The sequence below is a fragment of the Pseudomonas sp. BN515 genome (assembly GCF_029873155.1).
Lineage (GTDB): Bacteria > Pseudomonadota > Gammaproteobacteria > Pseudomonadales > Pseudomonadaceae > Metapseudomonas.
The window spans coordinates 56,064-113,088 of the sequence record NZ_SSOH01000030.1 but is presented as its reverse complement, the minus strand read 5'-3'; the positions used below and the strand labels follow the sequence as shown (position 1 = coordinate 113,088).

Below are 57,025 nucleotides of genomic sequence, written 5' to 3'. Positions count from 1 at the left end.
CACCTGTTCCTGGGTGCCGTAGAGGGCGGCGTAGACGTTCCAGGCGCCAAGGTTCTTGTCCTTCTGGATCTGCTTCAGGATGGCGTCCGGGGTGGCACCCGGCTCGGTGATGTAGTCCGAGCGGCGGGTGTTGCAGGTTGAGGCTTCCCAGAGCACGCCGGCGATCACCACGGAGTTGGGGATGACCTGGGCAATACGCAGTGGGCGGATGAATTCGACGATCTCACTGATATCGGACTCGTTCTCGAACTTGATCTCGAAGGGCTTGAACACCGGTGGCTTGGGCATGAGCCAGAAGCCCATCTTGGTGCAGATACCGTAGTTGGCCTGGGTGAACATACCGTCCAGGGTCGGGCCGTAGCCCCACTTGAATACCTGCCAGGCGTTGTCGCCCTTCACGCCGCCCATGCCGGTGCGGTAGACGTCGCCGTTGGCCAGAACCACCTCCATGCCGCACTGCATGAGGAAGTGCTCGCCGTAGGGGGTGTAGCCCACACCGCGATCCATGGTGTTGCCCAGCGGGCCGGCGATGGCGGACGGCGCCGAAAACGACAGCATCAGTGGGAGGTTGTTTTCCTGGATGTAGTCGTACAGCTGCTGGTAGGTCACCCCCGGCTCCACCAGGGCGGTGCACAGCTCGGGATCGACGTGGATGATCTTGTTCATCTTCTTCAGGTCAAGGATCACCTGACCGCGCTGGCCGGGGGCCGCCGAGCCGTAACCGAAGTTGCGGCCGGTGGAGATGGTCCACACCGGAATGCCATGTTCGTTGCAGATCCGCACGACCCCCTGCACCTGTTCCACGGTGGTGGCGGTGACGGCGGCGGAGGGCGCGTGTTCGGCATTGTCCACGGCCATCATGATCTTGTTGTAAGGGATCAGCTGTTCGTCCTTGACCAGGACGTTGTCCTCGCCCAGCAGCTTGCGGAATTTGGCCAGGGCTTGCTGGAAGTTGGCGTCATTCACGCCACGGGGAAGCAGGGTTTTCTGGGTTTGCTCGGTCATTTGTCAGCTCCTTCAAGCCACGATCGAGAACGAAACGAATTGGCCGGCGAGCGCCGGCTGATGGCTGGCGATACGCGGGGCCGCGCTGCTGTCGGCGCCACCCAGACCGGCCAGGCTGTAGCCGAGGCTGGCCGCCCATTGCGCGGAACCGCCGCTGCGCGCGGCGCCGGTCAGCTTCAGGGGCTGACCGCCCAGGGGATGCTCTTCGCTCAGGCTGAAACCGCCGCCACAGGCGTGCAGCTGCTGGCCCAGGTGCAGGGCGCAGCCTTGGGCGCTGTCGGCGCTGAGCAGGTGGTGGCGGGTGGCGCCGGCGATTGCGCAGTGCTGGCCGAGCCACTGCACGCGTGCGCCGTTGCTGCGGGCGAGGTCGAGGATCAGTGCCGCGCTGGCGTCATCCACCAGGCCGATGATGCGTTGCGGCTGGCCACTGCGCAGGCGCTTTTCAAGACCGAGGATGAAGTCCAGGCCAATGTCGGCGCGCTGCACTTCGGCATTACCGGCCGCCGGGCTGGAGCCTACCCCTGCGAGGAAAGCCTTGCCGGCCGCCCCGTCATCCACCAGTACCAGGGTGGGCAATGGCCGGGCCTGGCCGCCCAACATGGCTTTGGTCATCGCCAGGCTGGAGCCGCTCATGGCGATGCCGGTCAAACCGCCCAGGGCCATGCCCTTGAGCAGGGTACGACGTTCGATGTTCATCGCCGGCACCTCAGGGCTTGGCCGCGGGAGCGGGCGACTTGGAGATGTACTCGCCGACCTGCTGCAGGGCCTTGTCATCGATGAACGAGGCCGGGAAGGCCGGCATGGCGCGGAATCCATTGCGCACCACGGCGGAAATGTACTGCGGCGGTAGCTGGCGGCCGGTGATCACCGGACCCACCTGGTGTTCGTGGCAGTGGCCGCAGACCTTCTGGTAGACGTTCTCGCCACTTTTCCAGACCCCGTCGCCATCGGCGAAGGCCTGGCCGGCGAGCAGGGCGAAGGGCAGTGCAAGGCTGGCCAGCAATGGCCGTTTCACAGCTTGGCTGTTGAGGAGTGAGGACATTTCGTACTCCGTTTTTTATTGGTGGGGTGCGGTTTGATGGAGCGGCTGAATCAGAACGGATAGGGCCGCGGGCTGTGTTGCAGGGTGATCCAGTGGTCGGTGGTGAACTCCTCGATGGCCCAGTCGCCGTTGAATCGGCCGAGGCCGGAGTTCTTCTCGCCACCGAAGGGGGCGTTGGGTTCGTCGTTGACCGGGATGTCGTTCACGTGGGTCATGCCGGCGTGGATGCGCTGGGCGAACTGCACGCCGCGCTCCAGGCTGCCGGTGAACACCGCGCTGGACAGGCCGTATTCGCTGCGGTTGGCCAGCTCCAGGGCGTGTTCGGCATCGCGGGCGGACTGGATGCCCACCAGCGGGCCGAAGATTTCCTCGCGGGCGATCTCCATGTCGGCGGTGACGTTGCCGAACACATGGGGCGGCATGACATTGCCCTGGGGCTCGCCGCCCACCAGCAGGGCGGCGCCTTCGGCCTTGGCGGTGGCGATCTTTTCTTTCAGGCCGGCCAGCTGCCTGGCGTTGATCACCGGGCCGACCACGGTCTCGGGCTTGCTCGGGTCGCCGTAGGGCAAGGCCTTGACCCGCTCGACGAAGCGCTGGGTGAAGGCATCCACCAGGGATTGCTCGACGATGATGCGGTTGACCGCCATGCAGATCTGGCCCTGGTGCAGGAACTTGCCCACCACGGCAGCGTTGACTGCCTGTTCCAGGTCGGCGTCGGCCAGGACCACGAAGGGACTGTTGCCGCCCAGCTCCAGCGCGACGTGCTTGAGGTGCTCGCCGCCGCTGGCGATGCGGCCGATGTTGCGGCCGACCTGGGTCGAGCCGGTGAACGAAATGAACGCCGGTACCGGGTGCTCGACGAAGGCGTCGCCGATTTCCGCGCCCGAGCCCACCACCACGCTGAGCACGCCAGCCGGCAAGCCGGCTTCCTCGAAGATGCGCGCCAGCAGCAGGCCGCCGGTGACCGGCGTGTCGCTGGCCGGCTTGACCACCACGGCGTTGCCCAGGGCCAGGGCCGGGGCCAGGGATCGGGCGGTGAGGTGCAGGGGGAAGTTCCACGGACTGATGACGCCGATCACCCCCAGGGGGGCTCGATACACGCGGCTTTCCTTGCCGGGGATGTTGGAGGCGACGATGCGCCCGTGCACGCGGTTCGGCAGGCTGGCCGACTCCAGGGTGATGGCGCGGGCGGCGCCCCATTCGATCTGCGCCTTGATGCGAGTGCTGCCGGACTCGCGGATGATCCAGTCGATGATCTCCTCGCGGCGCTCATCGAAGACCTTCACCGCTTCCAGCAGGACGCGGGCGCGCTCGGCCGGTGCCTTGGCCGCCCACGCGCCCTGGCTTTCGCGGGCTTTGCGATAGGCCGCGTCGAGGTCCTCGCGGCTGGCCAGAGCGATGCGCAGCAGGAGCTCGTCGTTGTAGGGGTTGAAGACTTCCAGCGGGCGACCGGTACTGCCGGCGCGCCATTGACCGGCGAGGGGCTGCAGCTCGAGGTTCTGGTAGGCAGGGCGGGTGGTGTCCATGGGGGCTCTCTTGTTTGAGCGGAAGGCTGCCGGTGGCGGCGATCCGATGGTCGTATGGGGGCGTGGTGACGCCTCAGGCGTGACGCGCGGGCGCCTGGCCTGTGGCGTTACGATCGGGGATCAACAACGAAGTCGTGATGCGGGCGGGCGAGGGGGATTGCTTGGCGATGGGAAGCAGTTCATGGGGCCGTTACCTGCATTGTTGTTGTCTCGGGTGCACGCAACAGGTCCTTAACAACTACCGTGCCATTTCTTTTGTTTTGAGTTTTTTCCTTTTTAAACAATAGGTTATGACGATAAGGCAGAAGGCGGCTGAGTGCGTCGAGGCGGTTGCGAGACGGTGGGTGCGGAAATTTCTGCAGAGAAGTCTCCGGGGCGCTGAAACTTTCCCAGAGCAGTTCGCGGGAGACTGTGCGGTTATCGAGTAACGGCAAGCGCTGGCGCCGGAAGGTCAATTGACCGGCCATTCCTCGTTGGCATACTGAACGGGTCTTTCCTGCCTCCCGCCCTAGACCCATGACTCGCAAATCCTCGAGCAATCCCGGCCGTGCCATGGGGGATGAATTCCTCAAACAGTTGCTCAGCCAGCAGAAACGCCTGATCGTCGACCATGCCAACCAGTTCGGCAGCAGCGGGCTGCCTTCGGCCGAGCAACTGGCGGAGACCGTCGCCTTCGCACCCCAGGACGGCAATATCTGGCTCTGCGGACAGCGCATGATGCTGCTGCAGGGGGCCGCCTTCGGCGCCATACGCCGTGAGCTGGTGGACGCTCTCGGCCTCGACAAGGCGCGTGGCCTTCTGACCCGCATCGGCTGGCAGGCCGGGGCGCGGGATGCCGCCCAGGTCAGCGCGCAGTGGCCCGAGGGTGACCACGCCAGCCTCTACAGCGCTGGCCCGCGCCTGCACATGCTGGAGGGCATGGTGAACGTGGAGGTGGTGCGCTTCGACATCGACTCCAGCGTCGGTCATTTCTATTCCGAGTTCTTCTGGCACAACTCACTGGAGGCCGACGAGCACATTGCCAGCTACGGGCTGGGCAGCGAGCCGGCATGCTGGATGGAGGTGGGCTACGCCAGCGGGTACGCCTCGTCCCTGCTGGGACGTCTGGTGGTGTTCCGCGAACAGGAGTGCCGCTGCATGGGGCACTCGGCCTGTCGTATCGTCGGCAAGCCGGCGGAGCAGTGGGACGACATCGATACGGACCTGGCCCACCTGGATGCCAGCGATTTCCTCAGCCGCAGCACCTACGGTTCGGCCGGCGAGACGGAAATGGCCGAGCTGGAGGAGCCGTCCGAGGACCAGGCCATGGTGGGCATCTCCGCCGCCTTCGTCGCTGCCAGCCAGCAGCTGTATCGCGTGGCGCCGACCCAGGCCACGGTGCTGCTGACCGGTGAATCCGGGGTGGGCAAGGAGCTTTTCGCGCGCACCCTGCACCAGGCCAGTCCGCGCCGTCACACACCGCTGGTGGCGCTCAATTGCGCGGCGCTGCCGGAAACCCTGCTGGAGGCGGAGCTGTTCGGTGTGGAGCGCGGCGCCTTCACCGGCGCCGACCGCTCCCGTCCGGGGCGCTTCGAACGGGCCAAGGGCGGCACCTTGTTCCTCGACGAGATCGCCACATTGAGCCTCAGCGCCCAAAGCAAGATCCTGCGGGTGCTGCAGGAGGGCGAGATCGAGCGGGTGGGCGGCACCACGGCGATCCCGGTGGACGTGCGGGTGATCGCCGCCACGAATCTGGATCTGCGGCGCGAGGTCGAGGCCGGGCGCTTCCGGGAGGACCTGCTGTATCGGCTGAATGTGTTCCCCATCCACCTGCCGCCCCTGCGCGAGCGGCGCGAGGACATCCCGCTGCTGATGAGCTACTTCTTGCGCAAGTTCAGTGCTCGCCATGGGCTCAAGCCCCTGGGCTTCAGTACACGGCTGGTCAACGCCCTGCTTACCTACCGCTTCCCCGGCAATATCCGTGAGCTGCAGAACCTGATCGAGCGAGGCGTGATCGCCGCCGGAGATGGCGAGCTCATGGACCTGGTGCACCTGGCGGAGGCGGGTGAGTCGCTGCGCTCCAGTGGCATCGGCCTGACCGCTGAGGGCCGTCTGGATGCTGTCGGTGGTGAGCCGCAGGCGCGGGCCGAGGTGGCTGTCGCGGATCAGGCGTCGGTCGAACCGGAGCTGGCCGACCTGCAGGCCTTCCTCAGTGGCCGCGAGCGGGTGCTCGGGACTTCGTTGAAGGAGATCGAGCAGCGCCTGGTACACCTGGCGCTGGAGCGCACCGGCGGCAACCTCACCGCGGCGGCGCAGATGCTGGGCATGAGCCGTGCCCAGATCAGTTACCGGCTCAAGGGGGAGTGATCCCCCCTGATCGGTCACGGATGGCTCAGAGGGGCATGGTGAACTTCACCCAGTAGGTCTGGCCCTCGGCGCGATTGCGCACGCCGCTTTCGTCCTGCCACTTGGCACTGATGAACCAGCCATTGCCGCTGTACTGCACGGCCGGGCCGATGGAGAAGCTGCGGCCACGGTTGCCGTCATTGGCGTCCACCAGTGCGGCCGAGGCGCAGTTCGAGGCACTGCACTTGTCGTCGCTGATCTGCTGGTAGGCGTGGCCGCCCACGCCCACGACCCAACCGTTGCCCAGGCCCCAGCCCAGGGTGTAGTCGGCGTGCAGTTCGCGGCCGGACTGGTAGTGGGTGTCGCGGTTCTCGAAGTTGTAGTCGTGCATCAGGCGCACATCGGCGTTGAAGCCGTTGGGGTCGGTGTAGGTCATCGCGTACACCGCCTGCACGGTGTAGTAGTTGTTGCCGAGGTTGATCAGGTCGTCCTTGTCGTAGCTGCCGGTGGGAGCCACGAAGTCGACGCCGACAGCGGTGTGGAACTTGTCGCTGTGGTGGAAGCCGACAACCGGGCCGAAGTGGGCGTCGCCGATGCCGCGCTTGTGGTCGTGCGGGCCGTTCTTGACGTTCAGGCGGATGTCGTTGAGCGGCAGCAGGGCGTGGAAGCCGAGGTTGCCGCCGAGCACCTGCTGCTCGGTGACCCAGATGAAACGCGGCACGATGGTGGTGACCCGCAGGTCGATGTCGGCGGCCTTGTCGCCTGCGTTGTCGCGCAGGGAGTCGGCCAGGTAGTTACCCACGAACACCTGACCGTAGGTGCCGGGCGGCGGCAGGATACCCATGCCGTAGATCTCGATACCCATCGGCCAGGACGACAGGCCGCCTTCGGTGGCTTGCGCCAGTTGGCTGGTGCCGGCGAGCAGCAGGCTGGTGGTGCAGGCAATGACAGGGGTGCTGAAGGATTTCTTGTTCATGTAAGGCAGCCTTGTTGTTATTGGGTGCGAGCAAGGCTGGTGTCTTGCTCGGAGAGTGCCCTAAACAATTAGCGTGCCAGTCACTAAATTCTGTTTTTTGCCGAAGATGGCGTCCTGTTTGCGTTTTTTTCGCAATGGATTGGCCTGGTTGCCCGTGGTGCGGCGACAGCCTGTTAAGAAAATTCCGCGCCCTGGAGAATTCTCGACGCCGGCCCTAGGTGTCGCCGCCGCCACGGCGAAAGGCATTGGGCGACTGGCCGTTGAGGCGGCGGAAGAAGCGCGAGAAGTAGGTGGGGTCGGTGAAGCCCAGGCTGTCGGACACCTGGGCAATGGTCATGTTGGTGTAAATGAGGTTTCGCCGGGCCTCCAGCAACAGGCGCTGGTGGATGATCTGCAGCGCGCTCTGGCCGGCCAGCTGGCGACACAGGTTGTTCAGGTGGACACTGGACAGGCTCAGCCGGTGGGCGAAGGCCTCCACCGTCAGGTGTTCGCGGTAGTGCTGCTCCACCAGCTTGATGAAGCGCCCCAGCAGTTGCCGATTGCGTTCGTCGCGCCCGCTGGGGGGCGTGATCTGCTGGCTGCGCCGGCTGATCCAGACCATGAGCACGTTGACCAGGGAGTTGAGCACCAGCTCGCGGGACGGCGCGCTGCCTTCGTATTCCTTGAGCAGGGCGGCGAACAGCGTGTTGATGTAGGTGCGGTCGGCCCCCACCGGGTAGCAGCCCGAGGAGGCCAGCACCGCCAAGGGCGCGCCGAGTTGCGCCTCCAGCAGCTCCACCAGGGGCGCCCCCAGGGTCAGCACATGGCCCTCGATATTCTCGGAAAACTGGAAGCCATGGACGCAGAGCGGCGGGGTGACCTGGATCGACGGTTCGAGGATGTCGCTGCGCCGGCCTTCTACCTCCACCACCGCCTGGCCGCGCTGGACGTAGAGCAGCTGGAACAGGTCGGCGTGGCGGTGCGGCTTGATCTCCCAGTGGTGCAGGCTGCTGCGTTTCGGAATGGATTCGCAGTGCAGCAGGTCGGGCGTCGGCCAGGCCTGGTTCTCGCCATAGAGCTTGAATACGGGAACGCCTGGAATGCTGGTTTTCATGAGTTGGCCTGGGAGCTGTGGCGCTGTTCGGAGCTGGTCGATAATCGGACGGTGTTTTCAAAAGTGCAAGTTATAGCGAGATTCTGACCTTCTTTTTCGATTTCTGTCAGCAAAAATGCAGGTGAGCATAAACCCACGTGTTTCAGGTTCCTGTCTGCTCCGTTGGCCTGAAGCCCTTTTTGCGAGACAACAACAATGAAAACTCAGGTTGCCATCATCGGTGCCGGCCCCTCCGGATTACTGCTCGGCCAACTGCTGCACAAGGCCGGTATCGACAACATCATCGTCGAGCGCCAGACCCCTGATTACGTGCTCGGCCGCATCCGTGCCGGGGTGCTGGAGCAGGGCACTGTCGACATGCTCCGCGAGGCCGGCGTGAGCGATCGGATGGACGCCGAAGGCCTGGTGCATGAAGGCGTTGAGCTGGTGTTCGATGGCAAGCGCGTGCCCATCCACCTGACCGAACTCACCGGTGGCAAGAGTGTGGTGGTGTACGGCCAAACCGAGGTTACCCGTGACCTGATGGACGCCCGCGCCGCCAGCGGCGCACCGATCATCTACTCGGCCAGCAATGTCGCGCTGCACGAACTCAAGGGCGAGCGCCCCTATGTCACCTTCGAGAAGGATGGCCAGTTGCAGCGCATCGACTGTGACTACATCGCCGGTTGCGACGGATTCCACGGCGTTTCCCGCAAGACCATCCCGGCCGGTGTGCTAACCGAATACGAGCGGGTCTATCCGTTCGGTTGGCTGGGCCTGCTGTCCGACACCCCGCCGGTGAACGAAGAGCTGATCTACGCCCACCACGAGCGCGGCTTCTCGCTGTGCAGCCAGCGTTCCCTGACTCGCAGCCGCTACTACCTGCAGGTGCCGCTGACCGACAAGGTGGAAGATTGGCCCGATGAGCGCTTCTGGAACGAGCTGAAGGCGCGTCTGCCCGAGGAAGTGGCTGAGCGCTTGGTGACTGGCCCGTCCCTGGAGAAGAGCATCGCGCCGCTGCGCAGCTTCGTGGTGGAGCCGATGCAGTATGGCCATCTGTTCCTGGTCGGCGACGCCGCCCACATCGTGCCGCCTACCGGTGCCAAAGGCTTGAACCTGGCCGCCTCGGATGTGTGCTACCTGTACCGCATTCTGGTGAAGGTCTACGGCGAGGGCCGTACCGACCTGCTGGAGAAGTATTCCGAGCTGGCCCTGCGCCGAGTGTGGAAGGGCGAGCGTTTCAGCTGGTTCATGACCAACCTGCTGCACGACTTCGACGGTCACAAGGATGCCTGGGACCACAAGATGCAGGAGGCCGATCGCGAGTACTTCCTGAACTCCCATGCCGGCCTGGTGAACATCGCCGAGAACTACGTCGGCCTGCCCTACGAAGAGGTCTGCTGACACTGACGGCCCCACCGCCCGCGGCGGGGCCGATTCCAACCTGGAGGCATGCCCATGGGAATCTTCGATTGGAAGCACTGGCTGGTGCTGTTGCTGGTGGTGCTGGTGTTGTTCGGCGGCAAGCGGCTGAAAAGCCTGGGGGCCGACTTGGGCGAGTCGATCCGCGCCCTTCGCCGCTCCTTGGCGACCGAGGACAAGGGCGAGCCCCATCCCGCCGAAGTTGAGAGCGCCGCTCGTATCGCGCAACAGAATCCGTCCCAGCCCCGGCCCTGAGGCCTCGCCCCCGAGCGCCCGTGCCGCCTTTGCCGGCGGCCTGCACTTCTTCGACACATCAAGGCAGAAACGAAAAAGCCCCTGAACATCTCGCGATCTTCAGGGGCTTTACATTTGGAGGGCCGGGGGGATTTGAACCCGTTATAGAGCTTGTCCATTGATGGTGAATGATGGTCAACACCAGCTATTCCGCTGCCTTGGCGATAGCGCTACTGACATTTGCTGGACTGTGCTGGGCAGTGGCTTCGACACTTTTTCGACATGTCCACCCCATCCCTATCAATTCGATATAGCTGTGTGGCAAATTGGCATTACGGCGGACGTCGTGCTATGGGATTTATTGGGATCCAAGGTTTTATTGTAATAAGGATATTTGTGATGCTGATTAGAAGAGTTGCTGTTGAAAATGCTAGAAGCTTTCTCGGTCGTGCAGAACTTTCTCTGGATGGACCGATCTCGATTATTATTGGGCCCAATGGTGGTGGTAAAACTAACCTGCTTGATACAGTTGTAATAGCATTAAGGAGATTCTTGAAGTCTCCAAATTATTTTGCGCATCAGCCTTCCCCTGAAAATCAAGAGTTGTATGTTCAGCGGCACAATGACGTGATGAACAATATGCTTCTCGAAAAACATAGCTCTGGAAGGGAGTTGCCGCAGAAAATCGAGATTGAGATCGAGGTGACTCAGCGCGATCTCGAAAGTATGAAAACTCTTCAAGACGATGTTGAGGTTATGTTGCCAAGGCTGGCGAACTATTCTGGGCATCAGGTAAGATTGGCGGCAGGCTGGGATGTTCACGGTTTGAAGCCTGGTCAGCGATTTGTTTTTGAAGTCGTGAATGGTTCGTTGAAACATGGTTTTGAAAAGCCGCAAGAAGATTTTTATCAGTTTATCCATAACTTTGAAGAATTCAGCTTTCTGAGGTCTAGGCTGGGGTTTTCAGATCTGACCTCTCCGGTTGTATATCTTCCTATCAATCGCAGTGCACATGGGTTTCAGTCCAGTGTGCAGCTTGCTGGATACAATGATGTTGAACATAAAAGGCAGGTTGACGGGACATACTCTAGGCAGAGCTTTCCACTCATAACATTAGCGGTTGGAAGGTTGGCAACTAAATATCGACTTCTACAAGAAGACGAGTCTGGTAACTTCAAGGAAAAATTTTACAGTGACCCAGCATTGGTCGAGTTAGGAGAGTTGCTTGGAAGTCTTGGCTACAGCTGGGAGTTGAAATGTATAAGTCCGACTGCCAATCAATATGATATTTCGCTGAAGAAGCAGGGTTCTGAGTTTATGGTTGGTTCTGCTTCTTCCGGTGAGAGGGAGCTATTGAATTATCTTTTTGCAATCTATTCTTTAAATATAAGAGATTCGATAATTATTATTGATGAGCCCGAGCTTCATCTCCATCCTAGATGGCAAATTATACTTTTGGAGATATTTGGCAAGCTTTCTAGTACTACGGGAAACCAATTCTTGTTGGCCACTCATTCTCCTGCTTTTGTCTCGCCGCAATCGATTCGATATATATCGCGTGTTTTTAGTAGGGAGCAGAAGAGTAATATTGTTCGTCTGAGTGGCAGTGAGCTTCCGAATAGTAAGCATTTATTCAATATAATTAATTCCCAGAATAATGAAAGGATATTCTTTGCGGATAAGGTGGTTCTGGTTGAGGGGATAAGTGATCGGGTGTTTTTTGAGGCGTTGATAAAGAGACTCGAGATAAAGCCTTCTGGTAAAGTTGTGGAGATTGTTAATATTGGCGGGAAAGGGTTCTTTAAATCTTACGAAAAAATACTTTCGGCATGTAAAATTGATTATGCTGTTATTGCTGATCTTGATTATGTCGAGCAGGTTGGTGGGGCGGAGCTAAAAAGCCTCTTCCGCTTGAATGCGAACGAGGTGAAGAAGGATGTAATAGATAATGTTGGGAGTTTGGACGGGATAGCGCTTGTTCAAAATATTGATCAGGCTCTAGCTACAGGTAGTTGGGATGATGCACGCGCTGTTTGGGATTACATTAAATCAAGAAGAAGGCAGTTGATTCCAAATCTTGAGGGCGGGGCTAGGGAAAAATTGGATGAATTTATCGAGGGGTTGCGCAGTGAGGGCACCTTTATTCTTAGTAAGGGGGCCATTGAGCAGTATCTTCCTGCCGGGCTTCGGCAAAAAGATCTCGATAAGCTGATTGAGTTTGTGGCTGAAGACGATTTTTGGGAGAAGATTGATGCGAGTTCGAAAGAGGAGCTCGAGTTGATAATTAGAAGTGCAGTCTCATGATTTCTCTCGGTTAGATATAGAATGTTGCCAGCTCCTTGCTTTAATTTGGAGCTGGTGATTTCTTTAAGCTAAATTTGACAGGCCAGAAGTCGAACGATTCCAATTACTAACCCATCGGGCTAAAGCTATTCGCCGCCGAGCAATACCTCTGCTTTATCCGGTCGCTTCGTGGCTCTCGGTCGCTCTGCCAGCGTTCACCCCAAGCGCGGCATTCATCTTTGAAGAACTGTTTCGCACCCTTGCGGCACTCCCGATAGTCAATCGAACCACGCTTGTGGTTGCCGCACACACTACCGCCATCAATGTAGTTGTTCACGATGGTCCAGGTGGCGTAGTAGCGGGTGCCGCCGCTCCACTTAACAATCCACTCGCCATGCTTCTCGACGGTTCTGCTACGGGTGGTTGTCTGCTGGATGGGCTGTTGGTAAGCGGATGATTGCCTCATGCCTTCCATGCTCACCACGTTGTCAGGCTGGCGCGGTGTGTAGTTCTGGTCGTTGTAGTCGGTTTGTTTGATCCGGGCTTTGCGCTCGGTTTCTTGCTGCTTAACGCTGGACCAGAACATTTCCTCAGCGGTCGGCTGATTCGGGTCGAGTTCTTCGAATGCGGGGAGGGAAGACGGCTCTTCCTGTGGTTGCTCAATCTGAGCGACTTGCTGGGAGTTTTGTAAGAAGGGGATTGGGACGCCTGCCAAGTGGAGCAGGCCAACCCCAACGCTGGTTCCGAGAATGACTGCAAACAGCCAACTGCCGACTCCACCGTTTCCTTTGGATACCTTCAGCCGAGGCGGGGCGTCATCCCAGTCCGATTTCATTTGGTGCTCCTTGCTAACTCTTCCTGACTTCCTGTGCTCGGGCCTACCAGCCCCTGGCTACTTCCGTTGTGATCGCTATCCCGCGTTCTGTTCGGTCAAGTTTCGGTTGGCCTCGTCGTAGTCGGGGCTGGTCTGGCCGCTTTCCGGAATGATCTGCCCACTCGCTAGCCACAGGGCGTACTGGGGGTAGATACGCGTTAGCGCTTCTACCTCTTGGGTGCTGATCCGCGTGCGCTTGTCGTAACGAACGGTTCTCCAGCGGGTTCCGCTTATCTCGGTCCGCTTTACCAGCTCGTCCATGCCTACTTTATCGACAAGAGTTCTTACGCGTTCGTCAATTGATTCCATAAAGTCATAGTAAGTTACATTTGTAATATACAACTCACCCTCTCATCTGTTGTATATTACAGATGCGCCTTACGTAAGGCCTGCGGATGGTCGGCCGATGCGTAGCTCAATAAAGCCCAACATAGTGCAACAAAGGCCATGGATGTGGAAGGAACGACCCTCTCGCTTAAGGACCTGCTCAGCCCGCCGCCGGTGATGCCCTGGCGCGAGTTCGCGGACTGGATACGGATGAGCAATGAACATGACGTGGTGTGGGGCTGGATTCGCAACGGCTATATCCCGTCGCACAAGGTGGGGAAGTACGTGATGGTCAACGTGGCGCTTCTGACCCAGCAGTTGCTGGAGAAGGAGCGAAGGGCATGAACCGTCAACATATTCGACCGCTACCGCCGACTCGCCCACGCCGAACAGTGCGTCTGCTCTGTCTGCTGGTTCCGTCGCGAACGGGCGAAGCGCGTTCCCTTCCGGTCTTTGTGCTGCGAGCGCAGCCGCCCCGTATGGATATCCAGGGCCACTGGGCGTTGCGTCTGCCTATCGGCCTCGTGCTGCGGGAAACACAGGCCCGGGCGCCGCGCCCCGACGTATTGGCGCGTTGTGTCTGGCAGCGGCGAGCCCACGTCCTGCATACCTATTTGCGAGCCGTTCGACAGGGAGCCTTGAGCCGTGCCTGAGCGCCAACCCAGGGCCCTGGTGGCCTGTGAATTCTCCGGCCGCGTACGCGACGCCCTGACCCGCGTCGGCTTCCATGCGGTGAGCTGCGACCTGCTGCCCTCGGAAACCGAGGGCGAACACGTCCAGGGGGATGTGTGCGAACTGCTGGACCTGGGCTGGGACCTGCTGATCGCCCACCCGCCGTATATTGACCTCGCCGTCTCCGGTGCCCGCCACTTCGCCGCCAAGATTGCGGACGGCAGCCAGGGCAGGGCGCTCGATTTCGTCCGCACCTTGCTGACTGCCCCAATTCGCTTCAAGGCCCTGAAGAGCCCCACGTCGGTGATCTCCACGCAGATCCGCAAGCCGGACCAGACTGTCCAGCCCTGGATGTTCGGCCACGGCGAGCGCAGTCGAATTCACTTCTGGCTGGAGAACCTGCCGCAGCTGGAGCCCACCCACATCGTCCACGAACGCGATCCGCTCTCGCGCTACGGGGAGCCCGGCCCCGAGCGCTGGAAGAACCTGTGCCGCACTTACCCGGGCATCGCCGACGCAATGGCTGACCAGTGGGGCCGCTACGTGATCGACCAGCTAGCCAGACAGCACCGAGCAGAAAAGAACGCGTCCTGATCCTGCCCCATTGCAGCGGCATCAACGGTTCACGGCACAGCCACATGCGTGAGTTGCGAACACAGCGCGATGAGCGCCCGCTGAGGACGCTTTACGCTTTACGCATTCGAACCGAGACGGGAGGGAGACAAGACCGGGGCCGATCGCTGGTATGACGGTGCCGTGAAGATCAGCAATTTCGCGGACCTCGATGAGCGCCACGGCTGTCCCCTGAAGTTTTGAGTGCCCCTTCCCCTAGGGATTCGTCGTCACCGTCGTCCATAGCGCAGTACGTAGAATTCCACCGCTGAAGGCCGTCAGCCCTCACGGGGTGGCGGGGGGAGGAAACAAACCCCTACCCCCAAACATTCGGTGTTCCAGGTGTTCTTGGTGTTCCGTACTAGCGGAAAGACAGTAACGACGTGGCTTCCAGAGATGGAACACCGATATGCTCAAGATAGAGCACGCAGTGCTCCAAAAGAGTAAGGTGTTCCAAGTCTATGGCACCTGAATAAGGCAATACGGCACGACTTGAAGTACTGAGCATGAGGGGACTTGTGACGGAAACTTTCTCCACTTGATCAGGAATTGAGAGCCGAGGCTCGCTTCTGCATCACGTCGATATGCCAAGGGTCCGCGCTGCCTGAAGCGCTAATGTGGTTACGAGTATCTTGCCTTCGCAGAGGTACAAGATGATCTCGTTTGGCGGGGAGTGACATGTCGACAAGTCCTAGTCGCTAAAGTGAGACCTCTTTTTTATGGCGTGCGGTGGCCACCAGCTCCTTGATCGCGAGGCTCTCGTCCTCGCTAAAGCGAAGAATGATTGCATCATAGGCGGCGATCTCTTCATTGCCGCGTCCCAGCTGTTTCAGCGCTGCTCCCTTAGTGAGAAGTGTCTTGGCCACCAGCTCCTTAATAATAGGTCTGTCGTTTTGGTCAATGCGGTGTGTGAGCTTGTCGCAGACAGCAATTGCCTTGTCAAAGTGCTTTAGCTGTCCAAGGTTGTTTGCTTTATTGAGTAGAGACCTGGCGACTTGTTCCTGAATCGCTGGAGACTCGTCCATCTCGTACCGCTGGATGAGCTCGTCACAGACAGCGATTGCTTCGTCGTAGCGCTCCAGTCGACTCAAGGTACTGCCTTTGTTTAGGAGCGCCATGGCGACCTGGACCTTGACCACGGGTGTCTCTTCCTTACCAAAGTGCGTGATGAGTTCGTCGTAGGCAGTGATTTCTTCGTTGTTGCGATCCAACTGCCCCAAGGTTATGCCTTTGTTGAGAAGTGCGATTGCTAGACGCTCCTCAATGGTAGGTGTTTCATCTTTCTCAAATCTCTGGATGAATTCGTTGTAGCCGTTGAGTTCTTCGTCGAAGCGTTGGAGTTGACCTAGTGTGATGCTTCTGTTGAGAAGTACTTTAGCCAACGTACTCTTGATGATAGGGTCCTCGTCATTGTCAAAGCGCAGGATAAACTCGTTGTAGGCAGAGATTTCTTCTTCGTAACGCTGCAACTGCCCTAGCGTTATGCCTTTGTTTAGAAGCGCCTTGGCCACTCGCTGCCTTATGATAGCTGACTCGTCTTCGCCAAAACTTACGACTAGCTCGTCATAGACAGTGATCTCGTCCTCATGGCGCTCTAGCTGTCCCAGGGCAATGCCCTTGTTGAGAGCTGCTTTGGCTACGGTATCTCGGATTTCCGGTGCTTCGGCCGCGCTGAAACGAGTAAAAAGTTCGTCATAGGCAGATACTGCTTCGCTGATGCGTTCCAATTGCTCCAGAGTAATCGCTTTGTTGACCATTGCCTTGGCCAATGTCTCCTTTATCTCTGGCGACTCTTCCTTGTCGTATCGAAGGATAAGCTCGTCGTAGGTGGAAATCTCTTCAACGTGCCGCTTCTCCGATCCGAGTCTGTAACCCTTAGAGAGAAGTGCCTTCGCGACTTGCTCCTTGATCTCGGGTGTTTCATCCTTGTCGAATCGTAGTATTACTTCGTTGAGGCTGGCTATTGCTTCGTTGGAGCGCTCAAGTTGTCCTAGCGTGATGCCCTTGTTGACAAGTACCGTTGCCACAGCCTCTCTAATTTCAGGCGTATCGTCCTTTTCAAAACGCTGGATGAGGTCGTCGTAGACGGCGAGCTCTTCCTCATGGTGTCCACCCAAGCCGAGCCTGTACCCCATATTGATAAATGCTTTGGCTACCGTCGCTCTGATTGCGGGTGTCTCGTCTCTTTCGAATTTCGATAGCAGGTCTCTGTAAGTCTTAATTGCTGCATCACTGCGTCCCTGTGCCCCCTGAGCCACGCCGATACTGAACATTGCATTGGCGACCTCCATTGAAGTCGCCTCAGGATGGCTAGCGGCGGAGCGCCAGAATTGGGTGGCGCTCTCCATGTCGCCTTTGTGGTATGCATCAAAGGCGCGGTTGTTCCAATCCTTATAGCTGTATTCTGTTTCGGGTTTTTCTGTCGCAGCCTTAGCAGCTTCGGCGAGGGCTTGTGCCGCCGCTTCCGGGACCGTGGTTCGGAGTGAGCCTGGGTCGCTAAAGGACTGTTGCATCCGCCGTATGGCCTCGGCAGCGCCATCTTCAACTCTTTGAATATGCGAGCTGAAATGCGACTCGGCCTGGGCTTCGAGTTCTTGCAGCTTGCTCTGAAGGGCAGCTACTTCGGCTCTCAAACTATTGGTATGCGTTTGAAACCATTCGGACGCTGCGTTCCGTGCTTCTCGTCGGGCCTTGCGCTGCACAGAAACATAACCCGCCACGCCGGCCAACGTGAGGACGATTCCTAAGCCTGTAAGCAGACTGCTTAGCAGGCTTAGGCTTTGATCAATATGGTTGCTCTGTGAATCAAGCCGTTTGTCTTGGGCGTCAATGCGCGTAGTGAGAGCCTGATTGTCCTTTTCAAGTAGATTGCGAGCTGCTTCCAGTCGAGTTTGTGAGAGTTCCTTGAAGGCTGCGAGTTCGCGTGCAGTTTTATCGTCGGAAGATAAGGCTTGGATATCCTTCAGCAAAAGGTCACGAGTGGAGTCTAGCCTGGCGTCCATAAACTCTTTGTAAGCCGCGAGCTCGTTGTCCGCATTACTTTCGGCGGCATGGCTTGGGGTATACAGCAGCGCAGCTAGGCACAGCGAAGCGGCCAAACAACCAAATTGAAACGTTTTGGATTGAAGCTTGCGCATTGGTGGCATTTTCCTCATTTGATAATGACCCAATCGGTAATTCCCTCTAGCCGCTGCGCATCATATCTCTAGACCAATCACATTCGGAGTAATTGCGCATTTTTTGGCGTACAGCCCACTAATAACGCAGTGGGCTGACAACGTGGCGATTTACGCCTCCTCAGCGATGGCCTCCTGGTCTTCATCCAGCAGGGCACTGGCACTAATCACATAGGCGCGGCCCTTGGGCATCCCTGGCAGTCGTACTGACCGTGCGGCTTTGCCTTTGGAATCGGGCCCCAACACTCCGCGAGCAATCAACTCCCGATTGACGGCAGCCAGGTTCATTCCTTTAAACACGTCGTCACGCCACCTATGCCAGGACGAAATCAGGAAAGGTCCGCTCGGTGCCGATTCCCAAGGAGCTAGCTGACAGACTTAGGAAGCACTGGCGAACCAACGGGCAGTTCACCTCCTGCATAACCTCTTTCCGCCGTGCCCTGGAACGGACCACCATCGAGCTGCCGCAAGGCCAGGCTAGCCATGCCCTGCGACACAGCTTCGCCAGTCACTTCATGATGAACGGCGGGAACACCCTTACGCTTCAGAAAATCTTGGGGCACTCCACCTTGGCCATGACGATGCGCTCTGCGCACCTGTCGCCGGACCACCTACAGGACGCCGTCAAATTTGGCCCGTTAAGCGATCGGCGAGTTAGCTGAAGGTGAGCTTCCATAGATTCAGTGCAAAGAATCCTATTAGAGCAAATGCTGCTCCCAACCCTGTCACAACGGTTGGGACCAGGAAAAATACCCAAACGATGTTGGTTTTCTTCTGGTACGAAGCGTAGGCAGCTTGATACTGCGCGACGATTTGAGGGCCTTTCTGACCCGCTAGAAGCTTGCTGACACGCCGCATATGAATCGCTCCCCACACCATCTTGGTAATTTCCCAGCAGATGAACAGGGTTAGAGAGGTCAGAATCAGGAAGCCGGAAAGGGAGAAGAGCCAAGCGGGTACTTTGCCCGACAAGGTCGCCCAGAAGGTGAGGTAGCCAGCGTATCCGGCGGCAAGGATCAAGTTCGTGTAGCTTATGGCGTTGCTTGCCAGCTTCTCGTTAAGCTGCTGCATCGCTTCAATTTGCTTGTCGATTTCGTAGTTCTGTTGGAAACGTTGGAATTTCTGCATTTGTCGGCCCAGCTCGTTGACGTTGTCGGCGACAGCGTTGCACCAGCTTTCCATGTCCCTATTCAAGGCGTCGGCTCCTGCTTACGAGGTTGCTTCGAATGTTAAGGGCTTGGTGTGCGCTGGTCGAATCGATTGAACCTAGGCAAGGGATTCGACATTTCTTCGACACTTTGGGCCGCAAAAGAAAAAGCCCCTGAAATTCGCTAGGAAAATCAGGGGCTTAGTCTTGGATTTTGGTGGAGCCGGGGGGATTTGAACCCCCGTCCGCCAGCTCTCCGCTTTCGGGACTACATGCTTAGCCAAGTCTACTGAGTTAGCTCTTTGCGGCCCGACTGGCAGGGTGCTCAGAGCGAGCTGTATAAGTTTTAGCCGTTACGTCTACAGCGAACTTGGCGGCGATCCTGTTCTATCTGACAGTCATTTCGGGTTTACAGGCATCCCCTTATGACTGCTGGCAGCCGAAGCCGCCAGAAGGGTTAGGCCGCGAGGGCCGCCCCGTAGTTGTCGTCGTTGGCAACTAATAGTTTGCAGCAGCTAATTTACGAGGTCTGCTACCAGCTCGGCATGCCCCTAGAGTTTTGTTACCGGCGTCGAATCCTAATCGGCCCCAATACTGCAAGGGTGTACAACGGGGGCGATTCTACGGCATAAGGCGGTGCAGCGTCGACCTTGCTTTTGACCTAATGTCATGGGTGCTTGCTATATGATTGCAGGCTATTGTCAGGAAGACCTTTGAGCCGAGACGTCGCCATGCCGCGTTCTGCCCGAACTCCCCTCCGCCAGTGGATCTGGCGTGCCTTCGTACAGAGTGCCCTGATCCCGCTGATTCTGGTCGAATCGGTGCTGATCACGGCTTATCTGTTGACCAACAGCGCGATTCGCGATGCCCAGGTGGATTACCTGCAGCAGAGTGCGCTGGAGGACCTGAGCAGCGCGGTGCTGCGTGAGGGCAAGGTAATCGACATGCGCCTGCAGGGCATCGAGGTGCCCACGCGGCTTTTCCGCGATGCGGTGGGCCGGTCGCTGCATGATCGCAACTTCACTCCGGATGAGCTGGAGCGGCAGCGCCATGTGCTGAGTTCCGATGGCGTCTTCTACACCCGCTCCGACGACGGCCGGGCCGCTTCTTTCTATGCCAGCAGCACGCCGGTGGAGAAGCAGGACCACGAGAAGGCGCTGCGCCTGTCCCAGGTGGACCCGCTGATGCGTTCGATCCGCGAGTCGAACCCGCTGGTGGCGGCGGTCTACTTCAACAGTTGGGACAGCTACAACCGCATCTATCCCTTCTTCATGACGCCCGAGCAGTATCCCCATGACATGGTGATACCCAACTACAACTTCTATTACCTCGCCGACGCCAAGCACAACCCGCAGCGCAAGACGGTCTGGACCGATGTTTACCTCGATCCGGCCGGTCTCGGTTGGATGATGTCGGCGATCACCCCGGTCTACCGGGGCGACTTCCTCGAAGGGGTGGTGGGGCTGGATATCACCGTGGGGCAGATGCTCGGCGAAATCGGCAGCCTGAAGGTGCCGTGGCAGGGTTACGCGATGCTGGTGAGCCGCGATCACAGCATCATGGCGCTGCCGGAAGCGGGCGAGCGCGATTTCGGCCTGCGCGAGCTGACCCGTTTCTCCTATGACGAGGCGGTGCGCCGCGAGGTGCTCAAGCCCGAGGACTTCAACCTGGCCCGCCACCGCGAAATGCAGCCGCTGCTGGAGGCCATGGCCGCCGGAAAGGGCAATGTGCAGGAGGTGGAACTGGGCGGACGCAAGCAGCTGGTGGCCTGGGCCGAGATTCCGCAGACCGGCTGGCGGCTGATGATGGTCGTGGACGAGGCCAACATCTTCAGGGAAACCAACCGCCTCGCCGAGCGCTACCAGCAGATCGGCTATTTGCTGATCGCCGGGCTCGGCTTCTTCTATGCGCTGTTCTTCGCCTGGATGTGGTCGCGTTCGCGGCGTCTGAGTGGCGAGCTGGCCACGCCCATGGCAGCGATCATGGGCATGATGAAACGCATCGGCCAGGGCGACTTCCGCCCGCCGGCGCCGAGCAGCCGCATTGCTGAACTGCAGGCGTTGGCTGAAGCCGTGCAGCTCAGCGGCGCGCAATTGCAGGCCAGCGAGGAGGAGCGGCTGGAGGCCAGGCGTAACCTCGACCTGGTACTGGAAAGCACCACGGAAAGTCTCTGGGAAGTGGATGCCATTTCCCTGTCGATGAAGATGAGCGGGCGCTTCGTCAAACGCTTCGGGCTGCGTAGCGACAACATCACCTTCACCGAATTCAACGAGCGTGTGCACCCCGATGACGTGGAGCGGGTACGTCGCTTGCGGATGCTGTTCTCGGTCAGCGACCAGGACAACTTCGACGCCGAGTACCGTTTTGCCGATGTGGAGGGGCGTTACTCCTGGCTGCTCAGCCGCGGCAAGGTGCTGGAGCGCGACTCCGATGGCCGCGCGCTGCGGGTGGCCGGTACCCATGTGGATATCACCCGCCTCAAGCAGGTGGAGGAAGAGCTGCGCGTTGCCAGCCGCGAGGCCCAGGCGGCGAGCCAGGCCAAGAGCCGCTTCCTGTCCAGCATGAGTCATGAGCTGCGCACCCCGCTCAATGCGATCAACGGCTTCGCCCAGCTCATCGCACTGGAGGCGGAAGGCCAGGACGACCGCAAGGTGGAAGGCGACTACGCACAGGAGATCGTCAACGCCAGCCGTCACCTCACCTCGCTGGTGGACGACATCCTCGACCTGTCGAGCATCGAGAACCGTCGCCAGAAGCTGCAGCTCAAGCCTGTGGATGTCGGCCCGCTGCTGGCCAGTTGCGGCGAGCTGATCCAGCCCGAACTCCAGGCGCGCCGCCTGCAATTGCAATTGATGGCGCCGCCTGTGCCATCGCTGCATGTGATGGCCGATGCCCGCCGCCTGCGCCAGGTGGTGCTGAACCTGCTCTCCAACGCGGTGAAGTACAACAGCCCGCAAGGCATGGTGAGCATGGGCTACGAGGTTCGCCCGGCGGCCGTGCGCCTCTGGGTGGCCGACAGTGGGCCGGGCCTCAGCCAGGAGCAGCAGGCCATGTTGTTCCAGCCTTTCCAGCGCCTTGGTCGGGAGAACTCCACCATTCCGGGCACTGGCATCGGCCTGGTGCTGTGCCGCGAACTGGCGGAGTTGATGGGCGGTGAAATGGGCTTCAGCAGCGCGCCGGATATCGGCAGCCGTTTCTGGATCGACCTGCCCAGCGTCGCCGCGCAGGATGAGTTCGAGTCCCCGGCGCCGGCCAGGCCCGAGGAGGAAGAGCGTCAAGTGCAGCCGAAGGTGCTCTGCGTGGAAGACCATCCGGCCTGCCTCAAGGTGCTGCAGGAAGGTCTGAGGGACATGGCAGAGGTACGTGGCGCAGGGTCGGTGGGCAAGGCGCTGGCGCTGCTGGCGGATATCACCCCGTCCCTGCTGCTGCTGGACCTGGACCTGCCCGACGGCGATGGCCTGGATGTGCTCGACTTCGTGCGCTCCAGCCCGCGCCTGGCGATGACGCCTGTGCTGGTGGTGAGCGCGGCGGTGGATGAAAAACTCCTGGCCGAAGCGCGCCGCCGTGGCGCTGACGCTTGCCTGAGCAAACCGGTAGACCTGAAGCAGGTGCGCCGGATGGCGCTGTCGTTGCTGGGCCAGGAGGCCTGAGGAACAGGATCCAGCGCGCGCTGGATCCTGGGTCTTTCCTATTCGCTGGCCTGCAAGAGGTTCAGCGCTTCAGCCAGCACTTTCTCTGACTCGGCATGATCGCCGGATTTATGCAGCTCTTCGCCTTCGGCACGGAGCTTTTTCACCTGTTCGAGCACGGCGGGGTCGGCAGGGGGATCGGTCTTCAGTATCTGGTCGATCTTCGCCATGTCCGCTGGGCAGTGTGACGCAAGAACGGGGGCACTGAGCAGGGCGGCGGCAAGCAGTACGGCGATACGGCGCATGTCGGACCTCCTTTTCGGGTTAACCGCTGAGCAGTATAGGAAAGCTCCGGACGGGTGCCGGGAGATCGCGCAAGACAACCCTGCACCCTGCGCAGCGATGCCGGGATCAGCCTCGGTGCCGCTGCAAACCGGCTGAAAACGCGGCGCACCCTACCTGCTAAGCGGGCGCGTCAGCTGGACTCGCCGGCACCTCCTTCGGAGTCGGGCTGTTGCAGACGTTGCAGTGCCAGGGTGGTGGCGTTGACGCAGGCTTCGGTGTCACCCAATTGCTGGGCCCGTTCGGCCTTCATGCGCAGCTCCTGGACTTGCTGGCGCAGCGGCTCGTCAATGGCGGTATTGGTTGCCATGGCGTCGTCGAGTTTCTGCAGGTTGACGCTGCACAGATCACCCGCGGCGAACGCGGGCGAGGCGAGCAGGGCAGCGGTCATCAACAGGACAGTGCGTTTCATGGGAAGTCTCCTCTCGGTTTCTTCGGCGCTGAGGCCTGTGTGTTCGAGACGGATAAGCCCTGGGTGTACCCCGGGGCTTATGGGGTGGACTGCCCTGTTTCCGCTGGGGTTCAGGTTTTTTGCGTCAGTGGCGGGGGCGGTTTATTTGTAGGAGCGAGCTTGCTCGCGAAAGATCGAGCTCGGGCTTCGCGAGCAAGCTCGCTCCTACAGGTTTCTACAGCCCTGCACGCGGGCGGGTGACACGATCCACCAGGTAGACCAGCCCGTGGTAGTCGATACCGCCGTGCTGGGACAGGCCGATCTCGCAGGTGCGGCTGGTGGAAACGCCTTCGTCGCAGATCTGCACCGCATCCTTCAGCGAGCGCAGGGAGTGGGCGTTCAGTTCTGGGGTGGTGAAGCCTTTGTCTCCGGCGAAACCACAGCAGTGGATGCCTTCCGGCACCACCACTTCCCGGGTGCAGCGCTTGACGATGTCGATCAGCCCCTGCGCTTCGCCCAGGTGCTGGGTGCTGCAGGTGACGTGGATGGCCACCGGCTTGTCCTGCGGGGTGAACTCCAGCCGATCCAGCAGGTGGCTGCGGATGAAACGCACCGGGTCGAACAGTTGCAGGCGCGAATCCAGGCCGTCCTGGACCAGCCGCAGCGTGCAGGGGCTGGTGTCGCAGTAGACGGGGTCGAGGCCGCCACGGCTGGCGGCGAGCAGGGCGTCCACCAGTTCGCGGCGCTTGGTTTCCGCTTGCTCCGGGTAGCCCTTGGAAGCAAAGGGCTGGCCGCAACAGAGGCTGTCGAGGTTTTCCGGGAACACCACCTGATAGCCGGCCTTTTCCAGCAGCATGCGGGTCTTGTCGATCAGCGGCACCTGCTCATGATCGCCGGCGGATGGCCCCATGGCGCGGGACACGCAGGCGGCCAGGTAGACCACGCGCGGCCGGTTGTCGGCAGTCGGTGGGGTGAAGTGGATGGGCGTCGCGGCCTGGGGCAGGGCGGGTGACCACTGCGGCAGGCGATTGCCAGACAGCTGCCGCAGGACACTGGAGGTCTTCGCCAGTAACGGCGCGCCCAGTACCCGGCGCGCGCCATCGGCGACCCGCAGGGTCAGGCGCGTGCCCTTCAGGGCAAGGGCAAAGTGCCCGGCCAGCCAATCGGCGCTGCCGGTGTGGTGGGCGTCATTCGCGCGCAGCTTGCGTACCAGGTCGCCGGTATTGATGCCCACCGGGCAGCGCTGGGCGCAGAGACCGGTGGCGGCGCAGGTGTCGATGCCCTGGTACTGGTAGGCCTGCTCGAGTTCGGTGGTGTCGATACCAGCTCGCCGTTTGGCCTGGATATCGCGCCAGATGACGATGCGCTGGCGCGGGCTCAGGGTCAGCCCCTTGGAAGGACACACCGGTTCGCAGAAGCCGCACTCGATGCACTTGTCGACGATTTCGTCGGCGGCCGGCAGCGGCTTGAGGTTCTTCAGGTGGATGTCGCGGTCTTCGCTGAGGATCACGTCCGGGTTGAGGATGCCGCGCGGGTCCAGCAGGCGCTTGATCGCCCACATCAGTTGGTAGGCGTCGCTGCCCCATTCCAGCTTGACGAAGGGCGCCATGTTGCGCCCGGTGCCATGCTCGGCCTTGAGCGAGCCGCCGAACTCCACCGCCACCAGTTGTGCCACGTCCTGCATGAAGGCTTCGTAGCGTGCCACCTGCTCGGGCTGTTCGAAGCCCTGGGTGAAGACGAAGTGCAGGTTGCCCTCCAGGGCGTGGCCGAAAATGATCGCCTCGTCGTAGCGGTGCTTGTCGAACAGCGCGAGCAGGCGATTGACCCCCTCGGCCAACTGCTCGATGGGGAAGGTGACGTCTTCGATGATCACCGTGGTGCCGGTCTGGCGCACGGCGCCGACGGCGGGGAAGGTGTCCTTGCGGATTTTCCACAGCAGGTTGTAGACGGCCGGGTCTTCGCTGAAGTCGACCTTCTGCTCCAGCGGGAAGTGGGCGATGGACGCCATGATCTGCGTCAGTTGCTCGTGCAGCAGGCTCTGGCTGGCCGCGCGGGATTCGATCAGCAGGGCGCAGGCATTGGCAGAGAGGCCCTTCACCCACTCGGGCATGCCGGGCTTGGTTTCCACCGAGCGCAGGCTGCGGCGGTCCAGCAGCTCCACCGCCGACACCGGCTGGCTCTTCAGTAGGGTGACGGCTTTGCAGCAGCTTTCCACGTCGGGGAAGACGATCAGTGCGCTGGCCTTGTGCGGGTGGTCGGGCACGGTGTCGTAGGTCACCGCGCTGATGAAACCGAGGGTGCCTTCGGAACCCACCAGCAGGTGGCTGAGGATGTCCAGCGGGTCGTCGAAGTCCACCAGGGCGTTCAGCGACAGGCCGGTGGTGTTCTTCAGCCGGTACTTGTGGCGAATCTTTGCAGCGAGTTCGGTGTTGGCGCGGGTCTGCCGGCCGAGTTCTGCCATCTCGGCCAATAGCGGGCCGTGGCTCTGGCGGAAGGCGACGATGCTGGCCGCGTCCTCGGTATCCAGCAAGGTGCCGTCAGCCAGCACCAGGCGCAGCCCGGCGAGGGTGTGGTAGCTGTTCTGCGCGGTGCCGCAGCACATGCCGCTGGCGTTGTTGGCGACGATGCCGCCGATCTTGCAGGCGTTGATGGATGCCGGGTCGGGGCCGATCTTGCGGCCGAAGGGGGCGAGCCAGGCGTTGGCCTGGGCACCGATGACGCCGGGCTGCAGGCGAATCTGTTCGCCGCCCCGGCGGATGTCGCGGCCGTTCCAGTTATCACCCAGGACGAGCAGTACGGAGTCGCTGATGGCCTGGCCGGAGAGGCTGGTGCCGGCGGCGCGGAAGGTCACCGGGACCAGTTCGGCGTGGGCGGCTTTCAGCAGGGCAACGACTTCGGCCTCGCTCTCGACGCGGATCACCAGCTTGGGAGTCAGCCGGTAGAAGCTGGCGTCTGTGCCGAAGGCCAGGGTGGACAGCGGATCGTCGAAGCGCCGCTCGCGGGGGATGAGGCGCTCGACGGTGTTGAGGAAAGGAATCGGCAGGCTCATGCGGTGTCCCGTCTGTTGTCGCGGGCCGCGGACGGCCCGCCGAAGTTGGGTGGCCGGTCAGCGGCCGAGTTCGCGTACCAGCGAGTCAGCGTTGATTTCGCTGATGGATTTGGCGCCGGTCAGCACCATGGCCACGCGCATTTCCTTTTCGATCAGGTCCAGCAGGTTGCTCACGCCGGCACCGCCTGCTGCGGCCAGAGCGTAGACGAAGGCGCGGCCGAGCATAACGGTGTCGGCGCCCATGGCGAGCATGCGCACCACGTCCAGGCCGGTGCGGATGCCGGAGTCGGCGAGGATCTTCAGCTCGCCTTTCACCGCATCGGCAATGGCCGGCAGGGCGCGGGCGCTGGAGAGCACACCGTCGAGCTGACGGCCGCCGTGGTTGGAGACGACGATGCCGTCAGCGCCGAACTTCACCGCGTCCTTGGCATCTTCCGGATCGAGGATGCCCTTGATCACCATCGGACCTTCCCAGTAATCGCGGATCCATTCGAGGTCCTTCCAGGAAATCGACGGGTCGAAGTTGGCGCCGAGCCAGCCGATGTAGTCGGCCAGTCCCGTGGGGTTGCCGCGGTAGGTGGAGATGTTGCCCAGGTCATGGGGTTTGCCAAGCAGGCCTACATCCCAGGCCCAGGACGGGTGGGTCATGGCTTGCAGCATGCGACGCAGCGGTGCGTTGGGACCGCTCATGCCGGAGTGCGCGTCACGGTAGCGGGCACCGGGCACCGGCATGTCGACGGTGAAGACCAGCGTTGTCACGCCGGCGGCCTTGGCCCGCTCCAGGGCGTTCTTCATGAAACCCCGATCCTTCAGCACATAGAGCTGGAACCACATGGGGCGGTTGATGGCCGGCGCCACTTCTTCGATCGGGCAAACCGAAACGGTGGACAGGGTGAAGGGGATGCCCTTGGCCGCTGCCGCCTTGGCCGCCTGCACTTCGCCGCGGCGGGCGTACATGCCGGTCAGGCCCACCGGGGCCAGCGCCACCGGCATGGACAGGGTCTCGCCGAACAGCCTGGTTTCCAGGCTCAGCTCGGACATGTTCCGCAGCACGCGCTGGCGCAGGGCGATGCTGGCCAGGTCTTCGACGTTGCGGCGCAAGGTGTACTCGGCGTAGGCGCCGCCGTCGATGTAGTGGAACAGGAAGGGCGGGAGCTTGCGCTGGGCGGCGGCACGGTAGTCGGTGGAGGCGGAGATGATCATGAATTCGATCCGATTCAGGGCTTCAGGGCAGTGAAAAGGAACCGGGCTGCATCTGCGCGCAGCCCGGAAGCGCCATTAGTGAACGAGCAAGCCGGTGAACACGTAGGCCTGGGCCAGGGTGATCAGGCCGACCATGGCGGCGAACATCAGGCTGTGCTTCAGGGTGAAGCGGAACAGGTCGGATTCCTTGCCGACCATGCCGGTGGCGGCGCAGGCCACGGCGATGGATTGCGGCGAGATCATCTTGCCGGTCACGCCACCGCTGGTATTGGCCGCAACCAAGAGGGTGTCGTTGACGCCGATCTGGTGTGCGGTGGTGGCCTGCAGGGAGCCGAACAGGGCATTGGAGGAGGTGTCCGACCCGGTCAGGAACACGCCCAGCCAGCCGAGGAACGGCGAGAAGAACGGGAAGGCTGCACCGGTACCGGCCAGAACCAGCGCCAGGGTAGTGGACATGCCCGAGAAGTTGGTGACGAAGGCGAAGGCCAGCACCATGCCGATGGAGAGAATCGGCCACTTCAGTTCGACGAAAGTTTCCTTGAAAGTGGTCAGACCACTTTTGAAATCGATCTTCAGGACGATCATGGAGATCAGCGCGGAGAAGAAGATCGCGGTGCCGGTGGCCGAGATCGGGTCCAGCTTGTAGACGGCCGGAAGCGCGGTGGCGGTGGCAACGATGGGTGCGCCTTTCATCACCAGTTGGTCCAGGTGCGGGATGGCGAACAGGAAGACGAACTGCTCCAGTGCGCCGCCCGGGGCGAACATGGCCTTGAAGGGCTTCAGGGTCCAGATGGTCACCAGCACGGTCAGGATCAGGAAGGGCGACCAGGCCTTGAGGATCTCACCGAAGCTGTAAGGCGACGGGGTGGTGCTGCGCGGGCCGCCGAAACCGCCCATCACTGCTGCACCACCGGATACGCCGACCACTTCGCGGTCTTCGGCACGCTTGGGCTGCCAGACCTTCAGGAACAGGGTCAGGGAGATCAGGCTCACCAGGGCAGAGGTGATGTCAGGCAGTTCCGGGCCGATGAAGTTGGAGGTGAAGTACTGGGTGACGGCGAAGCTGGCGCCAGCCACCAGGGCTGCCGGCCAGGTTTCCTTGATGCCGCGCCAGCCATCCATCATGGCCACCAGCCAGAACGGCACGATGATCGACAGCAGCGGCAGTTGGCGGCCAGTCATGGCGCCGATCTTGAACGCGTCGATGCCGGTCACCTGTCCCGCGACGATGATCGGGATGCCCAGGGCGCCGAAGGCTACCGGTGCGGTGTTGGCGATCAGGCACAGACCGGCTGCGTACAGCGGGTTGAAGCCGAGGCCTACCAGCAGGGCGGCAGTGATGGCCACCGGGGCGCCGAAACCGGCAGCACCTTCGAGGAAGGCACCGAAGGAGAAACCGATCAGCAGGACCTGCAGGCGCTGGTCGTCGGTGATGGACAGCACTGAGCTGCGGATCACCTCGAACTGGCCGCTCTTGACCGTGAGTTTGTAGAGGAACACCGCCGCGACGATGATCCAGGCGATGGGCCAGAGTCCGTACGCGAAGCCGTAACCGGCTGCGGCGAACGCCATGTCCACCGGCATCTGGAAGGCGAGGATCGCCACCGCCAGTGACAGTGCCAGGGTGATGGTGCCGGCGATGTAGCCCTTCATGCGGAACACCGCCAGGGCCAGGAAGAAGAACACAATCGGGATGAGTGCGACGAGCGCCGACAGCCAGAGGCTGCCGAGGGGGGTATAGAGCTGCTGCCAGGTTTGCATCGTGGGGTGGCTCCCTAATTGTTTTTGGAGTGCCTGTTAGCCGGATCGGGCATGGACCGTTGTGCTCGTGGCACAGCGGCAGGCGAAGACCGAGTCGGCGCTGCATGTCGGCTAAATTGGTAATACCAATTTACAATATCGACGGCTCAGAGTAAAAGCCGGACTATCCTTGTGTCAATTTGCCGCGTTGCGACTTTGGTAGGGCAGGGGATGGAATCCGTGCTTCTTGTGCATGGAGAGCCGGCTGGTTAGGCTGCCGCGTCACGCGCCGCAGGCGCCGTGTTTGAAGGCTGCCCGGTGTGGCGTGAAAGGGTGGGTAGAGCAATGGGATTCGGTCAGGTACGTCAGCGCCGTTTGTCGGACGATATCGTCAGTCACCTCGAGGCGATGATCCTCGAGGGCACATTGAAGGCGGGTGAACGGCTACCCGCCGAGCGCGTTCTGGCCGAGCAGTTCGGTGTCTCGCGCCCTTCGCTGCGTGAGGCGATCCAGAAGCTGGTGGCCAAGGGGCTGCTGGTCAGTCGCCAGGGTGGCGGCAACTATGTGGCGGCCGAACTGGGTGCCACCTTCAGTGATCCGCTGCTGCAACTGCTGGAAAGCAATCCCGATGCCCAGCGCGACCTCCTGGAATTTCGCCATACGCTGGAAGGCTCCTGTGCCTTCTACGCGGCGCAACGCGCAACCCCGGTGGACCATGAGCGCCTGACCGAAGCCTACGAGAATCTGCAGGCGTGCTACGCGTCGGACAGCAAGGCCAGCCGGGCGGAGGAGGGCGCGGCGGACGCGCGCTTCCATCTGGCGATCGCCGAGGCGAGCCATAACGCGGTGCTGCTGCACACCATTCGTGGCCTGTTCGACCTGCTCAAGCACAACGTGGTGACCAATATCGGTGGGATGTACCTGCAGCGCGGCGAGACCCGCGAGATGCTGACCAGGCAGCACCGTGCCCTCTATGAGGCGATCATCGAGCGGCGTGCGGAGGAGGCGCGGGAGATTTCCCATCAGCACATCCAGTACGTGCAGGAGGTGCTGGAAGAAGGTCAGTTGGAGGCGCAGCGGTTGGCGCGGTCGCAGCGGCGGCAGGGGCTCTGAGGCAAACAAAAAGGCTATGTCTGCGTTAGCTGTTGCCAGAGATCGCCCATCGGTCCAGGAAACTTGTAGGAGCTAGCTTGCTAGCGAAACGGGGCCATTCGCTGGCAAGCCAGCTCCTACGGGCAATCCAGCCACTTGCAACACTTAATGCGGACACAGCCAAACAAAAAAACGCCGGGCATTGCCCGGCGTTTCTCTTGGTCGGGCTTATTCCTTGCCCTTTGTGCGCATGGCCCGCGCGATTTCGCGGTCGGAATCGCGCTCCTTCTCCGTGGCGCGCTTGTCGAATTCCTTCTTGCCCTTGGCCAGGGCGATCTCGCACTTGATCAGGTGCTTCTTCCAGTAGATGGACAGCGCTACGCACGCATAGCCCTTCTGCTGAACCGCCCCGAACAGCTTGCCCAGCTCGCGCTTGTGCAGGAGCAGTTTGCGGGTGCGCACCGGGTCCGCAATCACGTGGGTGCTCGCGGTCTTCAGTGGGGTGATGTGGCTGCCGAGCAGCCAGGCTTCGCCGTCCTTGAGCAGCACATAGCTGTCGACCAGCTGTGCTTTTCCGGCGCGCAGACTCTTCACTTCCCAGCCGGCGAGAGCCAGCCCGGCTTCGAATTTCTGTTCGATGGAATAGTCGTGCAGCGCCTTCTTGTTGAGGGCGATGGTGCCTTCCGGATGTTTCTTTTGCTTGGCCATAGGCGGCGCATTATAGGGAGTCGCAGACGGCGCGGCTACGGCGGCGTAGGCTTGAGCGATATTGGCGAATCTCCGACAATGCGGCACTTTTTTGTCCAGTCCGGCTCGGCGCATTTTGGCGCGAGGCAGTCCGGATACTTGTTCGAGGCCAAGATGACCACGCATATCCAGCGCTCCGCCCTGTTGCCATTTCCTGCGCAGGCGCTCTACGACCTGGTCAACGATGTCGCGCGCTACCCGGAGTTTCTGCCCTGGTGTGCGTCCGCCAAGGTGATGGAAGAGAGCGAGAGTCATATGCTCGCCAGTCTCGAGGTCGCCAAGGGCAGCCTCAGCCAGCGATTCGTTACACGCAACCGTCTGGATAACGGCAAGACCATCGAGATGAACCTGGAGGAAGGTCCGTTCAGCCAGCTGCACGGCGTATGGCATTTCAAGGCGCTGGGCGACAAGGCCTGCAAGATCAGCCTGGACCTGCGCTTCGACTATGCCGGCCCCATCATCAAGGCCACCCTTGGGCCGCTGTTCAACCAGGCGGCCAATACAATGGTCGATGCTTTCTGTCAGCGGGCGAAGGAACTCTATGGCTGAGGAGATGATCCGGGTCGAGGTGGTTTACGCCCTGGCTGACCGCCAGCAGTTGCTGCGCCTGAGTGTCCCCAGGGGCATCAATGCCCGTGATGCGGTTCTGCGCTCCGGGATGGATGCGCATTTCCCCGAGCTGGACCTCGCCGGTTGCCCGCTCGGAATCTTCGGCAAGTCGCTGCTCAAACCGGAAGAGCGGGTGCTGGAGGAGGGGGATCGGGTGGAGATCTACCGGCCGCTGATTGCCGATCCGAAAGAGGTGCGCAAACAACGTGCGGCGAAGGCTGCGCAGGCGCGCACTGGCGAGCGGTGAGTCTGACAATCGCCCAATAAAAAGCCCGGGACCAGCCCGGGCTTTTTTGTTGCCGCGTGTTATTGCGGCGAGGTTTCCAGCGGTTCCGGAATCGGTACCGGTACCGGTTCTGCGCTGTCCACTTCCTTCTGGATCTTCTCCAGCAGGGAGCCCGGCGCTGCCGGTTCCTCGGCCTTGGGCTGCTCTTTCGGCTGCTCCGGCTTGGCTTCGGTGGTCGTGGTGGTGCTTTCGCCGCCGAGGATCGCTTCGTCACGGCTCACGCCGGGCATGAAGTCACCGGCCAGGCCGATCAGTTGGTCATTGCTGTCGAACATCAGGCTGACGCGTTCCTGGAGGCGTTGGCCGCCACCGGGCTGGATGCTGTAGAGGTAGTCCCAGCGATTGGCGTGGAAGGTGTCGGTGATCAGCGGGTTGCCCATGATAAACCGCACTTGACGTCGGGTCATTCCAGGCTTCAACTGGTCTATCATGTCCTGCGTTACGACGTTGCCCTGCTGGATGTCGATCTTGTAGACACCGGGAAACGAACAACCGGCGAGTGCGAGCAAGCCTGCGAAGGAGAGGCTGGTCAGCAGGAGCTTGGTGTTTTGCATCGGTGGGAGACTTCCACTATCTTGGCTGGGCATCAAAAGTCCCGATCATACCTGCATTAAGGGAAGCTGCGAAAGCCGCATTCCCCGAGAAAACCGACCATGGTTGAAAACAACGAACTGCGTAAAGCCGGCCTGAAGGTCACCTTGCCTCGGGTCAAGATCCTCCAGATGCTCGACTCCACCGAGCAACGCCACATGAGCGCGGAGGACGTTTACAAGGCCCTGATGGAAGCCGGCGAAGATGTCGGTCTGGCCACTGTCTACCGGGTCCTGACCCAGTTCGAAGCTGCGGGCCTGGTAGTGCGCCACAACTTCGATGGCGGCCACGCTGTGTTCGAACTGGCCGATAGCGGCCACCACGATCACATGGTGTGCGTCGATTCCGGTGAAGTGATCGAATTCTTCGATCCGGAAATCGAGAAGCGCCAGAAGGAAATCGTCAAGGAGCGCGGCTACGAGCTGGTTGACCACAACCTGGTGCTCTACATCCGCAAGAAGAAGTAAGCGCTTCGCGCAAAAGAAAAGGCGACCTGTGGGTCGCCTTTTTCGTTTGGGCCGGATCAGCCCTGGGCGCTGGTCACCATCTTCCTGGCGTGGGCCAGGGATTCCTCGGTGAGGTCGACGCCGCCCAGCATGCGTGCGATTTCCTCGATGCGAGGTGCTTCCTGCAGCTTGGCCACGGCGGTGCGGGTTTCCTGCGTGCCACGTTCCTTGTGCACGAAGAGATGGTGGTGACCCTGCGCGGCCACCTGGGGCAGGTGGGTGACGGTGAGTACCTGGCCACGTTGACCGAGGCGGCGCAGCAACTGGCCGACCACTTCGGCGGTGGGGCCGCCGATACCCACGTCCACTTCGTCGAACACCAGCGTGGGAACGCGTGAGGTCTGGGCGGTGATCACCTGGATGGCCAGGCTGATGCGGGACAGCTCGCCGCCCGAAGCGACCTTGGCCAGTGCCTTGAGCGGCTGACCCGGGTTGGCGCTGACCAGGAATTCGACCTGTTCCAGGCCATTCTGCTGCGGTTCGTCGATCTGGCTGGCATGCAGCTGGATGCTGAATCGCCCACCGGGCATGCCCAGTCGCTGCATTTCGGTTTCTACCGAGCCTGCCAGGCGGTCAGACGCTTCGCCGCGCAGCCGGCTCAGCTCGGCAGCCTTTTCCCGGTAGTGGCGTTCATAGGCGGCCAGTTCCTCGGTCAGGCGCTCAACCGCTTCGTCATCGGCGTTGAGGGCTTCCAGTTCATCCAGTAGGTGCTGCTGCAGTTCCGCCAGCTCGTTTGGTTGCACCCGGTGCTTGCGCGCCAGGGTGTAGATGGTGTCGAGGCGCTCTTCGAGTGCCTGCTGGCGTTCGGGGTCGGCGTCGAAATGGTCGAGGAAGCGGTTAAGCTCACCCATGGCTTCTTCGACCTGGATCTGCGCGCTGGACAGCAGGTTGACCGCTTCAGCCAGCGCGCCGGGCTGGGTATGGAAGGCGGTCAGTCGGTTGAGGCTGGAGGTGAGTGCGCTGAGCACGTTGCCGGCATCGCTCTCGCTGCAGAAGTCGATCACCTGGCGGCAGGCGGCCAGCAGGCTTTCGGCGTTGGCCAGGTTCTTGTGTTCCTGTTCAAGCTGCTCCAGCTCGTTGTCGCCGAGGGCAAGGTTCTCCAGTTCGTCCAGCTGGTAGCTGAGCAACTGGTGGCGCGCGCGCTGCTCGTCGCCAGCGCGGGAGAGGCGCTCCAGCTCCTGGCGGGTTTGCCGCCAGCGTTGTGCGGCTAGCTGTACCTGGCGAGCGAGGTCGCTGGCGCCGGCGAATTCGTCCAGGAGGCGGCGATGGGTGTCGGCCTTGAGCAGGGATTGGTGTTCGTGCTGGCTGTGGATGTCGATCAGCAGCTCGCCCAGGTTCTTGAGGTCGCCCTGGGGGCAGGGGCTGCCATTTATATAGGCGCGCGACCGGCCTTCGGCGGTGATGACGCGGCGCAGGATGCAGGGGCCGTCGTTGTCCAGGTCGCGCTCGGCCAGCCAGGCTCGGGCTTCGGGAATGTCGCTGATGTCGAAGCTGGCGAGGATGTCGGCCTTGTCGGCGCCGGGACGCACCACTCCACTGTCGGCGCGATCGCCCAGTGTGAGTCCGAGAGCGTCGAGCATGATCGACTTGCCGGCTCCGGTTTCGCCGGTGATCACGGACATGCCGCCCTCGAGCTCCAGGTCCAGGTGCTCGACGATGGCGTAGTTATGGATCGACAGGTGTACCAGCATGGTGCGACTCCCGCGCTGAGATGGCTGGGTATTTATACAGTGTTTGTTTTCTGGCTGACAATCGTCCCTCCCCCTTGAAGCGACAAATTGCGACCCCATATAGGCGGACATATCAGCGGGTCTTTGCCCGCAGCTGTCTTTATGAGGAGGAAGGCATGGCCGACGAACAGACCCTGGAAAACCAGACCCCCGAAGCGAATTCCGCTGCCGAAACCGCATCCGGTGAAGATCTCGCCGCTCGCGTACAGGTGCTGGAAGAGCAACTGGCCGCGGCCCAGGATCAGTCGCTGCGCGTTGCCGCCGAGCTGCAGAACATCCGCCGCCGCGCCGAGCAGGATGTGGAGAAGGCGCACAAGTTCGCTCTGGAAAAATTCGCCAACGACCTGCTGCCGGTGGTCGATAGCCTGGAGCGCGGCCTGGAACTGTCCAGCTCCACCGACGAGACCATCAAGCCGGTGCGCGAGGGCATGGAACTGACCCTCAAGCTGTTCCACGACACCCTCAAGCGCTATCAGCTGGAAGCCGTTGATCCGCATGGCGCGCCCTTCAATCCCGAGCACCACCAGGCCATGGCCATGGAAGAAAGCACCCATGTCGAGCCGGGCAGCGTGCTGAAGGTGTTCCAGAAGGGCTACCTGCTCAACGGTCGTCTGCTGCGCCCCGCCATGGTGGTGGTCAGCAAGGCGCCGAGTGCCACTCCGCCGTCGATTGACGAGCAGGCTTGAAATCCGGCCTCGGGCCCCCATCTGTTAGTTCAAGCGTTTATGTGCTGCCGCGGCCCGTGAAGCGAGGTCGCGGAGAATTCAAAGTTTCGGGAGAGAGAATATGGGCAAAATCATTGGTATCGACCTGGGGACCACCAACTCTTGCGTGGCCATCCTGGAAAACGGCAGCGTCAAGGTGATCGAGAACGCCGAAGGCGCTCGCACCACGCCGTCCATCATCGCCTACACCAACGACGGTGAGACCCTGGTCGGCCAGTCCGCCAAGCGTCAGGCGGTCACCAACCCGCAGAACACCCTGTACGCCGTAAAGCGCCTGATCGGTCGCCGCTTCGAAGAAGACGTCGTGCAGAAAGACATCAAGATGGTTCCCTACAAGATCGCCAAGGCCGACAACGGTGACGCCTGGGTGGAAGTGAAGGGCCAGAAGATGGCGCCGCCGCAAATCTCCGCGGAAGTGCTGAAGAAAATGAAGAAGACCGCCGAAGACTACCTCGGCGAGCCGGTAACCGAAGCGGTGATCACCGTTCCGGCCTACTTCAACGACAGCCAGCGCCAGGCTACCAAGGACGCCGGCCGCATCGCCGGTCTGGACGTCAAGCGCATCATCAACGAGCCGACCGCAGCTGCGCTGGCCTACGGCATGGACAAGGCCAAGGGCGACCACACCGTCATCGTGTATGACCTGGGTGGCGGTACCTTCGACGTGTCGGTAATCGAGATCGCCGAAGTCGACGGTGAGCACCAGTTCGAAGTACTGGCCACCAACGGTGACACCTTCCTGGGTGGTGAAGACTTCGACCTGCGCCTGATCGACTACCTCGTTGACGAGTTCAAGAAAGAATCCGGCATGGACCTGAAGGGCGATCCCCTGGCCATGCAGCGCCTGAAGGAAGCCGCCGAGAAGGCCAAGATCGAGCTCTCCTCCGCTCAGCAGACCGACGTCAACCTGCCGTACATCACTGCAGATCAGACCGGTCCGAAGCACCTGAACGTGAAGATTTCCCGCGCCAAGCTGGAAGCCCTGGTGGAAGACCTGGTCGCTCGTACCATCGAGCCTTGCCGCATCGCCCTGAAGGACGCCGGCCTGGACGTATCCGACATTCAGGAAGTGATCCTGGTTGGTGGTCAGACCCGCATGCCGCTGGTGCAGAAGCAAGTCGCTGACTTCTTCGGCAAGGAGCCGCGCAAGGACGTGAACCCGGACGAAGCCGTCGCTATCGGTGCTGCCATCCAGGGCGCCGTACTCGCCGGTGACGTGAAGGACGTTCTGCTGCTCGACGTTTCCCCGCTGACCCTCGGCATCGAAACCCTGGGTGGCGTGATGACCGCGCTGATCGAGAAGAACACCACCATCCCGACCAAGAAGTCGCAGGTGTTCTCCACCGCTGACGACAACCAGTCCGCCGTGACCATTCACGTGCTGCAGGGTGAGCGCAAGCAGGCTGCCCAGAACAAGTCCCTGGGCAAGTTCGACCTGGCCGAGATTCCGCCGGCTCCGCGTGGCGTACCGCAGATCGAAGTGACTTTCGACATCGACGCCAACGGCATCCTGCACGTCGGCGCGAAGGACAAGGCCACCGGCAAGCAGCAGTCCATCGTGATCAAGGCCAACTCCGGCCTGTCCGAGGAAGAGATCCAGCAGATGGTGCGTGATGCCGAGGCCAACGCCGAGGAAGACCGCAAGTTCGAAGAGCTGGCGGCTGCCCGTAACCAGGGTGACGCGCTGGTCCACGCTACTCGCAAGATGATCACCGAGGCTGGCGACAAGGCCACCGCCGAGGAGAAGGCAGCCATCGAGAAAGTGCTGGGCGAGCTGGAAGTAGCCGTGAAGGGCGACGACAAGGCCGAGATCGAAGCCAAGATGAACGCCCTGTCCCAGGCTTCCGCTCCGCTGGCGCAGAAGATGTACGCCGATCAGGCTCAGGCTGGTGAGCAGCCGCAGGCCTCCAATGCGGACAAGGCTGGCGACGATGCCGTCGACGCTGAGTTCGAAGAGGTCAAGGAAAACAAGTAAGTGTCACGCTTGCTTCCGTCCCGGTGTGCGGGGCTAGACGCCCCGTACGCCTGATCCGCCACGCGGGAGCTTGCTCCCGCGTTGGCGTGTCTGGGGCTGGTGAATTCGAGAGTGCAGGAAACTATGGCTAAACGTGACTTTTACGAAATCCTCGGTGTCGAGCGCGGCGCCAGCGAGGCTGAGCTGAAGAAGGCTTATCGCCGGCTGGCGATGAAGCACCACCCGGACCGTAATCCGGGGGACAAGGAGTCCGAAGAGAAATTCAAAGAGGCCAACGAGGCCTACGAGATCCTGTCCGATGCCAGCAAGCGCGCGGCATACGATCAGTACGGCCACGCCGGCGTCGATCCGCAGATGGGTGCGGGCGCTGGAGCCGGCTTCGGTGGCGCCAGCTTCTCCGACATTTTCGGCGACGTGTTCAGCGATTTCTTCGGTGGTCAGCGTGGCGGCCAGCGCGGCGGCCCGCAGCGCGGCAGCGACTTGCGCTACACCCTTGAGCTGAACCTCGAAGAAGCCGTGCGTGGCACTACCGTGACCATCCGCGTGCCGACCCTGGTCAATTGCAAGACCTGCGAAGGCTCGGGTGCCAAGAAGGGCACCAGCCCGGTCACCTGTACCACCTGCGGTGGTATCGGCCAGGTGCGCATGCAGCAGGGCTTCTTCTCGGTGCAGCAGACCTGCCCGCGCTGCCACGGCAGCGGCAAGATGATCAGCGATCCGTGCGGCAGCTGCCATGGCCAGGGCCGTGTGGAAGAGCACAAGACCCTGTCGGTGAAGGTACCGGCCGGCGTCGATACCGGCGACCGTATCCGCCTCTCCGGCGAAGGTGAAGCGGGTGCCCTGGGTGGTCCGTCCGGTGACCTCTACGTGGTGGTCAACGTGCGCGAGCACCCGATCTTCCAGCGCGATGGCAAGCACCTCTATTGCGAAGTGCCGATCAGCTTCGCGGACGCCGCCCTGGGTGGCGAGCTGGAAGTGCCGACCCTGGACGGCCGGGTCAAGCTGAAGATTCCGGAAGCGACCCAGACCGGCAAGCTCTTCCGCCTGCGTGGCAAGGGCGTGGCCCCGGTACGTGGCGGTGGTGCGGGTGACCTGATGTGCCGCGTGGTGGTGGAAACCCCGGTCAATCTGGACAAGCGCCAGCGCGAGCTGCTCGACGAGTTCCGCAAGACGCTGCAGAACGATGGCTCCCATTCGCCCAAGGCCAGCAGCTGGTTCGAGGGCATGAAGCGCTTCTTCGGCGATCTCTAACGACGAGCTGGATGCCGCTGCCGGGCCATTTCCGTTCCGGTGCCGGTGTCCAGCTCCAGGCTTCCAGCTTGGAGCTTTTTTATGCGACGTATTGCTGTGATGGGCGCCGCCGGGCGCATGGGCAAGAACCTGATCGAGGCAGTGCAGCAGGCACAGGGCGCCGGACTGACCGCCGCCATCGATCGTCCGGACAGCACCCTGGTTGGCGCTGATGCCGGTGAGCTGGCAGCGCTGGGCCGTATTGGCGTGCCGCTGTCGGGTGATCTGGCGAAGGTGGTCGACGAGTTCGACGTGCTGATCGACTTCACTCATCCCTCGGTGACCCTGAAGAACCTGGAAGTCTGCCGTCAGGCCGGCAAGGCCATGGTGATCGGCACCACCGGATTCTCCGCCGAAGAGAAGGCTCTGCTGGCGGCTGCCGCCAAAGAGATCCCGATCGTTTTCGCGGCTAACTTCAGCGTCGGCGTGAACCTTTGCCTCAAGCTGCTGGATACCGCCGCCCGCGTGCTGGGCGACGAGGTGGACATCGAGATCATCGAGGCCCACCACCGCCACAAGGTGGACGCGCCGTCCGGTACTGCGCTGCGCATGGGTGAAGTGGTGGCTGACGCGCTGGGTCGTGATCTGTCCAAGGTCGCTGTCTATGGTCGCGAAGGCCAGACCGGTGCCCGCGCCCGCGAAACCATCGGCTTCGCCACTGTACGCGCCGGCGACGTGGTGGGTGATCACACCGTGCTGTTCGCCGCCGATGGTGAGCGCGTGGAAATCACCCACAAGGCCTCCAGCCGCATGACTTTCGCCCGTGGCGCTGTGCGTGCAGCGCTCTGGCTGGATGGTCAGGAAGCGGGCCTGTACGACATGCAGGATGTGCTCGGTCTGCGCTGATGCGTGATCGCCGGTCTGCCAAATGGGATGTCTTTCTGGTGGACCGAAATGACGCATTCCTGTAAACTGCAGCTTTAGTGTGTCCACTAAAAGTTACGCAGAAATGGCTCAGATAAGAAAGCGGGGTGACGGTAACAACGTCATCCCGCTTTTTTACAACCTGCGTTTGCTTCAGCCTTAGATCTACGGGAGGTCTTCTTGACTAAGCCAGCCATACTCGCGCTTGCCGACGGCAGCATTTTTCGCGGCGAAGCCATTGGGGCCGATGGCCATACCATCGGCGAGGTAGTGTTCAACACTGCCATGACCGGCTATCAGGAAATCCTTACCGATCCTTCCTATGCCCAGCAAATCGTTACCCTCACCTATCCGCACATCGGCAACACCGGCACCACGCCGGAAGACGCCGAGTCCAACCGCGTATGGGCAGCCGGCCTGATCATTCGTGATCTGCCGCTGCTGGCGTGCAACTGGCGTAACAAGCAGTCGCTGCCGGATTACCTGAAAGAGCACGGCACCGTCGCCATCGCCGGCATCGATACCCGCCGCCTGACCCGCATCCTGCGTGAAAAGGGCTCCCAGAACGGCTGCATCCTGGCTGGCGACGACGCCACCGAGGAAAAAGCCCTCGAACTGGCTCGCAGCTTCCCTGGCCTGAAGGGCATGGACCTGGCCAAGGTCGTGTCCTCCACCGAGAAGTACGAGTGGCGTTCCGGCGTGTGGAGCCTGGAAACCGACAGCCATCCGGAAATCCCGGCTGCCGATCTGCCGTACCACGTGGTCGCGTATGACTTCGGCGTGAAGCTGAACATCCTGCGCATGCTGGTTGCTCGCGGCTGCCGCCTGACCGTGGTGCCGGCGCAGACTCCGGCCAGTGAAGTGCTTGCCCTGAACCCGGACGGCATCTTCCTCTCCAACGGCCCTGGCGACCCCGAGCCGTGCGATTACGCCATCCAGGCAATCCGCGAGTTCCTCGATACCGAGATTCCGGTATTCGGCATCTGCCTCGGCCACCAGCTGCTGGCCCTGGCCTCCGGTGCCAAGACCGTGAAGATGGGTCATGGCCACCATGGCGCCAACCACCCGGTGCAGGACCTGGATTCCGGCGTGGTGATGATCACCAGTCAGAACCACGGTTTCGCCGTGGACGAATCGACCCTGCCGACCAACCTGCGTGCGACCCATAAGTCGCTGTTCGACGGCACCCTGCAGGGCATCGAGCGTACCGACAAGGTGGCCTTCAGCTTCCAGGGGCACCCGGAAGCCAGCCCAGGTCCGCACGACGTGGCTCCGCTGTTCGACCGCTTCATCGCGGCGATGGCCGAGCGCCGCTGAGATCGCGGAAGGGCTTGCGAAGATGATGCCGACCCTCGGGATCACCGACCTCTGGACCTACGTCCTGGGTACGCTGTTCATCGTCCTGCTGCCGGGGCCGAACTCGCTGTTCGTGCTCGCCACCGCCGCCCAGCGCGGCGTGGGCGCCGGCTACCGGGCGGCCAGCGCGGTGTTCCTCGGCGATGCGATCCTGATGCTGCTGTCGGCGTTGGGGATCGCCTCGCTGCTCAAGGCCGAACTCATGCTGTTCCTCGGCCTGAAGTACGTCGGCGCCGCCTACCTGTTCTATCTGGGTATCGGCATGCTCCGGGGTGGTTGGCAGAAGTTGCGCCAACCGGTCGAGCAGGCTGTCCCGGCACAGGAAATGGACGTCAACCAGCCGTTCCGCAAGGCGCTGCTGCTGAGCCTGTCCAATCCCAAGGCGATCCTCTTCTTCGTGTCCTTCTTCATCCAGTTCGTCGACCCGGGATACGCCTACCCCGGCCTGTCGTTCCTGGTACTGGGCGCGATCCTCGAAGTCATCAGCGCCCTTTACCTGAGTTTCCTGATTTTTTCCGGTGTGCGCCTGGCGGCCTGGTTCCGCCGGCGGCAACGGCTGGCTGCCGGCGCTTCCAGCGGCGTCGGCGCCCTGTTCGTCGGCTTTGGCGTGAAGCTGGCCACCGCAACCCTGTCCTGATTATTGCAACGAGAGTCCCATGCCCAAGCGTACAGACATCAAGAGCATCCTGATCCTCGGTGCCGGCCCCATCGTCATTGGCCAGGCCTGCGAGTTCGACTACTCCGGCGCCCAGGCTTGCAAAGCCCTGAAGGAAGAAGGCTTCCGCGTCATCCTGGTGAACTCCAACCCGGCCACCATCATGACCGACCCGGCCATGGCCGACGCCACCTACATCGAGCCGATCAAGTGGGCGACCGTCGCCAAGATCATCGAGAAGGAGCGCCCCGACGCCCTGCTGCCCACCATGGGTGGCCAGACCGCGCTGAACTGCGCCCTCGACCTGGAACGCCACGGCGTACTGGCCAAGTTCGGTGTGGAAATGATCGGCGCCAACGCCGACACCATCGACAAGGCTGAAGACCGCTCGCGCTTCGACAAGGCCATGAAGTCCATCGGCCTGGCATGCCCACGCTCCGGCATCGCCCACAGCATGGAAGAGTCCTACGGCGTCCTGGAAAAGGTCGGCTTCCCCTGCATCATCCGTCCGTCCTTCACCATGGGCGGCACCGGTGGCGGCATCGCCTACAACCGCGAAGAGTTCGAAGAAATCTGCGCCCGCGGCCTGGACCTGTCGCCGACCAACGAGCTGCTGATCGACGAATCCCTGATCGGCTGGAAGGAATACGAGATGGAGGTTGTCCGCGACAAGAAGGACAACTGCATCATCGTCTGCTCCATCGAGAACTTCGACCCGATGGGCGTGCACACTGGTGACTCCATCACCGTCGCTCCGGCCCAGACGCTGACCGACAAGGAATACCAGATCATGCGCAACGCCTCCCTGGCGGTGCTGCGTGAGATCGGCGTGGAAACCGGCGGTTCCAACGTGCAGTTCGGCATCTGCCCGAACACCGGCCGCATGGTCGTGATCGAGATGAACCCGCGCGTATCGCGTTCCTCGGCCCTGGCCTCCAAGGCTACCGGCTTCCCGATCGCCAAGATCGCTGCCAAGCTGGCCGTCGGCTACACCCTCGATGAGCTGCAGAACGACATCACCGGCGGTCGCACCCCGGCGTCCTTCGAGCCGGCCATCGACTACGTGGTGACCAAGGTTCCGCGCTTCGCCTTCGAGAAATTCCCGAAAGCTGACGCCCGCCTGACCACCCAGATGAAATCCGTGGGTGAAGTGATGGCCATCGGTCGTACCTTCCAGGAGTCGGTGCAGAAAGCCCTGCGCGGCCTGGAAGTGGGCGTTGCCGGCTTCGATCCCAAGCTGGACCTGAACGACCCGGAAGCCGAAGGCATCCTGAAGCGCGAGCTGACCGTTCCGGGCGCCGAGCGTATCTGGTACGTGGCTGATGCCTTCCGCGCTGGCAAGAGCATCGAAGAAGTATTCGACCTGACTCGCATCGACGAGTGGTTCCTGGTGCAGATCGAGGACCTCATCAAGGATGAGGAGAAGGTCAAGACCCTCGGCCTGTCCGGCATCGACGCCGACCTGATGCGCAAGCTCAAGCGCAAGGGCTTCTCCGATTCCCGCCTGGCCAAGCTCCTCGGCGTTACCGAGAAGAATCTGCGCAGCCATCGCCACAAGCTGAAGGTCCTGCCGGTCTTCAAGCGCGTGGACACCTGCGCCGCCGAATTCGCCACCGACACCGCCTACATGTACTCGACCTACGAGGAAGAGTGCGAGGCCAACCCGTCGTCCCGCGACAAGATCATGATCCTCGGCGGTGGCCCCAACCGTATCGGCCAGGGCATCGAGTTCGACTACTGCTGCGTACACGCCGCGCTGGCCATGCGTGAAGACGGTTACGAGACCATCATGGTCAACTGCAACCCGGAAACCGTCTCCACCGACTACGACACGTCCGACCGTCTGTACTTCGAGCCGGTGACCCTGGAAGACGTGCTGGAAATCGTCCGCGTCGAGCAGCCCAAGGGCGTCATCGTCCAGTATGGCGGCCAGACTCCGCTGAAACTCTGCCGCGCCCTGGAAGAGGCCGGTGTACCGATCATCGGCACCAGCCCTGACGCCATCGACCGCGCAGAAGACCGCGAGCGCTTCCAGCAGATGGTCCAGCGCCTGAACCTGCGCCAGCCGGCCAACGCCACCGCGCGCAGCGAAGACGAAGCCCTGGCCCTGTCGAAGAACATCGGTTACCCGATGGTGGTGCGCCCGTCCTACGTACTGGGCGGCCGCGCGATGGAAATCGTCTACCAGGAAGAAGAGCTCAAGCGCTACATGCGCGAGGCCGTGAAGGTTTCCAACGACAGCCCGGTGCTGCTGGACCGCTTCCTGAACTGCGCCATCGAAGTCGACATCGATGCAGTCTGCGACGGCGAAACCGTCGTGATCGGCGCGATCATGCAGCACATCGAGCAGGCTGGCGTGCACTCCGGTGACTCCGCCTGCTCGCTGCCGCCGTACTCGCTGCCGCAGCACATCCAGGACGAGATCCGTGACCAGGTCAAGAAGATGGCCCTGGAACTCGGCGTGGTCGGCCTGATGAACGTCCAGATGGCCGTTCAGGGCGAAGACATCTACGTGATCGAGGTGAACCCGCGCGCGTCCCGTACCGTGCCGTTCGTCTCCAAGTGCATTGGCGAATCCCTGGCCAAGGTTGCTGCCCGCGTGATGGCTGGCAAGAGCCTCAAGGAAATCGACTTCACCAAGGAAATCATTCCGCCGTTCTTCAGCGTCAAGGAAGCGGTGTTCCCCTTCGCCAAGTTCCCGGGCGTCGACCCGATCCTCGGCCCGGAAATGAAGTCCACCGGTGAAGTGATGGGTGTCGGCGACACCTTCGGCGAAGCCTTCGCGAAGGCGCAGTTGGGTGCCAGCGAGATTCTGCCGAACTCGGGTTGTGCATTCATCAGCGTGCGCGAAGATGACAAGCCGGAAGCCGTTCAGGTCGCACGTGATCTGGTCGCGCTGGGCTTCGAAGTCGTTGCCACTGCCGGTACCGCCAAGGTGATCGAGGCCGCTGGTCTGCCGGTACGCCGCGTGAACAAGGTGACTGAAGGTCGTCCGCATGTCGTTGACATGATCAAGAACGATGAGGTTACCCTGATCATCAACACCACCGAGGGGCGTCAGTCGATTGCTGACTCCTACTCGATTCGTCGTAACGCCCTGCAGCACAAGATCTACTGCACCACCACCATCGCGGCTGGTCAGGCGGTCTGTGAAGCGCTCAAGTTCGGTCCCGAGAAGACCGTGCGCCGCTTGCAGGATCTCCATGCAGGAATCAAGGCATGAATAAGTACCCCATGACTGTCCAGGGCGCTCGCGCCCTGGAAGAGGAGCTGGCTCATCTGACCAAAGTGATGCGCCCGCAACTGAGTCAGGCCATCGGCGAAGCGCGTGAGCTGGGCGATCTCAAGGAAAACGCTGAGTACCATGCGGCGCGCGAGCAACAGGGCATGGTCGAGGCGCGTATCCGTGATATCGAAGGCCGCCTGCAGAATTCGGTGGTCATCGATGTCACCAGCATCGCCCATACCGGCAAGGTGATTTTCGGCACCACGGTGGATATCGCCAACGTCGAAACCGACGAAGCCGTTACCTACCAGATCGTTGGCGACGACGAAGCCGACATCAAGAAAGGCAAGCTGTCGGTCAGCTCTCCCATCGCCCGTGCCCTGGTGGGCAAGGAAGAAGGGGACGTGGTGACCGTCAAGACTCCGAGCGGCATCGTCGAGTACGAGATTGTCGAAGTCCGCCACGTCTAAGCGTTCACCCTTTCGGGCCGGCGCCATCGCTTGGCAGCTGGCCCAGACCTTCTGGGTTGGCGGCCTCTGGCTGCTGCACTTCGTCATGCTGCCAGCGCTGGGCCGTATAGGTCTGGCGCCGATGCTGGTGGAGGAGGTGGCTTCCAGCCTCCGGCCGTTGATGGTTGCCTTTGCCGGCTTCTGTGCGCTGCTCCAGGCCCTGCTGCTGATTCAGCATGCGGGGCTTGCACGTCTCTGGCGTGACGCGCGCGCGCAGCTACTGGCCGCTGTGATCGGCCTGGTGGTGGTGTTCCTGCTGGTTCGCTTCTGGATGCCGGAGGCGTTGTACTGGCTGAACTTCAGCTATTTGTTGCTGGCCTTCTGCGGCCTGCTGCTGGTTATTCAGCCCTTGCCGGCGAAGCTGGCGGAGGGCCGGGCGCGCTGAGCGCGCGCCCTTGGCGGGAGGCTCAGAGACCGCTGAAGCGGCTGATGTTGGAGAGATTGCGGTTCGGCTTCGGATTGCGGCGATAGACCAGTGCCATCTTGCCGATGACCTGGACCAGTTCGCAGTTGCCGGCGGCGCAGAGCTCGTCGATCAGGGCGCGGCGATCATCACGCTCGATGATGCGGAACTGGACCTTGATCAGTTCGTGATCGTTCAGCGCGCGATCAAGCTCGGCCAGCACACCTTCGGTGAGGCCGTTTTCAGCCACCGTCAATACCGGTTTCAGGTGATGACCGATAGATTTGTATTGCTTCTTGTGCTCCGGTGAGAGCGCCATAATCAGACCCCTGCGAAAAAAGGCTGCTAGTTTACCCGAGTGATTCCGGGGCGCACAGCCGAACACGAGGTATACCGTGGCCCGTTCCAAGAGTAGCCAGCAATGGCTGCGAAGACATATCGACGACCCGTACGTCAAACAGGCGCAGAAGGACGGTTATCGTTCCCGCGCCAGCTACAAGCTGCTCGAAATTCAGGAGAAGGACCGCATCCTGCGGCCCGGCATGACCGTCGTCGACCTCGGCGCGGCGCCAGGCGGCTGGTCCCAGGTAACTAGCCGGGTGATCGGTGATCGCGGCCGGTTGATCGCTTCCGACATCCTGGAAATGGATAGCATTCCTGATGTGACCTTCATTCAGGGCGACTTCACCGATGATGAAGTCCTCACACGCATTCTCGAGGCGATCGGTGACAACCCGGTAGACCTTGTGATTTCCGATATGGCCCCCAATATGAGTGGCGTAAGGGCCTCCGATCAGCCGCGCTCGATGTTTCTCTGCGAGCTGGCGCTGGACCTGGCGGGCCGTACGCTGCGTCCGGGTGGCGATTTTCTGATCAAGATATTCCAGGGCGAAGGTTTCGACGTCTACCACAAGCAAGTGCGCGAGATGTTCGACAAGGTGCAGATGCGCAAACCGCTTTCGTCGCGTGACAGCTCCCGGGAGCAATACCTGCTCGCGCGTGGCTTCCGCGGGGAATAGACTGCAACGGGGACCTGACTCGTCGGTCCCCTTCTGCAGGAGCTGGACACTGCAGCGAGGCCGCCAGGCCTCATAAAGGGTTACAGACGGCGCCTGCCAGGGGCGGGGGTTGTGTAGTAAGTTAGGCCGGTTAACCACCAGCCGTCATGCGGGGTGCGCTCCAGGAAGGGGCCCGTTCCAGAGGGTAGCTAATTGAACGACATGGCAAAAAATCTGATCCTGTGGCTGATCATCGCCGCTGTGCTTGTCACGGTGATGAACAATTTCTCCAGCCCAAGCGAACCGCAGACCCTTAACTACTCGGAATTCATCGAGCAGGTTAAAGAAGGAAAAGTCGAGCGCGTGACCGTCGATGGCTTCGTCATCACCGGCAAGCGCAACGATGGCGAGTCCTTCAAGACCATTCGTCCGGCGATTCAGGACGGCGGCCTGATCGGCGACCTGATCGACAACAACGTGATCATCGAAGGCAAGCAGCCTGAGCAGCAGAGCATCTGGACTCAGTTGCTGGTGGCCAGCTTCCCGATCCTGGTGATCATCGCTGTCTTCATGTTCTTCATGCGCCAGATGCAGGGCGGCGGCGGTGGCCGCGGCGGCCCGATGAGCTTCGGCAAGAGCAAGGCGCGCCTGTTGTCAGAAGACCAGGTCAAGACCACCTTCGCCGACGTCGCCGGTTGCGACGAGGCCAAGGAAGAAGTCAGCGAACTGGTGGAATTCCTTCGTGATCCGGGCAAATTCCAGCGCCTGGGCGGCCGTATCCCGCGCGGTGTGCTGATGGTCGGCCCGCCCGGTACCGGTAAGACCCTGCTGGCCAAGGCCATTGCCGGCGAAGCCAAGGTACCGTTCTTCACCATCTCCGGTTCCGATTTCGTTGAAATGTTCGTCGGTGTGGGTGCGTCCCGCGTCCGAGACATGTTCGACCAGGCTAAAAAGCACGCTCCCTGCATCATCTTCATCGACGAGATCGACGCCGTCGGTCGTCATCGTGGCGCCGGTCTGGGTGGTGGTCACGACGAGCGCGAGCAGACTCTCAACCAGTTGCTGGTCGAGATGGACGGCTTCGAAATGAATGACGGCATCATCGTGATCGCCGCTACCAACCGTCCTGACGTGCTGGACCCGGCCCTGCTGCGTCCGGGCCGCTTCGACCGCCAGGTGGTGGTTGGCCTGCCGGATATCCGTGGCCGCGAGCAGATCCTCAAGGTGCACATGCGCAAGGTGCCCATGGGCGATGACGTCGATCCGGCTGTGATTGCACGCGGTACCCCGGGCTTCTCTGGCGCCGACCTGGCCAACCTGGTCAACGAGGCTTCCCTGTTCGCCGCGCGCGTCAACAAGCGCCTGGTGGAAATGAAGGAATTCGAACTGGCCAAGGACAAGATCATGATGGGCGCCGAGCGCAAATCCATGGTCATGTCCGAGAAGGAGAAACTCAACACCGCGTACCACGAAGCGGGTCACGCCATCGTAGGTCGTCTGGTGCCTGAGCATGACCCGGTCTACAAGGTGTCGATCATTCCGCGTGGCCGCGCCCTGGGCGTAACCATGTTCCTCCCCGAGGAGGATCGCTACAGCCTGTCCAAGCGCGCCCTGGTCAGCCAGATCTGCTCGCTGTTCGGCGGCCGTATTGCTGAAGAGATGACCCTGGGCTTCGACGGTGTCACCACCGGCGCCTCCAACGACATCATGCGCGCCACCCAGATCGCCCGGAACATGGTGACCAAGTGGGGCCTGTCCGAGAAACTCGGCCCGTTGATGTACGCGGAAGAGGAGGGCGAAGTGTTCCTCGGTCGCAGCGCGGGTGCGCAGCACGCCAACGTGTCCGGCGAAACCGCCAAGCTGATCGACCAGGAAGTCCGCCGCATCATCGATGAGAGCTATACCACCGCGAAGAACCTGCTGACGGAGAATCGCGACAAGCTCGACATGATGGCTGAGGCCCTGATGAAGTATGAAACCATCGACTCCGAGCAGATCGATGACATCATGGCTGGCCGAGTTGCGCGTGAGCCCAAGGACTGGCAGGGCGGTTCCGGTACCTCTGGTACCCCCGCACCGCGTGAAGAGGCCAAACGGCCTGAAACCCCCATCGGCGGGCCGGCTGGCGAACACTAAGGCCTGTAGATGAAGTCAGTGCAGTACCCGACCCGGTTGCCTTGCGGCAACCGGGTTCTTGATTTGGCCCAGCCTCATGTCATGGGCATCCTCAATGTCACCCCAGACTCCTTCTCCGATGGCGGCTGCTTCAATGCGCGCGACGCAGCGTTGCGCCACGCCGCCGAGATGGTCGCCGCTGGCGCGACCCTGATCGACGTCGGTGGTGAGTCCACCCGGCCTGGCGCTCGTCCGGTCTCCCCAACCGAAGAGCTCGAGCGCGTCGCCCCGGTGGTCGAAGTCATCGCCCGCGAGTTGGATGTGGTGATCTCCCTGGATACATCCACGCCTGCCGTAATGCGCGAAGGCGCGCGCCTGGGTGCCGGGATGATCAACGATGTGCGCGCGCTGCGTCGTGATGGGGCCCTGGATGCCGCTGCCGATACCGGTCTTGCGGTGTGTCTCATGCACATGCTCGGCGAGCCGGGCAACATGCAGCAGGATCCACGCTACCAGGACGTCGTACGCGAAGTCGGGGATTTTCTCGCCGACCGCATGCAGGCCTGCCTGGCAGCCGGGATTTCGGAAGATCGTATCGTTCTCGATCCGGGTTTCGGCTTCGCCAAGACCCTGGCGCACAACCTCAGCCTGTTCAAGCATATGGAAGCGCTGCACCAGTTGGGGCGCCCCCTGCTGGTCGGGGTTTCACGAAAAAGCATGATTGGCCAGGCGTTGGGACGGGAAGTCCACCAACGCTTGTCCGGCGGTCTTGCCCTGGCAGCCCTTGCGGTGGCCAAGGGCGCCTGCATCCTGCGCGTACACGATGTCGCGGAAACCGTGGACGCGGTACGCATGATCGCTGCGGTGCAAGCAGCGGAATAAGAAAACACGGAGCACCTCATGAGCAGAAAGTATTTTGGCACCGACGGTATTCGCGGGCGTGTCGGGCAGTTCCCGATTACTCCGGATTTCATGCTCAAGCTCGGTTGGGCTGCCGGCATGGCGTTCCGCAAGCAGGGCAAGAGCCGCATCCTGATTGGCAAGGACACGCGCATCTCCGGATACATGTTCGAGTCCGCTCTCGAGGCAGGGCTCTTGGCTGCCGGCGCCGACGTGATGTTGCTCGGCCCCATGCCTACCCCTGCCATCGCCTACCTTACTCGTACTTTCCTGGCGGACGCCGGCATCGTCATCAGTGCTTCGCACAACCCGCACCATGACAACGGCATCAAGTTCTTCTCCGGCAAGGGCACCAAGCTCTCGGATGAGGTGGAGCTGATGATCGAAGAGCTGCTGGATCAGCCGATGACCGTTGTGGAGTCGGAGCAGCTCGGCAAGGTGACTCGCATCAACGACGCTGCGGGCCGCTACATCGAGTTCTGCAAGAGCACCACTCCCATCAGCACCGACTTTGCCGGTCTCAAGCTGGTAATCGACTGCGCCCATGGCGCCACCTACAAGGTCGCTCCCAGCGTGTTTCGTGAGCTGGGTGCCCAGGTGCATGTGCTGGCGAACCAGCCCAATGGCCTCAACATCAACGATGATTGTGGTTCGACCCACATGGGCAGGCTGCAGGCTGCAGTGGCCGAGCAGAATGCCGACATCGGCATCGCATTCGATGGCGACGGTGACCGTGTGCTGATGGTGGATCACACCGGCACCGTGGTTGACGGCGACGAACTGATCTATCTGATCGCTCGCGACCTGCATGGCCGTGACAAGCTGCAGGGTGGTGTAGTCGGTACCCTGATGAGCAATCTCGGTATGGAGTTGGCACTGAAGGACCTCGGCATTCCATTCATTCGTGCGAAGGTCGGTGATCGCTACGTGATGAGTGAGCTCCAGTCCAACGGGTGGACCTTGGGCGGTGAAAACTCCGGCCATATCGTTTGCAGTCACTTCACCACCACTGGTGATGCCATCGTCTCCGCCTTGCAGGTGTTGCTCGCGCTGCAGCGAAGCGGCCAGTCGCTGGCAGAAGCGCGCCAGGGCATGCGCAAGTGCCCGCAGGTCCTGATCAACGTGCGCTATGCCGGCAACGGTGTTGATCCGGTCAAGCACCCGGCGGTACAGGACGCATGCGCCCGTGTTACTGAGAAGATGGCCGGTCGCGGTCGCGTCCTGCTGCGCAAGTCCGGCACCGAGCCACTTGTGCGAGTGATGGTCGAAGGCGACGACGAAAAGCTGGTGCGAGGCTATGCCGAAGAGCTGGCGAAAGTCGTGACTGAGGTATGTGCTTGATTTCTCTTGCTAGTTGGAAATCTCTTGGGTAACATCTGCGCCCACTTTGATCGACGAGATAAAGCATGCGCCGACCTCTGGTAGCCGGTAACTGGAAAATGCACGGTACCCGCGCCAGCGTCGCAGAGCTGATCAAAGGCTTGCGCCAATTGGCCTTGCCTGCTGGCGTCGAAGTCGCGGTGATGCCGCCCTGTCTGTACATCAATCAGGTCATTCAAGGCCTGGACGGCAAGTCGATTGTCGTGGGTGCACAGAACTGTGCGGTAGAGCCGGTGCAGGGAGCCCTCACCGGAGAGATCGCGGCAAGCCAGTTGGCAGACGTAGGTTGCAATCTGGTTCTGGTCGGTCATTCGGAGCGTCGCCTGATTCTGGGTGAGAGCGACGAAGTCGTGAGTCGCAAGTTCGCTGCTGCTCAATCCTGTGGTCTGGTTCCGGTGCTGTGCGTCGGCGAGACCCGGGAACAGCGCGAAGCTGGCAGGACGCTTGAGGTTGTCGGGCGTCAGCTGGGTAGCGTGATCGAAGAGCTTGGTGTGGGCGCATTTGCGCGGGCGGTAATTGCCTATGAGCCGGTTTGGGCGATAGGTACGGGGCTGACGGCTTCGCCGCAACAGGCGCAAGAGGTTCATGCGGCGATTCGTTCGCAGCTGTCGGCGGAAAATGCCGAAGTTGCTCGCGGCGTACGGATTCTGTACGGCGGCAGTGTGAAGGCGGCCAGTGCGGCCGACTTGTTCGGCATGCCGGATATCGATGGGGGGCTCGTTGGTGGTGCCTCCCTGAATGCGGATGAGTTCGGTGCGATCTGTCGCGCCGCAGGAAGCTGACAAGATGCTGGAAACTGTCGTTATTGTGGTGCACTTGCTGGTCGCTCTGGGTGTTGTAGGCCTGGTGCTGGTTCAGCAGGGCAAAGGCGCAGATGCTGGTGCCTCGTTCGGTTCTGGTGCTTCGGCAACCGTTTTCGGAAGCCAAGGTTCCGCTACCTTTCTGAGTCGCTTTACTGGTATACTCGCCGCGGTTTTTTTCATTACCAGCCTGGGTTTAGCGTTCTTCGCTAAAGAAAAGGCTGAGGCGCTGAGCAACGTAGGCCTGCCGGATCCGGCGGCTCTCGAAGTTCAACCCGCCAAGCCGGCAGCTGACGATGTGCCGGTGCTCGAAGAGCAGAAGCCAGCCGCCCAGTCGGGTGACGTGCCTCAGGCTCCGGAGCAGAAGTAAGGCAAGTTTTGCCGAGGTGGTGGAATTGGTAGACACGCTACCTTGAGGTGGTAGTGGCCATAGGCTGTAGGGGTTCGAGTCCCCTCCTCGGTACCATATAAAGAGAGGCCCGCAGAGATGCGGGCTTTCTTCTTCGCGGGATGTTCGGTTGACCATGCAAGGTGCTGGCCGTATAATCTCGCACCAGCTTTGACGCGGGGTGGAGCAGTCTGGTAGCTCGTCGGGCTCATAACCCGAAGGTCGTTGGTTCAAATCCAGCCCCCGCAACCAGTAGTCGCGAAGCCCCTTTTTAGGGGCTTTTTGCTAGCTGGACAGTTGGCCTCCGATCAATGATCAGGTGGTTTGAAGGGATGGGCGTTTCGCCCATTTTTTATTTGCACAGCATGCGAGAGGCGATCAGGTGTCGAGCAAGCTAGAACAGTTGCAGGCCTTGTTGGCCCCGGTAGTCGAAGCGCTCGGTTATCAGTGCTGGGGCATCGAGTTCCTGTCTCAAGGGCGGCATTCGCTGCTGCGGATCTATATCGATCACGAAAACGGCATCCTGGTAGACGACTGCGAGAAAGTCAGCCGTCAAATCAGCGGCGTGCTCGATGTCGAGGACCCGATCAGCAGCGAGTACACCCTCGAAGTATCGTCGCCAGGTATGGATCGTCCTCTGTTCACCCTTGAACAGTTCGCGGCCCACGCTGGTGAACTGGTCAAGATCAAGCTGCGTTCGCCCTTTGAAGGTCGACGCAATTTTCAGGGGCTTCTCCGCGGGGTGGAGGAGCAGGACGTCGTGGTTCTCATCGAAGACCGCGAGTTCCTCCTGCCGATCGAACTGATCGACAAGGCCAACATCATTCCCCGTTTTGACTGAGACGCGGATCCCGCGGATCCAATGGATTGCGAAAGGCGAGGCGTACGATGAGCAAAGAAGTACTGCTGGTTGTTGAGTCGGTATCCAACGAAAAAGGTGTACCGGCCGGCGTGATTTTCGAGGCGCTGGAGCTGGCCCTGGCCACCGCTACCAAGAAGCGTTACGAGGACGAGGTCGACCTGCGTGTGTCGATCAATCGTCAGAGCGGTAACTACGACACCTACCGTCGCTGGGCTGTGGTCGAGGAAACTGATTTCGAGGACCCGGCTATCCAGCTGACCCTGGATCAGGCCCAGGAGCGCGATGAGAAAGCCAAGATCGGCGACATCATCGAAGAGAAGATCGAGTCCATCGAGTTCGGTCGCATCGCAGCCCAGACCGCCAAGCAGGTTATCGTGCAGAAGGTGCGCGAAGCCGAGCGCGCTCAAGTTGTCGAAGCCTACCGCGAGAAACTGGGCGACATCATTTCCGGCACCGTGAAGAAGGTCACCCGCGATAACGTGATCGTCGACCTCGGCAACAACGCCGAAGCGCTGCTTGCCCGCGAGGACATCATCGCCCGCGAGACTTTCCGTGTTGGCGCCCGCGTGCGTGCTCTGCTGAAGGAAATCCGCACCGAGAACCGCGGCCCGCAGCTGATCCTGTCGCGCACCGCGCCGCAGATGCTGATCGAACTGTTCCGCATCGAAGTGCCGGAAATCGCCGAAGAGCTGATCGAAGTAATGGCTGCCTCCCGTGATCCGGGTTCCCGCGCCAAGATCGCCGTGCGCTCCAAGGACAAACGTATTGACCCGCAGGGCGCCTGCATCGGCATGCGCGGTTCCCGTGTCCAGGCCGTATCCGGCGAACTGGGTGGCGAGCGCGTCGATATCGTCCTGTGGGACGACAACCCTGCGCAGTTCGTGATCAACGCCATGGCTCCGGCCGAAGTGGTGGCGATCATCGTCGACGAAGATGCCCATGCAATGGACATCGCCGTTGCCGAAGACAACCTGGCCCAGGCCATCGGTCGTGGCGGCCAGAACGTGCGCCTGGCCAGCCAGCTTACCGGCTGGACCCTGAACGTGATGACCGAAGCGGACATCCAGGCCAAGCAGCAAGCCGAAACCGGCGACATCCTGCGTGCCTTCGTCGAAGAACTGGAAGTGGACGAAGAGCTGGCTCAGGTACTGGTGGAAGAAGGTTTCACCAGCCTGGAAGAAATCGCCTACGTACCCATGGAAGAAATGCTCAGCATCGACGGCTTCGACGAGGACATCGTCAACGAGCTGCGTGCTCGTGCGAAGGACCGCCTGCTGACCAAGGCCATCGCGACCGAAGAGAAGCTGGCGGATGCCCAGCCTGCCGAAGACCTGCTTTCTCTGGAAGGCATGGACAAGGACCTGGCTGTTGAACTCGCCGTACGTGGCGTTATTAACCGCGAAGACCTAGCCGAGCAGTCGATTGATGACCTGCTCGACATCGACGGCATGGACGAAGAGCGTGCCGGCAAGCTGATCATGGCCGCCCGAGCCCACTGGTTCGAGTAAGTTTCGCGGCCTAGGAGAGAAGTGCATGACGCAAGTCACGGTGAAAGAACTGGCCCAAGTGGTCGATACACCGGTGGAGCGCCTGCTGCTGCAGATGCGCGAGGCGGGATTGCCGCACACCAGCGCCGAACAGGTTGTAACCGACAATGAGAAGCAGGCCCTGCTGGCCCATCTCAAGAGCAGCCACGGTGAGCGCCTGGAAGAGCCGCGCAAGATTACCCTGCAGCGCAAGACCACTACTACGTTGAGGGTCGCCGGTAGCAAGACCATCAACGTCGAAGTACGCAAGAAGAAAACCTACGTCAAGCGCAGCCCTGACGAGATCGAGGCTGAGCGTCAGCGCGAACTCGAAGAGCAGCGCGCGGCGGAGGAAGCTGCTCGACTGAAGGCCGAGGAAGAAGCTCGTCAGCGTGCCGAAGAGGCTGCTCGTCGTGATGCTGAAGCTCGCGCCAAGGAAGCTGCCCCGACCGCTACGGTCAATGCCGCTCCGGCTGTCGAGCCCGCTGCTGCCGCTCCTGTGGCTGCTGCTGCCGCTGCCACCGCCGCTCCGGCTGTCGGTGCAGCCGCCGGTGCCGCAGCTGCTGGCGCCGAGCGCAAGAAAGAAGAGGTGCGTCGCCCCGAACGTGCTCGCGACGAAGACGATCGCCGCGACCGCAAGCATGCGCAGCACCGTCCTTCGCTCAAGGAAAAAGAAAAGGCTCCTGCCCCCCGCGTTGCTCCGCGCAGCACCGAAGAGGAAAGCGATTCCTTCGGTCGTCGTGGTGGTCGTGGCGGCAAGTCCAAGCTGAAGAAGCGTAACCAGCACGGGTTCCAGAGCCCGACAGGACCTATCGTGCGTGAAGTCAGCATTGGCGAGACCATCACCGTGGCCGAACTGGCTGCCCAGATGTCCGTCAAGGGTGCAGAAGTCGTCAAGTTCATGTTCAAGATGGGCACCCCGGTGACCATCAACCAGGTGCTCGATCGTGAGACCGCCCAACTGATCGCCGAAGAACTCGGCCACAAGGTCAAGCTGGTCAACGAGAACGCCCTGGAAGATCAACTGGCCGAATCCCTGAAGTTCGAAGGCGAGGCCCTGACTCGTGCGCCGGTAGTGACCGTAATGGGTCACGTCGACCACGGTAAGACCTCTCTGCTCGACTACATCCGCCGTACCAAGGTGGCCAGCGGTGAAGCGGGTGGTATCACCCAGCACATCGGTGCCTACCACGTGGAAACCGATCGCGGCATGGTGACCTTCCTGGACACCCCCGGTCACGCGGCGTTCACCGCCATGCGTGCTCGTGGTGCCAAGGCCACTGACATCGTCATCCTGGTGGTGGCGGCCGATGACGGCGTGATGCCGCAGACCGTGGAAGCCGTGCAGCACGCGAAAGCGGCTGGCGTTCCGATCGTGGTCGCGGTCAACAAGATGGACAAGCCCGAAGCCAACCCGGACAACATCAAGAACGGCCTGGCCGCTCTGGATGTGATCCCGGAAGAGTGGGGCGGCGATACTCAGTTCGTACCCGTGTCGGCCAAGGCCGGTACCGGCGTTGACGAACTGCTCGAAGCCGTACTGCTGCAGGCTGAAGTTCTGGAACTCACCGCCACCCCGTCGGCCCCTGGCCGTGGTGTCGTGGTCGAGTCCCGTCTGGACAAGGGTCGTGGTCCGGTCGCTACCGTGCTGGTTCAGGACGGTACCCTGCGTCAGGGCGACATGGTCCTCTGCGGCGTCAACTACGGCCGCGTCCGCGCCATGCTCGACGAGAACGGCAAGCCGGTTAAAGAAGCCGGTCCGTCCATCCCTGTCGAGATCCTCGGCCTGGACGGTACGCCGGACGCCGGTGATGACCTGACCGTGGTCGCCGACGAGAAGAAAGCACGTGAAGTTGCCCTGTTCCGTCAAGGCAAGTTCCGCGAGGTCAAGCTGGCTCGCCAGCAGTCCTCCAAGCTCGAGAACATCTTCGAGAACATGGGCCAGGACGAGAAGAAGACCCTCAACATCGTGCTCAAGTCCGATGTGCGTGGTTCTCTCGAGGCCCTGCAGGGTGCCCTGTCCGACATCGGCAACGAAGAAGTCCAGGTGCGTGTTGTGGGTGGCGGCGTAGGTGGTATCACCGAGAGCGACGCCAACCTGGCGCTGGCGTCCAACGCCGTGCTGTTCGGCTTCAACGTGCGTGCCGATGCCGGTGCGCGCAAGATCGTCGAGCAGGAAGGTCTGGACCTGCGCTACTACAACATCATCTACGACATCATCGAAGACGTTAAGAAAGCACTGTCCGGCATGCTGGGCAGCGAAGTCCGGGAGAACATCCTGGGTATCGCCGAGGTGCGCGACGTGTTCCGTTCGCCGAAGTTCGGTGCGGTCGCCGGCTGCATGGTTACCGAGGGTCTGGTACACCGCAACCGTCCGATCCGCGTACTGCGCGACGATGTAGTGATCTTCGAAGGCGAACTGGAATCCCTGCGCCGCTTCAAGGA

Annotated in this window: 48 protein-coding genes, 2 tRNA genes, 1 other RNA gene and 1 pseudogene (2 of these 52 only partly in view); 32 read left to right on the top strand and 20 right to left on the bottom strand. The window is 61.4% G+C overall.

Annotated elements, in window-relative coordinates; all coding sequences use genetic code 11:
- The 4 genes in view from E8E91_RS09240 to pchA are tightly spaced (at most 50 nt apart) and all read right to left on the bottom strand, a layout consistent with a single transcriptional unit that may run on beyond the window.
- A protein-coding gene (locus tag E8E91_RS09240) for an FAD-binding oxidoreductase (RefSeq protein ID WP_280375492.1) crosses the window boundary here: on the bottom strand, window positions 1–1,005 show its 5' portion. Its footprint begins 564 nt before the window's first position; only the first 1,005 of its 1,569 coding nucleotides appear in the window; its start codon is at window positions 1,003–1,005; its stop codon lies off the left edge, out of view.
- Window positions 1,006–1,017: 12 nt separating this feature from the next.
- Window positions 1,018–1,701, bottom strand: a complete 684-nt coding sequence (locus E8E91_RS09235; protein WP_280375491.1) for a hypothetical protein — start codon at window positions 1,699–1,701, stop codon at window positions 1,018–1,020.
- A gap of 10 nt (window positions 1,702–1,711) precedes the next feature.
- A complete protein-coding gene (locus E8E91_RS09230) occupies window positions 1,712–2,047 on the bottom strand; it encodes a cytochrome c (protein WP_190831786.1) in 336 nt (111 codons plus the stop codon).
- Window positions 2,048–2,097: 50 nt separating this feature from the next.
- Window positions 2,098–3,573 carry a 4-hydroxybenzaldehyde dehydrogenase gene (gene pchA / locus E8E91_RS09225; RefSeq protein ID WP_280375490.1) on the bottom strand — a complete coding sequence of 492 codons (1,476 nt, stop codon included), beginning with the start codon at window positions 3,571–3,573 and terminating at the stop codon, window positions 2,098–2,100.
- A gap of 516 nt (window positions 3,574–4,089) precedes the next feature.
- Here pchA and E8E91_RS09220 point away from each other — a divergent pair.
- A complete protein-coding gene (locus E8E91_RS09220) occupies window positions 4,090–5,919 on the top strand; it encodes a sigma-54-dependent Fis family transcriptional regulator (protein WP_280375489.1) in 1,830 nt (609 codons plus the stop codon).
- 25 nt (window positions 5,920–5,944) lie between these two features.
- Here the strand turns inward: E8E91_RS09220 and E8E91_RS09215 are convergent, their stop codons facing one another.
- Window positions 5,945–6,874, bottom strand: a complete 930-nt coding sequence (locus E8E91_RS09215; protein ID WP_280375488.1) for a transporter — start codon at window positions 6,872–6,874, stop codon at window positions 5,945–5,947.
- Window positions 6,875–7,088: 214 nt separating this feature from the next.
- On the bottom strand, window positions 7,089–7,967 hold the full coding sequence (locus E8E91_RS09210; RefSeq protein ID WP_190831790.1) for a helix-turn-helix domain-containing protein: 879 nt from the start codon (window positions 7,965–7,967) through the stop codon (window positions 7,089–7,091).
- A 195-nt stretch (window positions 7,968–8,162) separates the two neighbouring features.
- Here E8E91_RS09210 and pobA point away from each other — a divergent pair, with 195 nt between their 5' ends.
- From pobA to E8E91_RS09195, 3 genes are all read left to right on the top strand, one after another.
- Window positions 8,163–9,350, top strand: a complete 1,188-nt coding sequence (gene pobA, locus E8E91_RS09205) for a 4-hydroxybenzoate 3-monooxygenase (protein WP_280375486.1) — start codon at window positions 8,163–8,165, stop codon at window positions 9,348–9,350.
- A gap of 54 nt (window positions 9,351–9,404) precedes the next feature.
- A complete protein-coding gene (locus E8E91_RS09200) occupies window positions 9,405–9,623 on the top strand; it encodes a twin-arginine translocase TatA/TatE family subunit (RefSeq protein ID WP_280375485.1) in 219 nt (72 codons plus the stop codon).
- A gap of 378 nt (window positions 9,624–10,001) precedes the next feature.
- Entirely contained in the window at window positions 10,002–11,906 is a 1,905-nt protein-coding gene (locus E8E91_RS09195) for an AAA family ATPase (protein ID WP_280375484.1), read from the top strand.
- Window positions 11,907–12,012: 106 nt separating this feature from the next.
- Here the strand turns inward: E8E91_RS09195 and E8E91_RS09190 are convergent, their stop codons facing one another.
- Together E8E91_RS09190 and E8E91_RS09185 are read right to left on the bottom strand one after the other, a co-directional pair.
- Entirely contained in the window at window positions 12,013–12,720 is a 708-nt protein-coding gene (locus E8E91_RS09190) for a hypothetical protein (RefSeq protein WP_280375483.1), read from the bottom strand.
- 75 nt (window positions 12,721–12,795) lie between these two features.
- A complete protein-coding gene (locus E8E91_RS09185) occupies window positions 12,796–13,068 on the bottom strand; it encodes a hypothetical protein (protein WP_280375500.1) in 273 nt (90 codons plus the stop codon).
- 138 nt (window positions 13,069–13,206) lie between these two features.
- On the opposite strand from E8E91_RS09185, the gene E8E91_RS09180 reads away from it, so the two are divergent.
- Both E8E91_RS09180 and E8E91_RS09175 read left to right on the top strand, forming a co-directional pair.
- A complete protein-coding gene (locus E8E91_RS09180; RefSeq protein WP_028630757.1) occupies window positions 13,207–13,431 on the top strand; it encodes a hypothetical protein in 225 nt (74 codons plus the stop codon).
- Between the two features lie 300 nt (window positions 13,432–13,731).
- The gene (locus E8E91_RS09175; RefSeq protein ID WP_280375482.1) at window positions 13,732–14,352 is read left to right on the top strand and encodes a DNA cytosine methyltransferase; all 621 of its coding nucleotides are present in this window, start codon (window positions 13,732–13,734) and stop codon (window positions 14,350–14,352) included.
- 716 nt (window positions 14,353–15,068) lie between these two features.
- Here the strand turns inward: E8E91_RS09175 and E8E91_RS09165 are convergent.
- On the bottom strand, window positions 15,069–17,507 hold the full coding sequence (locus E8E91_RS09165; protein WP_280375481.1) for a tetratricopeptide repeat protein: 2,439 nt from the start codon (window positions 17,505–17,507) through the stop codon (window positions 15,069–15,071).
- Window positions 17,508–17,857: 350 nt separating this feature from the next.
- Between E8E91_RS09165 and E8E91_RS09160 the strand changes: the two are divergent.
- Window positions 17,858–18,208: pseudogene (locus tag E8E91_RS09160) on the top strand (tyrosine-type recombinase/integrase); the annotation flags it as partial.
- Here E8E91_RS09160 and E8E91_RS09155 read toward each other — a convergent pair.
- Both E8E91_RS09155 and ssrA read right to left on the bottom strand, forming a co-directional pair.
- Window positions 18,201–18,740, bottom strand: a complete 540-nt coding sequence (locus E8E91_RS09155; protein ID WP_280375479.1) for a hypothetical protein — start codon at window positions 18,738–18,740, stop codon at window positions 18,201–18,203. The pseudogene E8E91_RS09160 and the gene E8E91_RS09155 overlap by 8 nt on opposite strands.
- Window positions 18,741–18,908: 168 nt before the next feature.
- Window positions 18,909–19,283: a transfer-messenger RNA gene (gene ssrA / locus E8E91_RS09150) on the bottom strand.
- 141 nt (window positions 19,284–19,424) lie between these two features.
- Here ssrA and E8E91_RS09145 point away from each other — a divergent pair.
- Window positions 19,425–22,343 carry an ATP-binding protein gene (locus E8E91_RS09145; RefSeq protein ID WP_280375478.1) on the top strand — a complete coding sequence of 973 codons (2,919 nt, stop codon included), beginning with the start codon at window positions 19,425–19,427 and terminating at the stop codon, window positions 22,341–22,343.
- A gap of 38 nt (window positions 22,344–22,381) precedes the next feature.
- Here E8E91_RS09145 and E8E91_RS09140 read toward each other — a convergent pair whose 3' ends face one another.
- The 5 genes from E8E91_RS09140 to E8E91_RS09120 all read right to left on the bottom strand — a co-directional run bounded on the left by E8E91_RS09140 (window position 22,382) and on the right by E8E91_RS09120 (window position 29,068).
- On the bottom strand, window positions 22,382–22,627 hold the full coding sequence (locus E8E91_RS09140; RefSeq protein WP_151137053.1) for a hypothetical protein: 246 nt from the start codon (window positions 22,625–22,627) through the stop codon (window positions 22,382–22,384).
- A 170-nt stretch (window positions 22,628–22,797) separates the two neighbouring features.
- Window positions 22,798–23,076, bottom strand: coding sequence for a hypothetical protein (locus E8E91_RS09135; protein ID WP_280375477.1), 279 nt, complete (start codon window positions 23,074–23,076; stop codon window positions 22,798–22,800).
- Between the two features lie 214 nt (window positions 23,077–23,290).
- Entirely contained in the window at window positions 23,291–26,104 is a 2,814-nt protein-coding gene (locus E8E91_RS09130) for an FAD-binding and (Fe-S)-binding domain-containing protein (protein WP_280375476.1), read from the bottom strand.
- A gap of 57 nt (window positions 26,105–26,161) precedes the next feature.
- On the bottom strand, window positions 26,162–27,307 hold the full coding sequence (lldD, locus tag E8E91_RS09125) for an FMN-dependent L-lactate dehydrogenase LldD (RefSeq protein WP_280375475.1): 1,146 nt from the start codon (window positions 27,305–27,307) through the stop codon (window positions 26,162–26,164).
- 75 nt (window positions 27,308–27,382) lie between these two features.
- Entirely contained in the window at window positions 27,383–29,068 is a 1,686-nt protein-coding gene (locus tag E8E91_RS09120) for a lactate permease LctP family transporter (protein WP_280375474.1), read from the bottom strand.
- A 324-nt stretch (window positions 29,069–29,392) separates the two neighbouring features.
- Between E8E91_RS09120 and E8E91_RS09115 the strand changes: the two genes are divergently transcribed.
- Window positions 29,393–30,160, top strand: coding sequence for an FCD domain-containing protein (locus E8E91_RS09115; RefSeq protein WP_280375473.1), 768 nt, complete (start codon window positions 29,393–29,395; stop codon window positions 30,158–30,160).
- 207 nt (window positions 30,161–30,367) lie between these two features.
- On the opposite strand, the gene smpB is transcribed toward E8E91_RS09115, so the two are convergent.
- Window positions 30,368–30,847, bottom strand: coding sequence for an SsrA-binding protein SmpB (smpB, locus tag E8E91_RS09110; RefSeq protein WP_028629989.1), 480 nt, complete (start codon window positions 30,845–30,847; stop codon window positions 30,368–30,370).
- A gap of 153 nt (window positions 30,848–31,000) precedes the next feature.
- Here smpB and E8E91_RS09105 point away from each other — a divergent pair, with 153 nt between their 5' ends.
- Both E8E91_RS09105 and E8E91_RS09100 read left to right on the top strand, forming a co-directional pair.
- Window positions 31,001–31,435: a type II toxin-antitoxin system RatA family toxin gene (locus tag E8E91_RS09105; protein ID WP_280375472.1), complete on the top strand. Its 435-nt coding sequence runs from the start codon at window positions 31,001–31,003 to the stop codon at window positions 31,433–31,435.
- Window positions 31,428–31,742, top strand: coding sequence for an RnfH family protein (locus E8E91_RS09100; RefSeq protein WP_280375471.1), 315 nt, complete (start codon window positions 31,428–31,430; stop codon window positions 31,740–31,742). The genes E8E91_RS09105 and E8E91_RS09100 overlap by 8 nt, the downstream gene beginning before the upstream one ends.
- A 59-nt stretch (window positions 31,743–31,801) precedes the next feature.
- Here the strand turns inward: E8E91_RS09100 and E8E91_RS09095 are convergent, their stop codons facing one another.
- Window positions 31,802–32,335 (bottom strand): outer membrane protein assembly factor BamE, encoded by a 534-nt coding sequence (locus E8E91_RS09095; protein ID WP_151137039.1) that lies wholly within the window; start codon window positions 32,333–32,335, stop codon window positions 31,802–31,804.
- Window positions 32,336–32,434: 99 nt separating this feature from the next.
- On the opposite strand from E8E91_RS09095, the gene fur reads away from it, so the two are divergent.
- Window positions 32,435–32,839 carry a ferric iron uptake transcriptional regulator gene (gene fur / locus E8E91_RS09090; RefSeq protein ID WP_120654496.1) on the top strand — a complete coding sequence of 135 codons (405 nt, stop codon included), beginning with the start codon at window positions 32,435–32,437 and terminating at the stop codon, window positions 32,837–32,839.
- A 56-nt stretch (window positions 32,840–32,895) separates the two neighbouring features.
- On the opposite strand, the gene recN is transcribed toward fur, so the two are convergent.
- Window positions 32,896–34,569, bottom strand: coding sequence for a DNA repair protein RecN (recN, locus tag E8E91_RS09085; protein ID WP_280375470.1), 1,674 nt, complete (start codon window positions 34,567–34,569; stop codon window positions 32,896–32,898).
- A gap of 155 nt (window positions 34,570–34,724) precedes the next feature.
- On the opposite strand from recN, the gene grpE reads away from it, so the two are divergent.
- The 9 genes from grpE (at window position 34,725) to E8E91_RS09040 (ending at window position 45,593) form a co-directional block, all read left to right on the top strand.
- Window positions 34,725–35,294: a nucleotide exchange factor GrpE gene (gene grpE / locus E8E91_RS09080; RefSeq protein WP_280375469.1), complete on the top strand. Its 570-nt coding sequence runs from the start codon at window positions 34,725–34,727 to the stop codon at window positions 35,292–35,294.
- Window positions 35,295–35,394: 100 nt separating this feature from the next.
- Window positions 35,395–37,308, top strand: a complete 1,914-nt coding sequence (gene dnaK / locus E8E91_RS09075) for a molecular chaperone DnaK (RefSeq protein ID WP_280375468.1) — start codon at window positions 35,395–35,397, stop codon at window positions 37,306–37,308.
- 123 nt (window positions 37,309–37,431) lie between these two features.
- The gene (dnaJ, locus tag E8E91_RS09070; protein WP_280375467.1) at window positions 37,432–38,559 is read left to right on the top strand and encodes a molecular chaperone DnaJ; all 1,128 of its coding nucleotides are present in this window, start codon (window positions 37,432–37,434) and stop codon (window positions 38,557–38,559) included.
- Window positions 38,560–38,640: 81 nt separating this feature from the next.
- On the top strand, window positions 38,641–39,444 hold the full coding sequence (gene dapB / locus E8E91_RS09065; RefSeq protein ID WP_271470891.1) for a 4-hydroxy-tetrahydrodipicolinate reductase: 804 nt from the start codon (window positions 38,641–38,643) through the stop codon (window positions 39,442–39,444).
- Window positions 39,445–39,642: 198 nt separating this feature from the next.
- Window positions 39,643–40,779 carry a glutamine-hydrolyzing carbamoyl-phosphate synthase small subunit gene (carA, locus tag E8E91_RS09060; RefSeq protein ID WP_280375466.1) on the top strand — a complete coding sequence of 379 codons (1,137 nt, stop codon included), beginning with the start codon at window positions 39,643–39,645 and terminating at the stop codon, window positions 40,777–40,779.
- A 25-nt stretch (window positions 40,780–40,804) separates the two neighbouring features.
- On the top strand, window positions 40,805–41,455 hold the full coding sequence (gene leuE / locus E8E91_RS09055; protein WP_280375499.1) for a leucine efflux protein LeuE: 651 nt from the start codon (window positions 40,805–40,807) through the stop codon (window positions 41,453–41,455).
- Between the two features lie 19 nt (window positions 41,456–41,474).
- Complete coding sequence (gene carB / locus E8E91_RS09050) at window positions 41,475–44,696, top strand: carbamoyl-phosphate synthase large subunit (protein WP_280375465.1); 3,222 nt, start codon at window positions 41,475–41,477, stop codon at window positions 44,694–44,696.
- Window positions 44,693–45,169 carry a transcription elongation factor GreA gene (gene greA, locus E8E91_RS09045; protein ID WP_016494781.1) on the top strand — a complete coding sequence of 159 codons (477 nt, stop codon included), beginning with the start codon at window positions 44,693–44,695 and terminating at the stop codon, window positions 45,167–45,169. Before carB ends, greA begins: the two co-directional genes overlap by 4 nt.
- A complete protein-coding gene (locus E8E91_RS09040; protein WP_280375464.1) occupies window positions 45,147–45,593 on the top strand; it encodes a DUF4149 domain-containing protein in 447 nt (148 codons plus the stop codon). Before greA ends, E8E91_RS09040 begins: the two co-directional genes overlap by 23 nt.
- A 22-nt stretch (window positions 45,594–45,615) precedes the next feature.
- Here E8E91_RS09040 and E8E91_RS09035 read toward each other — a convergent pair whose 3' ends face one another.
- On the bottom strand, window positions 45,616–45,930 hold the full coding sequence (locus E8E91_RS09035) for a YhbY family RNA-binding protein (protein ID WP_280364993.1): 315 nt from the start codon (window positions 45,928–45,930) through the stop codon (window positions 45,616–45,618).
- 76 nt (window positions 45,931–46,006) lie between these two features.
- On the opposite strand from E8E91_RS09035, the gene rlmE reads away from it, so the two are divergent.
- The 11 genes from rlmE to infB form a co-directional block, all read left to right on the top strand.
- Window positions 46,007–46,630, top strand: coding sequence for a 23S rRNA (uridine(2552)-2'-O)-methyltransferase RlmE (gene rlmE, locus E8E91_RS09030; RefSeq protein ID WP_179057725.1), 624 nt, complete (start codon window positions 46,007–46,009; stop codon window positions 46,628–46,630).
- A gap of 201 nt (window positions 46,631–46,831) precedes the next feature.
- Complete coding sequence (ftsH, locus tag E8E91_RS09025) at window positions 46,832–48,745, top strand: ATP-dependent zinc metalloprotease FtsH (protein ID WP_280375463.1); 1,914 nt, start codon at window positions 46,832–46,834, stop codon at window positions 48,743–48,745.
- Between the two features lie 9 nt (window positions 48,746–48,754).
- Entirely contained in the window at window positions 48,755–49,606 is an 852-nt protein-coding gene (folP, locus tag E8E91_RS09020) for a dihydropteroate synthase (protein WP_280375462.1), read from the top strand.
- 18 nt (window positions 49,607–49,624) lie between these two features.
- Window positions 49,625–50,965, top strand: a complete 1,341-nt coding sequence (glmM, locus tag E8E91_RS09015) for a phosphoglucosamine mutase (RefSeq protein WP_280375461.1) — start codon at window positions 49,625–49,627, stop codon at window positions 50,963–50,965.
- 65 nt (window positions 50,966–51,030) lie between these two features.
- On the top strand, window positions 51,031–51,786 hold the full coding sequence (tpiA, locus tag E8E91_RS09010; RefSeq protein WP_280375460.1) for a triose-phosphate isomerase: 756 nt from the start codon (window positions 51,031–51,033) through the stop codon (window positions 51,784–51,786).
- Between the two features lie 4 nt (window positions 51,787–51,790).
- The gene (secG, locus tag E8E91_RS09005; RefSeq protein WP_280375459.1) at window positions 51,791–52,174 is read left to right on the top strand and encodes a preprotein translocase subunit SecG; all 384 of its coding nucleotides are present in this window, start codon (window positions 51,791–51,793) and stop codon (window positions 52,172–52,174) included.
- A gap of 10 nt (window positions 52,175–52,184) precedes the next feature.
- Window positions 52,185–52,270: transfer RNA gene (locus tag E8E91_RS09000), tRNA-Leu, on the top strand.
- 97 nt (window positions 52,271–52,367) lie between these two features.
- Window positions 52,368–52,444, top strand: a tRNA-Met gene (locus E8E91_RS08995).
- Between the two features lie 130 nt (window positions 52,445–52,574).
- Window positions 52,575–53,033, top strand: coding sequence for a ribosome maturation factor RimP (gene rimP, locus E8E91_RS08990; protein ID WP_028630011.1), 459 nt, complete (start codon window positions 52,575–52,577; stop codon window positions 53,031–53,033).
- Window positions 53,034–53,080: 47 nt separating this feature from the next.
- Window positions 53,081–54,562, top strand: coding sequence for a transcription termination factor NusA (gene nusA, locus E8E91_RS08985; RefSeq protein WP_280364979.1), 1,482 nt, complete (start codon window positions 53,081–53,083; stop codon window positions 54,560–54,562).
- Between the two features lie 25 nt (window positions 54,563–54,587).
- On the top strand, window positions 54,588–57,025 hold the 5' portion of the coding sequence (infB, locus tag E8E91_RS08980; RefSeq protein ID WP_280375458.1) for a translation initiation factor IF-2. Its footprint extends 121 nt past the window's final position; the window shows 2,438 of its 2,559 coding nt (coding positions 1–2,438); it begins with the start codon at window positions 54,588–54,590; the stop codon falls past the right edge of the window.

Excerpts from the sequence above, each read along its gene's own strand:
- E8E91_RS09140 (WP_151137053.1), bottom strand. The coding sequence starts at position 22,627 with ATGCGCCGTATCGCCGTACTGCTTGCCGCCGCCCTGCTCAGTGCCCCC.
- secG (WP_280375459.1), top strand. The coding sequence starts at position 51,791 with ATGCTGGAAACTGTCGTTATTGTGGTGCACTTGCTGGTCGCTCTGGGT.
- dnaJ (WP_280375467.1), top strand. The coding sequence starts at position 37,432 with ATGGCTAAACGTGACTTTTACGAAATCCTCGGTGTCGAGCGCGGCGCC.
- E8E91_RS09105 (WP_280375472.1), top strand. The coding sequence starts at position 31,001 with ATGACCACGCATATCCAGCGCTCCGCCCTGTTGCCATTTCCTGCGCAG.
- E8E91_RS09230 (WP_190831786.1), bottom strand. The coding sequence starts at position 2,047 with ATGTCCTCACTCCTCAACAGCCAAGCTGTGAAACGGCCATTGCTGGCC.
- E8E91_RS09220 (WP_280375489.1), top strand. The coding sequence starts at position 4,090 with ATGACTCGCAAATCCTCGAGCAATCCCGGCCGTGCCATGGGGGATGAA.
- leuE (WP_280375499.1), top strand. The coding sequence starts at position 40,805 with ATGCCGACCCTCGGGATCACCGACCTCTGGACCTACGTCCTGGGTACG.
- pchA (WP_280375490.1), bottom strand. The coding sequence starts at position 3,573 with ATGGACACCACCCGCCCTGCCTACCAGAACCTCGAGCTGCAGCCCCTC.
- tpiA (WP_280375460.1), top strand. The coding sequence starts at position 51,031 with ATGCGCCGACCTCTGGTAGCCGGTAACTGGAAAATGCACGGTACCCGC.
- E8E91_RS09115 (WP_280375473.1), top strand. The coding sequence starts at position 29,393 with ATGGGATTCGGTCAGGTACGTCAGCGCCGTTTGTCGGACGATATCGTC.
- lldD (WP_280375475.1), bottom strand. The coding sequence starts at position 27,307 with ATGATCATCTCCGCCTCCACCGACTACCGTGCCGCCGCCCAGCGCAAG.
- nusA (WP_280364979.1), top strand. The coding sequence starts at position 53,081 with ATGAGCAAAGAAGTACTGCTGGTTGTTGAGTCGGTATCCAACGAAAAA.
- pobA (WP_280375486.1), top strand. The coding sequence starts at position 8,163 with ATGAAAACTCAGGTTGCCATCATCGGTGCCGGCCCCTCCGGATTACTG.
- recN (WP_280375470.1), bottom strand. The coding sequence starts at position 34,569 with ATGCTGGTACACCTGTCGATCCATAACTACGCCATCGTCGAGCACCTG.
- E8E91_RS09100 (WP_280375471.1), top strand. The coding sequence starts at position 31,428 with ATGGCTGAGGAGATGATCCGGGTCGAGGTGGTTTACGCCCTGGCTGAC.
- greA (WP_016494781.1), top strand. The coding sequence starts at position 44,693 with ATGAATAAGTACCCCATGACTGTCCAGGGCGCTCGCGCCCTGGAAGAG.
- folP (WP_280375462.1), top strand. The coding sequence starts at position 48,755 with ATGAAGTCAGTGCAGTACCCGACCCGGTTGCCTTGCGGCAACCGGGTT.
- E8E91_RS09210 (WP_190831790.1), bottom strand. The coding sequence starts at position 7,967 with ATGAAAACCAGCATTCCAGGCGTTCCCGTATTCAAGCTCTATGGCGAG.
- E8E91_RS09185 (WP_280375500.1), bottom strand. The coding sequence starts at position 13,068 with ATGGAATCAATTGACGAACGCGTAAGAACTCTTGTCGATAAAGTAGGC.
- E8E91_RS09145 (WP_280375478.1), top strand. The coding sequence starts at position 19,425 with ATGCCGCGTTCTGCCCGAACTCCCCTCCGCCAGTGGATCTGGCGTGCC.
- carB (WP_280375465.1), top strand. The coding sequence starts at position 41,475 with ATGCCCAAGCGTACAGACATCAAGAGCATCCTGATCCTCGGTGCCGGC.
- E8E91_RS09035 (WP_280364993.1), bottom strand. The coding sequence starts at position 45,930 with ATGGCGCTCTCACCGGAGCACAAGAAGCAATACAAATCTATCGGTCAT.
- E8E91_RS09095 (WP_151137039.1), bottom strand. The coding sequence starts at position 32,335 with ATGCAAAACACCAAGCTCCTGCTGACCAGCCTCTCCTTCGCAGGCTTG.
- E8E91_RS09235 (WP_280375491.1), bottom strand. The coding sequence starts at position 1,701 with ATGAACATCGAACGTCGTACCCTGCTCAAGGGCATGGCCCTGGGCGGT.
- E8E91_RS09120 (WP_280375474.1), bottom strand. The coding sequence starts at position 29,068 with ATGCAAACCTGGCAGCAGCTCTATACCCCCCTCGGCAGCCTCTGGCTG.
- ftsH (WP_280375463.1), top strand. The coding sequence starts at position 46,832 with ATGGCAAAAAATCTGATCCTGTGGCTGATCATCGCCGCTGTGCTTGTC.
- grpE (WP_280375469.1), top strand. The coding sequence starts at position 34,725 with ATGGCCGACGAACAGACCCTGGAAAACCAGACCCCCGAAGCGAATTCC.
- E8E91_RS09215 (WP_280375488.1), bottom strand. The coding sequence starts at position 6,874 with ATGAACAAGAAATCCTTCAGCACCCCTGTCATTGCCTGCACCACCAGC.
- E8E91_RS09190 (WP_280375483.1), bottom strand. The coding sequence starts at position 12,720 with ATGAAATCGGACTGGGATGACGCCCCGCCTCGGCTGAAGGTATCCAAA.
- E8E91_RS09165 (WP_280375481.1), bottom strand. The coding sequence starts at position 17,507 with ATGCGCAAGCTTCAATCCAAAACGTTTCAATTTGGTTGTTTGGCCGCT.
- E8E91_RS09135 (WP_280375477.1), bottom strand. The coding sequence starts at position 23,076 with ATGAAACGCACTGTCCTGTTGATGACCGCTGCCCTGCTCGCCTCGCCC.
- smpB (WP_028629989.1), bottom strand. The coding sequence starts at position 30,847 with ATGGCCAAGCAAAAGAAACATCCGGAAGGCACCATCGCCCTCAACAAG.
- glmM (WP_280375461.1), top strand. The coding sequence starts at position 49,625 with ATGAGCAGAAAGTATTTTGGCACCGACGGTATTCGCGGGCGTGTCGGG.
- fur (WP_120654496.1), top strand. The coding sequence starts at position 32,435 with ATGGTTGAAAACAACGAACTGCGTAAAGCCGGCCTGAAGGTCACCTTG.
- E8E91_RS09180 (WP_028630757.1), top strand. The coding sequence starts at position 13,207 with ATGGATGTGGAAGGAACGACCCTCTCGCTTAAGGACCTGCTCAGCCCG.
- dapB (WP_271470891.1), top strand. The coding sequence starts at position 38,641 with ATGCGACGTATTGCTGTGATGGGCGCCGCCGGGCGCATGGGCAAGAAC.
- E8E91_RS09130 (WP_280375476.1), bottom strand. The coding sequence starts at position 26,104 with ATGAGCCTGCCGATTCCTTTCCTCAACACCGTCGAGCGCCTCATCCCC.
- E8E91_RS09200 (WP_280375485.1), top strand. The coding sequence starts at position 9,405 with ATGGGAATCTTCGATTGGAAGCACTGGCTGGTGCTGTTGCTGGTGGTG.
- E8E91_RS09195 (WP_280375484.1), top strand. The coding sequence starts at position 10,002 with ATGCTGATTAGAAGAGTTGCTGTTGAAAATGCTAGAAGCTTTCTCGGT.
- dnaK (WP_280375468.1), top strand. The coding sequence starts at position 35,395 with ATGGGCAAAATCATTGGTATCGACCTGGGGACCACCAACTCTTGCGTG.